This window comes from Paenibacillus sp. sgz302190, assembly GCF_059820445.1.
In genome coordinates this window covers 1-52,194 of the sequence record NZ_JBZYAO010000052.1, presented here as the reverse complement: position 1 = coordinate 52,194, position 52,194 = coordinate 1, and the positions used below count along the sequence as shown (strand labels likewise).

The following is a 52,194-nucleotide window of genomic DNA, read 5'->3' as shown; positions in this document are numbered from 1 at the left end:
GCGCGCCGCAGATAGGCAGCGCTGCGCAGCTCGCGCTGCCGGGGACGATGCTGGAGCACAAGCAGGCTCCAGCACTGCCGGGACCCAGCGCGCTCGCAGAAGCGCCGCTGGATATGGACTGGCTGCGCCCGGCAAGCGGCGCAGAGGATGCGCCAGCGGCCGCCGCTCCTGCCGAGCAGGCGGCGCCGCAGGTCGACATGGAGCAGCTGCAGCAATGGATCATGCAGCAGCCGCAGTTGGACATCAAAAAAATCGCCGACAAAGTGTACCGCGAAATCGAAAAAAGAATCAAGTTCGAGCGGCAGCGCCGCGGACTTTAACGGATAAAACGGAAAGGGATGGACGCCGGTGGCACTGAAGAAAGCCATGATCATCGTGGACAAGGGAAACGGCAAAAAAGAGAACGTGCAAGTACTGTTCAACCCCAGCGAGTATTCCCTCGATACGAGCAACAGCTATTCATGGAATAAGGTGCCAGGCTTGTCCATGCCGGTAGGTCAGTTTATTACCGGGGGCACGACTTCGCTGACGATGGACTTCTTTTTTGACACCTACGAAAAAGGAACCGATGTCCGCAATTATACGAAAAAAATTTCCGGCCTGCTGGACGTGGAAAAAGAGCTTCATGCACCGCCGATTTGCCGGTTCGTCTGGGGTTCCCTTGATTTTAAAGGCGTCGTGGAAAAGGTGACGCAAAGCTTCACGATGTTTCTGGATAGCGGCATCCCGGTGCGGGCCAAGCTCAAAGTGACTTTCCGTTCGTGGCACAGCAAGAAGGAGCAGCTTCAGAAGATTCCCCGCCATTCTTCGGACCGCACGAAGCAAAAAATGCTCAAGCAGGGCGAACAGCTCTGGATGATCGCAGCTCACGAGTACGAGGACCCCGGCTTGTGGCGGGAGATCGCCAAGGCGAACAATATCGACAATCCGCTCAGAGTTCAGACGGGACGCCGCATTTCGGTGCCGAGGTTGGATTAGACTATGGCCCAGTTGAGTCTTGAAACTACCGCGTATACGATTGATCAGCTTGAAAAGAAATACCGCGACTTTTTTGCTCCGGCTTACGAAATCAAAGTCGACGGCAGTAAAATATCGGACGATATTGCGGTCTCGATGATCCGGGTCGACACTTCGATCGAAGGAACGGCGGATTCTTTCTCTTTTCGCATTACGAACGCCTATAATGTGACGAAAAGCGAGATGCAATGGCTGGACGTATTCACGTTGAACAAAGCGATAGACATCAGCCTCGGTTATGTAGATAAGATGTGCCCCGTTTTTTCCGGTTACATTACTTCGGTTGTCGCTGATTTCGCGGAAGGGGAGAACCCCGGCCTGATCGTGCGGGGGATGGATTTTTCGTTTCTGATGATGAAAGGGACGAAGTCCAGGTCGTGGAACAACAAAAAGTACAGCGATGTCGTCTCGGAAATCGCCAAGGAATACGGAGCGAAGGCGAACATCGACGCCACGACGATGCAATTTCCGACAATTTCGCAGAGCCAGGTGGACGATTATCATTTTATCGAGCATTTGGCGCGATTGATGAACTTTGACTTTTTCGTCGTCGGCAAAAACCTGTACTTCCGCAAGCCGCTTACGGACACGACGCCTGTGCTGACGCTGGAAATGGGCAAAACGCTGCGCAGCCTCTCGATTGACATGAATTTGGCCGAGCAGTTGACCGGTGTGACGGTGCGGGCCTGGGACAATAAAGAGCTGAAAGTGATCGAAAGCAAAGCTGGTCCGATTGCGAAGCTCGGTTCCAATTCGAAGACAGGCAAAGACCTGCTTTCGACCGGCGGCGAGTTCGTGGAATATATGTACACGAATGCGATTTCGCAGGATGAGGCCAAAAGCTATGCGGACGCCCTGCTGAACCGCAAAGCGATGAAGCTGATCACGGGAACAGGCGAATGCGTCGGAATTCCGGAGATTCGGTCCGGGCGCTATATCAAGCTCAGCGGACTGGGCAAGAAGCTCGATCAGCCGTATTATATTACAGGGTCCACGCACCTTTTTAACGACGATGGGTACGTAACGAGGTTTCAGATAGGAGGGAACGCGGTCTGATGTTCGAGCTTCCCGAATTTGCTGTCGGAGGGTCAGTCGATTTTTCCGGTCAGAAGGTAGGCGGCGTTATGGTCGCCGTAGTGACGGACAATGCCGATCCCGACAACCTGGGCCGCGTGAAGCTGAAGCTTCCGCTGCAGGAGACCGAAACGGAGACGGATTGGGTTCGCATTGCGACGCTTATGAGTGGCAAGGATATGGGCAGCCTGTTTTTGCCGGAGGTCGGCGACGAGGTGCTGGTAGCTTTCCATCTGGGCGAGATGCGCCAGCCTTTTGTAATCGGCATGCTGTGGAATCCCAAAAACAAGCCGCCGGCTCCGGCGGAAAAAAACGATGTGCGCAAAATCAAGTCGCGGTCGGGCCACGAGCTCATTTTCGACGATAAAAGCGGCGAAGAAAACATTACGATCAAGACGAAAAAAGGCCAGACCATCGCATTGACGGACAAGGACGACAGCATCAAAATCGCCGATCAAAGCGGCAATAACGAGATATTGATCAAGGGCGGATCGGCAAATGAGATTACCGTCAAAAGCAGCGCGACGACGATTAAGCTGAACGCCAAAGGCGACATCTCCATCGAAAGCGCCAAAGAGATCAAAATCAAGTCCACGCAGATCAATATCGAAGCGTCGGCAACGATGGCGCTGAAAGCGGCCGCAACGCTGGACATCAAGTCGGACGGCATGATCAACATCAAGGGCAGCATGGTCAAAATCAATTGACGCCGGGAAGGTCTTATGACCACTCTCCCGTTGGCTCAGTGAACGACAGGCAGGAAGGCGGCTGAGCTAAAGGGATAGCGGTCATAAGCAAGCGGCAGAAACAAGCGGGCTTAAGCCAAGCGCCGGAAGTAGGCGCAAAAAGCCGGGAAGGAGCGTGGATTGGTGTCGGAGGCATTTTTGGGGCGGGGCTGGAAGTTCCCGATTCAGGTAGACCAGGCGACGGGGCGCATTCAAACGTCCGAATATGAAGAGGACATCGCCGAGGCGATCCGCATCATCCTCGGAACGACACAGGGGGAGCGGGTGATGCGCCCGGATTTTGGCTGCGGCGTGCAGGATTTTGTGTTCGGTCTGACAGACGACACGACGCTGCGTCTGCTGGAGAGCAATATCAAGGAAGCGATCCGCAATTGGGAGCCGAGGGTTGATGAAGTCGATGCGGAGGCGGTGCCCGACCGGGATGATCCGGGCAAGGTGATGATTCGCATTACGTATTTGGTGCGGACGACGAACAATTTGTTCAATCAGGTATATCCGTTTTATTTGCATGAAGGTTCCAAATAGGCGATGACGACGAGGCGGCTGAATGATGACAAGATGTGCAGAGAGGAGGTGGAGCTGTGCAGCCTCCCCAAATTGATCCCCGGGATATTCCCGGTCTAATTGCCCAAATGAAGGAAATGGCGCCCTACTACACGCCGGAGTGGCGGTTTACGCCGGACGATCCGGACCCGGGTTCAGCGCTGTTTCTCATGTTTGCGGACATGTTTCACGAGAACATCAAACGGTTGAACCGGGTGCCGACCAAAAATCTGGTTTCGTTCCTGAACATGTTCGACGTATCCTTGCTGCCGGCGCGCCCGGCCAGCGCCTATGTCACGTTTGCGCTGAACGAGGGCACGAAGGAGCCGGTGCTGATTCCCGCCGGGACGCAGATCGCCGCCGCAGGGGAAGCGGGCCCTTTGTTTTACGAAACCGCCCGCAGCGCGCTGTTGACGCCGGCGGCGCTGCATGCGGCGTACGCATCGAGCCGCAGCCGGGATGCGATCATCCGCATTGCGGATGCGTTCATCACGGCGTCCAGGCAGGGGCAAGCTGCGCCGACGGCGCTTTTTCGCATCAAGGACGGCGATAATTTGCAGGCGCACGCCTTGTTTCTGGAGCACAGCTCCCTTTTTACCGTGCCGAGCACGGCTCGCATCGAACTGGAAATTCGCAACTCGAAGCAGCGCTACGATGAAGCTAACGTTTGCAGCCAATTGGCCGATCCCGAGCTGACGGAGTGGCTCTATGCCGCCGAAGACGGCTGGCGCGCCTTTGACCGGGTGGAGGCGAAGGGAACGCGGATTATTTTGACCAAAGCCCAGCTCGGTGAGCTTGCGGAGCGGGAAGTGGACGGTATCGCCGGGCACTGGATTCAATGCCGCTTGAAGCCTATACGGCAGGACGGCGCGACCCTTGCGGACCGCAGGCTGTCCATGGACCAAATATCCGCCAAGACGGATTATGCGGACGTATTGCAGATGGGCGGCATTAAGCCGGAGCAGATGTTTTATAATGACATCCAGGCGGATGAGAGCGGTTTTTATCCGTTCGGCGATCAATTTGCGCTGTATGGATCTTTTTACATAGCGAGCCGGGAAGTATTTACGAAGAAGGACAGCGATATCACGCTGAGCTTCGATTTGCAGGCGGTTCAGAACCGGTTTCAGCCGGAGGCCGCCGAGCAGGTGGACTGGAAACTGGTTATGAAAAAGTCCAAGTTCGACAAGCCCGCCGTCGTTCATGCGACCGTGATGCAGGTCGTCTGGGAGTACTGGAACGGGGCGACTTGGGTGCGCCTTGAAGTCGGCAAAGAAGCGGAAAAGCTTTTCTATTACCCGCAGGAGCAGCCCGTGCGCAAGCAGGTTCGGTTTCGCTGTCCGCAGGATTTGGAGCCGACTTATGTGAACGGCAATGAGAGTTGGTGGATTCGCGCCCGTATTTTGCAAATGGAAAATGCTTATGCCCCGCAGGCGGTTTATCTTTCGCCGTGGGTTGAACATGTAGGGCTGACTTACGGTTACGAGGACCGCGTTTATCCGCCCCATTGCTGCCTGACGTTGAACAATACGGTTTATGCGGACCGAACGAGGCACAGCCGCTGTCAGGAGGGCGGGTTCGAACCGTTTCAACCGCTTGAGGGCGAGTATCCGTCCTTATATTTGGGGTTTGACGCGCCGCCTGTGAAGGGGCCGATTTCGCTCTATGTTTCCGTGAAGCGGCAGCGTCTGACCGGGCAGGATATTCCTATGCTGGAGTGGGAGTACTTGCGGGGGGCCCTGCTTCCCGGAAGTCCGGCGGAATGGGCGCCGCTCAAGGTGATCGACGGCACGAACGGGCTCACGCAAAGCGGGGCGCTGCAGTTTGCCGGGCCGTCCGATTTTGCCGAAGCCGTGCAGTTCGGTTCGCAGGGGTACTGGATTCGCGTCGTCAACCGCGACGGCAAGTACGACGATCCGGATGAACGGACGCCGGTTCCCGTCGTGCACGGCATCTACCTGAACACCGTGCAGGCGCTTCAGCAGGAGACGATCACCGGCGAGGTTCCCGACGCGCGTGGCATAGACGAAACCGAATACCAACTGAACCGCAGCGGAATCGTATCCGAGGACGTTTGGGTGGATGAGACGGATTATGTGACGGAAGAGGAAATTGCCGAATACGAGCGTCAGGGCGAGCCTGTCCTGGATGTCAAAAGGGACAGTGAAGGCCACGTCCAGCGGCTCTGGATCAAATGGGCATCCGTCAGCCGGTTGGCTGATTCGGGAGGCCGTGACAGGCACTATACGCTGGACCGGACTTTCGGCCGTCTGCGCTTCGGGGATGGCATTCACGGCAAGAAGCCCCCGAAAGGCGGGCTGGATCAAATCAAGGTCACATATCAGGTGACCTCGGGTCAAGCGGGCAACGTGGACGCCCGTCAAATCAACCGGCTGCAGGACTCCATCGCCTTTGTCGGCGAAGTGTACAATCCTGAGCCTGCGGCCGGCGGCTGCGAGGCGGAACAGCTCGATTCGGCTTTGCGGCGCGGTCCGGAGATGATCAGGCACAGAGGCCGGGCGGTGACGGCCGAGGACTACGAATGGCTGGCCAGAGAGGCGTACCCGAACATAGCCAAAGTGAAATGCGTGCCGAATCATAACGCATATATGCAAACAGAACCCGGAGCGATGACGTTGGTCATTTTGCCGAAGGAAGGGCGTCAGGGAAGCGCCGCTTTTCCCGAGCTGAAGAAGCAGGTCGAGAAGTACATGATGCAGCGCGCATCCGGTCTCGTCGCTTTCCCCGGCAACATTCAGGTGATCGAGCCGGTTTACATGGAAATTTCCGTCTCGGCCGCCGTTGCCGTAGAGGGGATGGACGCCGTCGTCTCGACAGAGCTGCAGGCGCTGGAAAAGCTGAACCGTTTCCTGGACCCGCTGACAGGTAATTTTGACGGAAAGGGCTGGAAGATCGGGCAGCAGATCCATCCTTCGGTGTTCTACGCGCTGCTCAAGTCGATCCGGGCGGTCAATCATGTGGAGAAGCTGTACATGACCGTTTTCAAGCTGGAAGACGGTGAACGCCAGGAACTGGACGTGAACCGGCTGCCGGCCATGCCCCACGGTATCGTCGTCAGCGGCAAGCATAAAGTAACCGTTCGGGTGCTGTGATCCGACAATCTTGAGCTTTTTATAGAAGGAGGTGAGCACAAGTGCTCCCATTGCCCAATTTGGATGACCGCATGTTCGATCAGATGGTGCAGGAGGCGCGCAAAGCGATTCCGAAGCTGTTCCCGCAGTGGACCGACGAGAACGCGCACGATCCCGGCATTACGCTGCTGGAATTGATGTCGTGGATGACCGAAATGCAGCAGTATTATTTGAACCGCGTTACCGAGCGCAGCGAGCGGAAGTTTTTGAAGCTGCTGGGCGTGCGTCCCCGCGAAGCCGTGTCGGCGGAATGCGATGTGACCTTCTCCGGCATGGAGCGGCAGCTTGTGCTCCCGAAGGGGACGCCGCTTGCCGCGATGGACCAGCGGTTTGAAACGCTGGAGACGCTGCGGCTCATTCCCGCGAAGCTGGAAAAAGTGATCGTCCGCACCGAAACGGCGGCGGGAGACTACACGTCGAACAATCATGCGGGGATTGCTTACTACGCTTTTGGACCGGGCGCGCGCAAAGGCGCGCATTTGTATATCGGCTTTGACTGCGCTTTGCCGGAGCGGACGGAGATCGCCCTCGCGCTCAAGCTGTTCGAGGATTACCCTGTGCCTGTTTCCCGCGGGGAGGACGGCACCGCTGCGCCGATTTCGTCCGCGCAGGTATCCTGGACGTTCGCTGGAGCCGGACAGCAGGGGCAGAGCGAGAGCTGGCTGCCTGTCGAGCCGGTGCGCGACACGTCCGTACACCTGTCGCAAAGCGGAGAGCTCGTGTTCACGCTCCCTTCCGCGATGCAGCCGATTGCGCTCTATCCGGCGGACGACAAGCGCCGCTATTGGATTTGCTGCACGCTGGAGGCGGAAGGCTACGAGCTTCCGCCGAAGATCGAGAAGATCAGCCTCAACTCGGTCCGGGCGGCGGAGCAGGAAACTTTCAGCGAAGCCGCCGCCTTCGACAGCAGCGGAGAGCCCCGACAGAGCTTCACGGTAAGCTCGTTCCTGTCTTCCACCGGCCTGCACACCGTACAGGTGCAGGACGAGGAAGGCCGCTGGCGCGACTGGCGCACCGTCAGCGATTTGGCCGCGTGCGGGCCACAGGATCTTTGCTGCGAGATGCAGCAGGACTCGGCCCGCGGCACGACCCGCCTCCGCTTCGGAGACGGGGAGCACGGCAGCATCCCGCCGCAAGGGGCGCAGCGGGTGCGGCTTATTTCTTACACGGCCGGGTTCGACTACGGCCGCTGGGTGGGGAGCAGCAACGGTCTGCCCGGCCAGACGTTTGAAGTGGCCAGGGGCCGGACGTACAAGACCTGCAGCATGCTGCTGCAGGTCGGCCACCGGCCCCGGGGAACAGACAGCGTCGTCTGGGACGACTGGCAGTCCGTGGACGATTTCGACAACTCGAAATCCACGGACAGGCATTACGTCTACGACGCTGCCGCAGGCACGATCCGCTTCGGCAACAACGAAGCGGGCTGGATCCCGCCGGTGTCGGCGGAACCGAACATTCGGTTCCTGGCGCTGCAAGCGGGCGGGGGCGTGAGAGGCAACGTGAAGGACGGCATGGTGGCCGGCTTCACGGAAGCAAGTGCGGATTGGCCGGGCGTGACCGTGACCAATCCGTTCCCGGCGCAGGGCGGCGCCGAGGCCGAGACGCTGGAGCAGGCGAAGCTGCGCGTCCAGCAGGAGCTCGGCAGGCCGACCCGCGCCGTGACCGGCGAGGACTACGAGCGGATCGCGAAGGCGACGCCCGGGCTGCGCGTGGCCCGCGTGAAGGCGATTCCGCTGTATGAGCCGGGCCTGCGGGACTACCCGAAGGTCAAGTCGCCCGCGCAGATGACCGTCGCCGTCGTGCCTTACGGCGAAAGCGACAAGCCGGTGGCGGGCAGCGGCTTTCTGGAGACGGTGCGGCGGCATCTGGACGTGCACCGGCTGCTGACGACGGAGCTGCATGTCATTCCGGCGGAGTATATCAAAGTGACGGTCCATGCCGTCGTCGTCGTGGAGCCGCCGTACAAAGACGATCCCCGCCGCATCTTGCAGGAGCTGAGGCAGCTGCTCCAGCCGATGAATCGCGGGGACGGCTCGGAAGGCTGGCGGTTCGGCCGAACGGTGTACAAGGGCGATATATACGGAGTGATCAGCCGCATGAAAGGCGTCGTGTACGTGCAGGATATTTGGCTCGATGCGGAAGGCTCGGGCTTCGATAAGGATGCGGGCGGCGATATCCATATCCCGCCGTATGCGTTAGTTTATTCAGGCGATCACGAGGTGGAGCTGATCAGCCGGACCGACTTGTAATTTTAATGAAAGGGGTGACGAACGATGCACAATTCGCAGCAGTTTTTTTCGCTGAACAAGCCGCTGGATTGGGAGCGGGGGTATGCGGCCAACATCGATATGCAGGAACACGGCTTCGCTATCCGGCAGACGGAAAAATACAGCGTCTACCGCCTCGTTCGCACCGGGGAGCTGGACGGTATCGGGGCGATCGGCGACATGGCCGCGAGCCCGAGCGGAAAGCTGTTCCTTTTGGATGAAGCGGCCGGCGTCTGGGTTTACGATTACGAGAACCGCCACCGCGAGGCGCTGTTCCGGCACGGGCACCTGCTGTTCGGCGGACAGGCCATGCTGGCTTCCACGGCGGATTCGCTCGCCGTGGCTGATGCCGGCAGCGAGCGCAGGCTCGGCGTGTATTCGGTTTCGAACGGACAGACGCTGTGGGCTGCGAGCGAATGGAACGGTTTGGAGCTTTTTCCGCTTTGCGTGTCTGCGGCCGTAGGTGCGGCGCGCAGCTTGCTCACGGTTGTGCCTTTGGATATTGAGGTTGGTATGAATGGAAATCCGCAAGTCCCTGCGGGCGGAAGGATCGGCATTTTGCTGTGGAGCGCCGCGGGTGAAGTCGTCGAGGCGTATGAGCATGAGTCGCTCAGGCTCGAAGAAGCCGCTCCGGTCCATGAACTGCGCGGGCGCTTCCATGCCGCTGCCTCGGACGGAACGCTGGCTGTGCTGGACGCCCTGCACAAAACGGTCACGGTGTTCCACGGAGCAGGCAGGGCAACCGCGCATTTTACGATTGAGCATGAAGGAAGCTTTGCCGGCATTTCCATTGATACGAATCATAATCTCTTTATAGGGAACAGCGGAGCAGCCCGGCATGAGGGCGATAGCGAAAGGTTCATACTCAAATACCGGGGCAACGGGGAATTCCAGGAAAAAGTTTCCGGCTTTCGCGGCTGCGCCTGGAAGCTGCTGCATGACCGGCGCAACCGGATGTATGTGTTTGACCGGGATTGCGGGCAGATTACGCTGCTCGAACTTCAGGCGCGCACGATGCCGCTGGAGGCGACCGGGTTGCCCGAAGCGGTGTACTTCTCGGCCGAGCTGGACACGACGGAAACCGAGACACAGTGGCACAAAATCCGCCTGGACGCCGACATCCCCGAGGAAACGCAAATACGGATATCGTATTTTGCATCCGATGAGCAAGACGGCTTCGTGGACGGAGAGTACGTCGAGTATACGGACTACTTGACGAACCCGGACATCCCGATTCGCGACAAGCTTCGCGGGACTCGGCCTTTATGGTCGGAGCCGATTGTGAATCCCCGTGACGCGCTGCTCATGAAGGCGAAGGGCCGCTACATTTGGCTCAAAATCGAACTGTTCGGCAGCGAGCACAGGTCGCCTTTCATCCGCAAGCTGCGGGTCTATTTTCCGAGAACGTCGCTGATCGATTATTTGCCGCCGATTTATCAGCAGGATCAGGAGCACAGCCCTTTTTTGGAGCGGTTTCTGGCGCTGTTCGGCACTTTTTTTGACGATATGGAGGATCAGATCGATCGGATCAGCGCTCATTTTGACCCGGATGCCGTGTCCGGCGCTTATCTGGAATGGCTGGGCCGCTGGCTGGCCGTATCGGATCACGATGCGTGGGGCGAAACGAAGCTCAGGCAGTTGATCAAGCAGGCGCCGGAGCTGTATAAGCTGCGAGGTACGCGCGAGGGACTCATACGGATGATGCGTATCTATACGGAGAGGGAACCGTTCCTTTTGGAATATTTTCAGTTCAGGCAGATGCAGGAAACGTCCGAGCTTCGCCGGCTGTTCGTCCGGCTGTACGGCGACAATCCCTATTGTTTCTGCGTGATGCTTCCGCCGGAATGCGTACGCACCGACAAACAGCGGATGATCATTGAGCGCATTATCGAAGACTGCACGCCCGCCTATGCCGAGGGGAAGCTGATTGTGCTGCAGCCGTGGATGTACGCGGATATGCATACATATTTGGGAATCAACACTTATTTATCGGAGCCTACGCTGCTGACTCTCGACGAGCGTTCCTCGATGCCGTACAACACGGTGCTGATCGACGTCGAGCGGGATAAACGGATGGATCTGCATACACGATTGGAACTGGATTCCGAGTTGGAATAAACGAAACATGCCTTGAAAGGTGAGTGGATTTCTATGAAAAAGACGCGCTATTACCCGTTTGAACGAAATCGCTATTTCTATGGCAAGCTGTTGACGGTGCGGGATTTTGAATCGGAGCAAAAGTATTTCAACGACAAACGGCGCATGATGAACCGCCTGCTGCACGGCTCCGGCGTCATCACCGGCCTGCAGGTCATCGCCGTGGACGACAAATCGGTGTCCGTCGAAATGGGCGCGGCAATCGACGCCCTGGGCCGGGAGATTGTCGTCCCTTCTCCGGTCACGCTGAAACTGTCGATGATGGACGGATTTACCAACAACGAATACGCCAAAAACGTGTACCTCTGCATCGCCTATGACGAAAAAGGCAAAGAACCGGTCCATTCCGTCGCCAATTCCTCGGTCCGTTCGGACGAAATCAGCGAATACAACCGCGTGCTCGAAAGCTACCGGCTGTTTATCCGCGAGGATGCTCCCGACGTGGCGGCGCTGCCGCTGGCCGACTTGACGGACCAGACAATCGTGCTGTATCAGGACAGCCAGGTTCGCGTGCTTCAGACGACCCCGCGTTACGTGAACCCGGGGCAGCTGTTCGAAATGACGCTGCGCCTCGAAAAAACGCTCCAGGCCGGCAAAATCTTTTTCCAATACGACGTGGCTGCCGAGCGCCTGGAGGCGGTTCATGGCGGCACGGTTCAGTTCGAAGAGCCGCAGGAACAGCAGGAGACGGAATACGAAATCAAAGTGCTGCTGCGCGCCGGCGGCACGGCGGCCGTCAAAGGTACCGTCGGCATCAAGCCGGGGAGCGCTGTGCTCAGGCTGGGCGACAAGCAGCTTGATCTCCATTCGCAGGATGCGGGAGAGATTCAGGTGATCCAGGAGCCGGTGGGCCAGCGGTTGATGGACGATTTTGTGAAGCGTTCCCTGGAAGATTCGCTGGAAGCGCCGTCGGAGCCGTGCATTTATTTGGCCCAAATCGGTCTGCTGCAAATGGGGCCGACTTATGTGATCGAGCGCGTCGAGCAGGTTCCTTTCGGCGAGTATGTGTACAATTCTTCCGTGATGTACCGCCTGAGCCAATCGGCCGGGGAGCGGGAAGACGCGGCCCAACTGGTCACGCGGTCCAGGGTGAGAACCGTGGCCCCGGGCCAGCCGCCGGAGCTGAAGGTCCTTTACGATAAAGCCGGCAGCGAGCTTTCTATTGATCTGGCGATTCCTGCGGGTGGAGGCGGAATCGCGGGTATTCGGACCGGAGCGGTGGATATTCCGATCGCTCCGTTCACGAAAATGTCGGTTTCCCCGTTCGGGAAAGCGGCCAAAAGCTTTTTCTCCGGCGAGATCGCGCACGGCCTCGGAGAGGGCAACGTGCTGATCGTGACATGCCTGGAGGAGAGCAGCAGCGACGCGTTCTCCGACATGCTGTCCAGCGGCGAGCGCGTGTACTACGGCGCCGCCGACGTGTTCAAGGGCAGCGAGTTCGAGCCGGATGCGCCCGACGTGCAGATCGGCACGATCGCCTACCCGCAGAAGGGCACCTTCCGCATCGGCGTCAAGGTGCAGCAGGGCATGGAGGCGTCGAACGTACGCGTCCGCTGGTGGGCGTACACGCAAGCCGATGCGGCTGCCAGCGGCGCGGGCGGCGGTAGCGCCGGTGCCGCTGGCAGCCGCGCGGGCAGCAGCGCCGACGGCGAAGATGCCATCGGCGCTGCGCTCAACGCGATGAGGGAAGCCGCCCCGGCGGGCAGCGAGCGTGAGCCGCAGTAGATCGTAGATAGAGCATTCGTGCAGCTTGGGGCTGCGGGATGCTCTTTTTTCATCTCGCCTGGGCAAAGCCTGCGAAAACCCCATGACGCCATGGACGTCACCCCACAGAATGAAAATAATTCAGGTCTAATGTATAAAGTGCAGGCTTTCGCACCGGAAACGGCTCGTTTGGTGGAAAAGCCTGCGATTGTGCAGGAATTCTTGGCCAAACGGTGTCCGAACCCTGCGCAGGCGGGAAAACCTGCAGATTCACAGGCTGCCCGGAAATCCATTCGCCAGAGCTGGTTGCACAATCCGCCTCGTTGCGCGAAAAAACCTGCAAAAGTACAGTTTTTGCTTGATGAATACGCTGGCTGCGAAATATTCCTGCAAATGTGCAGGCTTTTCGCCGCGAACATGGGCTATGGTTCATTTTCAACGAAAATTCCTGCACAATTGCAGGCTTTTCGCCAAAATGAACCATTTTTATAGAAAAAACCTGCACTTTTGCAGGTTTTCCCTGCCAAGCTACTCCCCGCCAAGCTACTCCCCGCCAAGCTACTCCCCGCCAAGCTACTCCCTGCCAAGCTACTCCCTACCAAGCTGCTTCCCGCCCAGTTGCAGTTGCGCAGTTCCACGATCTGCGCCGGGAGCAGACTTTGGCTATGCCGTTGTTACGTCTTCTTTATTCGGCAAGTAGAAGGAAGTGAAACTGACCAGGGTATAAATGGCTTATGCGCCTCAGCATCCCACGGACTTGCTTTAGCTATCCCCGATACGTTTCCAGCAGGGGTAGACTTCGCTTTTGTCGATCAAATAGCGAGTGGCGATGCGAAATAATCAAGTAATCATTTTCTCACATTTTATCCAAATATAACAAAATGATTATTGCTGCACCCATGTATTCTTGTTATTTTGAAAGCGTATCCATTTTCGAGGTGCACATCGATATCGGGTACGATGAACATGATGAGATAAACCTCTATCGAGGTCTTTCGAAGATGAGCGACCGCGTTTAGAGGTAGGTTTATTCGCCAATAAGAATGCTGTTCTTCACGCTTTAGCGCTGTGAAGAACTTAAACATTCTTATGTGGTAAAAAAGCTAAGGGAGAGTGGAGAGCCCAATCTGTCATTCAATTAAAATTGTTATTGAGAGGATGATTATTAATGAAAAAAAGTTTCAGCGCCGTTTTGTCCCTGGGCTTGGTTGTTTCCGTATTCGCGGCGATTCCCGTACAAGCTGCGCCAGTCCCTGTGAGTACCACAATTTTAGTTAAGGCAGGCACGACATACGATGGCAAAGGTCAAACCTTTGTAGCGGATCCTGATAAATTGGGTGACGGCGGTCAAGGCGAGAATCAGAAGCCGGTATTTAAACTGGAAGCCGGAGCAACGCTCAAAAACGTTGTGCTCGGGGCTCCCGCCGCCGACGGGGTGCATTGTTATGGCGATTGCAACATTAATAATGTGGTTTGGCAGGATGTGGGGGAGGACGCCTTGACGCTGAAATCTTCGGGAACTGTTAACATTACAGGCGGTGGAGCTTACAAAGCTTACGATAAAGTGTTCCAGATTAACGCAGCGGGCACAATCAATATTAAAAACTTTAAGGCCAACGATATCGGCAAGCTGGTTCGTCAGAATGGCGGCACTTCGTTCAAAGTTAATATGACACTGGACAGCTCCGACATTTCCAATGTGAAGGATTCTATTTTGCGGACCGACAGCTCCGTTAGTCAGGCCAAAATTACGAATACAAGATATTCAAATGTACCGACCTTGTTCAAAGGTTTTGCTGCGGGAAAAACGTCCCAATCCGGAAATGTCAAGTATTAATCAAGTGCTGCGAATCCGGAATGGCCATTAGAACGTAAATATTGTATGTTTACTGGTGCCACATACGTAAAACCCCCGCCAACCACAAATGGCCAACGGGGGTTTTTGATTTTAAACGAATCTACCCAACTCATTAATTATAATAATTATAAAATGATATTGACTTTATTGTAAGTCTAATTTTAAAATAGAATCAGTATCTTAAATATCATTCTTGTTTGCTTGGGGAGGAGTAATCGGATGACAAAACTGACAACGAATCAAGGAGTGCCGATCGGCGACAATCAAAATTCCCGGACAGCCGGACAGCACGGGCCCACTTTACTGGAGGACTATCAGCTTCTTGAAAAGCTGGCTCATTTTGACCGGGAGCGGGTTCCTGAGCGCGTCGTGCATGCTCGCGGCGCCGGCGCTCATGGCGTTTTTAAAGTGACGAACAGCATGAAGCGCTACACGAAAGCGGTCTTTCTGCAAAATGAAGGGCAGGAGACGCCGGTATTCGTCCGCTTCTCAACTGTCGTTCACGGTATGCATTCGCCTGAAACATTGCGCGATCCTCGCGGCTTTGCCGTGAAGTTTTATACCGAGGAGGGCAACTACGATTTTGTTGGCAACAATCTGCCGGTCTTTTTTATCCGCGACGCGATGAAGTTCCCGGATATGGTGCATTCCTTAAAACCGGACCCGCGAACGAATATCCAGCATCCGGACCGGTATTGGGATTTTATGTCTTTGACTCCGGAATCGACGAATATGCTCCTCCACGTTTTTTCCGACGAAGGGATTCCGGCGAGTTACCGTCAAATGAGGGGATCCGGCGTGCATGCTTTCAAATGGGTTAATGCGTACGGGAATACGGTTTACGTGAAGCTGCGCTGGGTTCCGAAACAGGGGATTAAAAACTTGTCCATGGAGGAAGCGTCGGCCATTCAGGCCAAAGACTTCAACCACGCAAGCCGGGATCTGTACGAGTCCATTGAGCGCGGCGATTTTCCGGAATGGGATTTGTACGTGCAATTACTCGATCCCGCAGATTTCGATAAGTTCGATTTCCATCCGCTCGACCCGACGAAAGATTGGTTTGAGGAGGACATTCCGTATCAGCTTGTAGGCACCATGACTTTGAATCGCAATCCTGACAACGTATTTGCCGAAACGGAGTCCGCAGGCTTTAATCCGGGCGTGCTCGTTCCGGGTATTGAGCCTTCCGAAGATAAATTGCTGCAGGGCCGGTTGTTCTCTTACTCCGACACGCAGCGCTACCGCATCGGAACCAACTACTTGCAGCTTCCGATCAACTGCCCGTTTGCTCAAGTAAACAATAACCAGCGCGATGGCGCAATGCCGTTCAAGCAGCAGCATCATGCCGTCAACTATGAGCCGAACCGGTATCAAGATACGCCCAAAGAAGAACCTGCTTACAAGGATGTTCCTTATTCCTTGACGGGAACAGCCGGGCGGGAAAAAATCGGAAAGGCGAACGATTTCGGCCAAGCGGGGCAAGTGTGGCGCCGTTACTCCAAGGAGGAACAGGAAGCCGTCATCCGCAATCTGACCGCAGACTTGAAGCAGGTAACGGAGAAAACGGTGCTTCTGGCGATCTGCAACTTCTACAGGGCGGACGCAGAGCTTGGCCAGCGGCTTGCGGACAGCCTGAACGTAGACATCTCACGCTATGTGGCACACGGCAATTAATTTTGGAAAGGGCTGCCGGTTTGTGGGATATCGGCTCCCTCCGGTCTGCACACGAACATTTGAACATGCGGTGTTTTTTAGGTGGTGAGACATGTGGCATCGTATTTGGAGAAGGCGCTCGCAAAATTGAAGAGTACCGGTGTCCGCATCACTCCGCAACGGCAAGCCATATTAGCTTATTTGCTGGAGACAATGACGCATCCGACTGCGGATGAAATTTATCGGGAACTGGAACCTCGCTTCCCGAACATGAGCGTGACGACCGTGTATAATAACCTGAAAGTCTTTATTGAAACCGGTTTGGCGAGAGAGATGACTTATGGCGACGGTGCAAGCCGATTCGATGCCGACTTGACCGTTCACTACCATGCCTTGTGCAGTGTGTGCGGCAAAATTACCGATCTCGAATTTCCGGACTTTGAAGAAGCGGTGCATGCGGCGACCGATCCAACAGGCTTCAAAGTGCAGGGTCATCGCTTGGAAGTCTACGGTGTTTGTCCCGATTGCGGAGAAGCTTGAGCTGTGGTATATTGGAAAATATGTAAAGGAAGGAGGTGAAGGTAGGATGAATCGAGAGTCTGTGAATAACCGTATTTGCCAGTTGCCCGTTGCGATGGCTGGCATCGTTCATGCATTTGTCAACGACGGGAGAAGTCTGTCCACAAATGCCCATACGGTTTCACAACTCGCGAAAAGACGCCTACCTTAACCTCAGACGGATGCATCCGAAGGTCGTAGGGAATTTTCCTGCGGCCTTTTTTGTTGTTGTCATGGAGTGCCGGGGATAGGGTCTTTCAAATATAAGGAGGATCCTTTTTATGCTGCTTGCTCATTGTCAAAATGTAAAAAAATACCACGGTGCACAGCTTGTGCTTGAAAATGTAACGTTCGAAATCCAGCGCGGCGAGCGGATTGGCCTTGTCGGCCGCAACGGAAGCGGCAAATCGACGCTGCTTCGCTTGATCGCCAAACTATCTAAGCCCGACGAGGGGCAGCTTACGGTCCGCAAAGAGATGCAGATCGGGTATCTGGCGCAAATTCCCGCCGAATGGGAAGAGAGCACGGTCTATGAAGCGCTGGCGGCAGGCTGCCGCGAAGTGCTGGCGTGCCGCGCCCGGATGACCGTGCTGGAAGAGCAGATGTCGCAGCCGGAGGCCGCCGATCAGCCGCAGCGGATGGAGCTCCTGCTGAAACAGTACGCGGAGCTGCAGGAGCGTTTTGAGCGCGAGGGCGGGTATGAACTGGACGCGCGAATCGACCAGGTTGCGGCGGGCATGGGCGTCGCGCGGGATTTTTACGGCAGAAGCTTCGCTTCCTTATCCGGCGGCGAGAAGACGAGGATCGCACTGGCGTCGCAGTTGATCGGCCGGCCGGAACTGCTGCTGCTTGACGAGCCGACGAACCATCTCGATCTGTCCGGAACGGAATGGCTCGAAGAATATTTGAGCAAATATGACGGGACTTGCCTGATCGTCTCGCACGACCGCTATTTTCTCGATCGCACGGTCACGAAAATCGTGGAGCTGGAGGATGGCGAAGCGCACGTTTACCATACGAATTACTCGGGTTTTGTCCGAGAGAAGGAAGAAAAGCTGCTGCGGCAGTTCGCCGATTATCAGGAGCAGCAGAAGAAAATCAGGAAGATGAAGGAAACGATCAGGCAGTTGATCGAGTGGGGGCGCATTGGCGGTAACGAGAAGTTTTTTCGGAGGGCCGCTTCGATGCAAAAGGCGCTGGATCGCATGGAAAGAATCAAGCGTCCCGTGCTGGACCCGAAGGGGGCCGAGTTCGATCTCAGACCGGAGGACAGATCCGGCCGGAAAGTGCTCGTTTTTGAATCCGTCAGTAAACGTTACGGAGCCGCTCCAGTGCTCGATTGCGCGTCGGGAATGCTGGAGTATGGCGAGAAGGTGATGGTTGTCGGGCGCAACGGATCGGGCAAAAGCACGCTGCTGAAGCTTATTCTCGGCCTGGAGCCGCCCGACGGCGGCACGCTAGCCCTCGGCTCCCGGGTCGACATCGGTTATTTGGCGCAGCAGGAATATCCGGGAGACCACCGCCGGACGGTGCTCGACTATTTCCGCGAGGCGGCGGGGCTGGAGGAAGGAGAAGCACGCGGCAAGCTCGCTTCGTATTTATTTTACGGAGCGGACGTGTTCAAGTCCGTCAGCACGCTTTCCGGCGGCGAATGGACGCGGCTCAGGCTGGCGCTGCTCGTGCAGCGGAAGCTGAACCTGCTCATTCTCGATGAGCCGACGAATCATATGGACATCGCGTCGAGGGAGGCGTTGGAGGATGCGCTGGAGGAGTTCCCCGGCACAGTGCTCGCCGTCACGCACGACCGTTACTTCATCAACCGGCTGTCGCAAAAAATATGGCAGCTCGACAAGGGCCGAATCGCCGTATTTCCGGGAAATTTTGACGAGTACAAGGACAAAATAAAGCAGCTCGGCGAAGGCGAAAGCGGGAGCGGAAGCGGAAGTGAAACCACCGTGCAGCATGAAAAATTGAGCCGCCCGGCGGTTTCCGCCCCTGTCGTGCGGGCCGCTGGGGGCGCGAGGCGTGAGCGCGCGTCCTCCGCCGTCGCGCCGGAGCCAAGCCGGGAGCGGCTGGAGCAGGCCATTGCGCGGGAAGAGGAGCGGCTCGCAGGCATGGACGCCCGCTTGCAGGCGTGCTCCGGCGATGCGGATGCCGAGGAGCTCGCCGCGCTGTGGGCGGAGCGGGAGGCTGCGCAGGAGAGACTCGACCGCCTCTACGAGCAGTGGATGCAGGCGGAGGAGCAGCAGTAAAAGGACCGGCGCCTAAGCGTATCGCTCGGCACCGGCCCAAAAACCCCCACGCCAGAGCCGATGGCCACAATCTACCTGGCGGTACGAAAAAAACCTGCAAAAATACATGAATTTGCGCCCTCGATACGGTAGCCGCGAAAAATTCCTGCAATTGTGCAGGCTTTTCGCCGGCATACGGGCTCAACAATCATTTTTGTTAAAAATTCCTGCAGGATTGCAGGCTTTTCGCCAAAATGATCCATTTTCGCGGGAAATTCCTGCACTTATGCAGGTTTTTCCATCGGCCGGGCCAGCGTCCGCCAAGCAGCGGCGTAACCCGCGCCAGGGAGGGTTGAGCGTGAGAGCCTGGCTCGCGCAGCGACGCCTTGCGGCGGATGGGCCAGCCCTCGGCACGCCTGGGCAGCCCCTCTCGGCAAGCTTTGGCCGAGAACCGCGTGCCGCGCGCAGCTCCCAGCGAGCGGTGTTGCGCTGCATGACGGCGGTCGGTTGACTACCGGACTTTCCAAGGCAAACTAAGCCGGCGCCTAAGCGTATCGCTTGGCGCCGACTCTTTTGCATGTTCGAGTCGAGTTCTTATTTCACTTCGAAATATTTGGCGATTTCGTCGAGCAGCATGTTGGCGGCTTTGTAACCGCCGGCCAAGTTCCAGACGACTTCGTTCACGCGAACCACTTTATTGTTTTTCGCCACTTGCAGGTTTTTGAAGAGCGGATCGTCGAGCCACTCTTTGGCTACCTTGCTTACGTCCGAAGAACCGCCGCTTTCCGTCAGGAAGTAGAACATGACGTCGCCGTCCATGTCGGGAATACGTTCTTTGGTCAGCTTTTCAACAAATTGGTCTTTATCCTGGGAAGCGGGACGCGCAAAGCCAAGCTGGCTCAGCAAAACGCCGCTGAATGTTTGCTTTTGGTAGATGCGCACTTCGGCTGCGCCGAAACGAACGATCGATATTTTCGCTGCCGTTTTGTCGCCGAGCTTGGTTTTTAAATCCGCCACGCGCTTGTCGAAATCCGCCATCACTTTATCGCCTTCGGCTTTTTTGCCTACCGCATCGGCATATAGGGCGAAATTTTTCTTCCAATCGCCGGACAGATCGGCGGCAAAGACGGTCGGAGCAATTTTGCTCAATTGGTCATAAATTTTCTCTTGGCGCACTTTGTTGCCGATAATAAGATCGGGCTTCAGCCCGGCAATCAGCTCGATATTCGGCTGCGTTTCCTCGCCAACCGCCTGAACGCCTTGCATATCCGCTTTAATGTGGTCGTACCAAGGGTCGCCTACCCACGATTTCACCGCACCGACAGGTTTGATGCCTACAGTCAGCAAAGCTTCCGTGCCCTCGTTCGTCAAAATGACGACGCGCTGCGGAATTCCTTTGACCTGCGTCTCGCCCATCGCGTGCTTAATGGTTCGGACCTCGTCGGATTTGGGCGCGGCTGCGGCCGTTGAGGCGGCGGACGGGCTTGGCGAAGCCGCTGGAACTTTCGTTTCGGCAGCGGTTCCACAGCCTGCGATTACGATCAGGATCACTGCCGCAGCAAACAGAAGATGAAGCTTCAAACGTTGAATCCGGTACAAAATGAGTTCCCCCTTAAAAATATGTGCTTAAAAGATAGGCATTGTGCTCAGAAGATAAGCATTTCTCTGTGTGTATCCGCGTTTCATGTATGGCTCAAGAATTATTTGATAACGATTCTCATTATCATTTTTAATATAAATAGCTTTCCACATCTTGTCAAGGTGAAGTGAAAATGATTATCACAATCATTGACATGACCGGCATGCGACTCTACAATAAATATGTTTGTAATAGACGGAGAGATTCAATTCGGGGGTGGACTTCTTTGGTTAACTTGCTGAACGCCAGCACGGCAAAAATCGCAGGTTTGGCCGTCGGCGCAGTACTGCTGCTTGGATGTATGCTGGCAAGCGTATTATTTGGCCTTAAGCAGTTTGATATAAAAACTCTTTGGGAAGCTTACGCTCACTTCAACGGCTCGAACGAGCATATTATTTTGATAAATACGAGAGTGCCGCGTGCGTTGATCGGGGCGGCAGTCGGCGCCAGCCTGGCGATTGCGGGCGCCATGATGCAGGTGTTGACGAGGAATCCTCTGGCATCGCCATCGATTTTTGGCGTGAACGCCGGTGCGGTTCTTTTTATCGTGCTCGGCATCGCCGCGTTCGGCTCGAATCTTACGCTCGGCAGCATGGTCTGGATTGCTTTCGCCGGAGCGGGTGCGACGGCAGTGCTTGTTTTTTTTCTCGGCTCGCAGGGACGGGACGGGTTTACGCCGATCAAATTAACGTTGGCGGGTGCGGCTGTGGCGGCGTTTGCCACTTCGGTAACATCGGGCGTCATGCTGGTCAATCAGCAGTCGCTTGACCAGGCCTTGTTCTGGCTGATCGGTTCCGTCGCGAACAGGGAGCTTCGCCATTTATCTATGGTTATTCCTTATTTGGCGGTCGGGTGGGTACTGGCCATGGCTTTATCCAAATCTTTAAATGTAATGGCGCTGAGCGATGATGTGTCCAAAGGGCTTGGTCAACGCGCGGTTCTGGTCAAAGTTATATCGGCTCTCGCGATCGTTTTGCTCGCAGGCGGTTCGGTGGCCGTGGCGGGTCCCATCGCGTTCATCGGCGTGATCGTGCCGCATCTATGCCGCTATCTCGTTGGAAATGACCATCGCTGGCTGCTGCCTTACTGCGGGATCTCCGGGGCATTGCTGCTTGTCGTTGCCGACCTGGCTTCCAGGTTCATCCTAATGCCCAAGGAAGTTCCCGTCGGCGTAGCTACAGCGCTTTTGGGCGTACCTTTCCTCATCTACGTAGCAAGAAGGAGGAACTATGCTTAGACAGGCAGCGAATTCAAACGGCATATCGAATATAATAGACCGCAAGCGCAGAAAAGGTCTGCTCATGATCGGCGTGCTTCTCGCCGTCACCGTCATGCTGTCGGTCGTCAGCTTGTCCCTGGGCAGCGTGCGCATACCGATGGGCCAAATTATTAAAGTTTTGTTGGGCGATACCAGCGACGGCAATGCGCTTATTATTTTGCAGTTTCGGCTGCCCCGGCTCACGGCGGCTATCCTGATCGGCGCGGCACTGGCGATGGCCGGGGCCATCATGCAGGGCGTCATCCGCAATTCCCTCGCTTCGCCGGATTTGATAGGCGTAACGGGAGGAGCGTCTGTAGCCGTTGTCGCTTTTATGACTTTGACGGCAAGCAAATACAGCATTCATTGGGTGCCTGTCATTGCTATTGCGGGAGCATTCGCTTCCGCGGCATTAAACTACGTGCTGGCCTGGAAAAAAGGGCTGTCCACATTCAGGCTTGTCCTGATCGGCCTGGGAATTTCAACGGCGATGGGGGCGCTGACGACGTTTTTGCTCATTAGCGGTCCATCGTTTTTGGCCGCCCAGGTATTGAGCTGGATGACGGGAAGCGTCTACGGGACGAACTGGAAGCATGTTGCTGCGCTCGCCCCTTGGCTGGCCGTATTCATACCGCTATCCTGTGTGTACGCCCACAAGCTGAACGTGCAGGCGCTGGGTGACGGAATCGCGCTTGGCCTGGGCAGCCGCATGCAGATGGACCGTTTTCTGCTGCTGCTGTTCAGCGTCTCCCTGGCCGGCGTTGCGGTCGGCATCGCCGGAACGGTTTCGTTCGTCGGCCTGCTTGCCCCGCACATGGCCCGCAGGCTTGTAGGAAGCGACTACCGGCTGCTGCTGCCGGTATCCGGCTTCGTCGGCGGGCTGATCCTGCTCCTGGCGGATTTGGCCGGGAGAATGCTTTTCCAGCCGCTGGATATTCCGGCGGGCGTATTTACGGCAGGCATCGGCGCGCCGTTCTTCTTGTATCTTTTGTACCGACGCCGCTAAAAGCGCGCGCTGCAAGTCAGGGCTGTCCAACAAGCGGCATAAGCCGCCGAAGGGACGGCCCCTTTTTTTGGCGGAACGGGCCCGGAAGTTCCGCGTTCCGGTGCCGGAGCAAAGCCAAAGGGGCCGTCGACCGCCGTCGTACGGCGCAGCACCGCAGGCTGGGGCTGCGCGCGGTGCGAAGCGAAAACACTGGCCCGTTAGGTCATCATCGGCCACTGCGCAGAAAACTTGCGAAAACTCTCATGACGCCGCGGATGTCGCCCCACAGAATGAAAATAATCAGGTCTACTGTGTTCTATTTTTCTGCAAATCTCAGGCTGCCCAAAAACCCCTCCGCGTCGGAGGTGACAACCACAATCTGCCTGGCTGCACGAAGAAAACCTGCAAAAATACATGAATTTGCTCACTTGATCGCTGGCCACGAACAATTCCTGCAAAAGTGCAGGCTTTTCAGAGGGGACACGGGCTCAGGTTCACTTTCAGCAAAAATTCCTGCACTTTTGCAGGCTTTTCGCCAAAACAAGCCGATTTCATAGAAAAAGCCTGCACTTTTGTACGAATAGATCGCAGCGGGCCTGATTTTCATTCTATGTGGTGACGTTTATGACGTCATGGGAGTTTTTGCACGTTTTGCGGGCCACCCGCCGCCGAGGAGGAGGGGAAGGAGGAGGAAGCCAAACGAACCTTCGCGTTCTTTTAGGCAGGTGGCGTTATTGCGGCGATTTCATAATATAGTAGAATCGATGGGGCAGTTTTATTTTTATGCCCGTTTTTTTGATAGTGAAGGAGTGGCGAAGGGTGAGAAGTTCTTTCAAAAGCCAATTAACGCATGAGGATATTCAAAAAATTATCCGCAATTGCTTCGGGTGCGGGGCTGTCGAAGCGAGGGAGCTGTCGGACGGATGGGCCAACACGGCATATGCGGTTACTCGGGACGACGGGGAGACGGTTATTTTGAAAGTGGCTCCGGCGCAGTCGATGCGGGTTATGCGATGTGAGCAAAATATGATGAAGACCGAAGTATCGGTCCTGAAACTGCTGGCTAAATTGAATGCGCTGCCAATCCCCGCGGTGTACGGACATGACGATTCGTGCAGCCTGATCGCCTCCGAATATTTTATTATGCAGCGCATTCAGGGAGAGCCCTACAGCAAAATCAAAGCGGATTTGACGCAGCAGGAACAAGAGGCTGTCGAGCATGAAATCGGCGTCTGCAACCGGATCATAAATGAATACCGCGGTCCCGGGTTCGGCTATTATGCGCAGGAAGAGCGGCTGAGCGCTTCTTGGGCCGACGCTTTTTACCGGATGTTCAGCGATGTGCTTGCCGACGGGCGGGATGCGGGGGTGGAGCTGCCCAGACCTTACGGCGAAATCGAGCAAATCGCCAAAAGCAGTCTTGACGTCCTGCAGGAAGTGCAAACGCCGAGCCTGATCCATTGGGATTTGTGGAACGGAAACGTGTTCGTGCAAGACGGCCGCATCTCGGGCATCATCGATTTCGAAAGAGCGTTATGGGCCGACCCGCTGATGGAGCATTATTTCAGCCATTTTGAACAGTCGGCGGCGTTTGAAAAAGGCTGCGGGATGTCCGTCCAAACACCGTCCCAGCGGGAGCGCAGAGCATTGTACGATCTTTATCTGGATCTTGTGCTGTGGATTGAATGTGCCTATCGGCAGTATGAAGACGACAACCACCGGAAATGGGCTTATGAAAATTTGGAGGCGGGCCTGCAAAAGTTTCAAACGGGCCGGCCGGGCAGGTAACCGTATTTCAGCTTTGTATTTGTAGCCAAAAAGGTTACAATTAAGCCGTAAGCTGCAACACCAACATTTTTCCGCTTGAAGGAGGCATTTTACCTTGATTCGAATTTACCCGGCAGCGTCGCGCAGCGGCATCGATCTCGGATGGCTGACCAGCCACCGCAATTTTTCGTTCGGCGATTATTTTGATTCGGACAATACGGGCTTCGGCGTCATGCGGGTATGCAATGATGACGATATTGCCGCCGGCCGAGGCTTTGGGCCGCATCCGCACAGCGATATGGAAATCGTCACCATCGTGCTCAGCGGACAAATCAAGCATGAGGACAGTCTCGGCAATGTGGCCGTGACCGGCGCGAACGGCGTGCAAAGGATGACCGCAGGCACAGGCGTCATTCATGCGGAATACAACGCTTCCGATACGGAGCCGTTGAGTCTTTTGCAATTATGGTTCATGCCTTCAGAGCGCGGGCTGACGCCATCTTTTGAAACGAGCACGTACGAAGCGGAGCGGCTGCAAAACGCTTTGCTGGCGGTTGTGTCGCCCGAAGGGTCGGAGCATGCGTCCCGCATTCATCAGGACATGACGATTTATTTGAGCAGATTGGATCGGGAGAAAGAGCTTGCGTTCCGGCAGGAAGAAGGCCGCAGGGTATTTTTCTTTACGATTGAAGGCAGCGTGAGCGTGAATGGGAACCTGTTGGACAAAAGGGACACGGCGCGCATTGAATCAGAGTCCTCGTTGACAATTAAAGCGAGCGAAGACAGCTTTTTTATGCTGATCGATCTTCCGTAATGAGGGGGGAACATCTATGAAGGAAACTTTTTTGATCAAACATGCGGTCGGAGGCAGGACTTTTATCGATTCGGGAAAGCAGCCCGTCCGCTATGACATTCAAAAGGAAGGGGAAGGCTGGACGTTTGCCGTGACGGCGCCGGAGGATTCGGCCATGGAAGAGCTTTTGAAGTGGAAGGACGAACTGAACGTGTTCGTGTTTCAAGAGTTCGACGACCAGCCTACCCGCAAAATATGGTATTACGTCAAAGAAGGGTCCGTACATTATTCGGCAGAGTCGGGACAGCTGGTTTTCGCGGCGGACTCCAGAATTGAATACGTGCCGGATCGGTTTAGCGGTAATTTTTAGACATGGGGCAATGAGAACTGCCATGTTCGGGGTGGGAGCGGGTTTCACGCCTCGGTTTAAAGGCGGCGCCGCAACCGTTCGTTAAGCCGTTTGACTAGCCGAAGGTGTATACTGAAATAACTGCAGATTTCAGGCTGTTGGGTACCCCCGAGCCGGAGCCGGTTGCACAATCTGCCTGCTTGCACGAAGAAAACCTGCAAAAGTACAGTTTTTGCTCGATGGATACGCCGGCAACGAAATATTCCTGCAAATGTGCAGGCTTTTGGCAGCGAATATGGGTTCAGATTCATTTTCGCCAAAAATTCTTGCACAATCGCAGGCTTTTCGTCAAAATAGGGCATTTTTATGGAAAAAACCTGCACTTTCGCAGGTTTTTCCACTGCCAAGCCGCCTTGTCCACCCGTCATGCAGCGCAGCACCGCGCGCTAGGAGCTGCGCCCGGTGTGTTGCGCTGCAACTCGTGCAGGAGAGGCGTGGGTTGGGGAAGAACGGCGGCGCCCTCTCCGGTTTCCTCTGCCCCGTCGTTTTATCACCAAGCTGATTTTTGCATGGTTTACTACACGTTAATAGGGATGCACCTCTCCAATGTACGGTTTTCTCAGCGGCCAGACTTTTGCAAGTTTTCTGCGCATTGCTGTTGATGGTGCCAGCTTTAGCCATGGGTTTATCGAGCCAACTTCCGGTCGTGTTCCGGAAACGTAAATAGACCGTCCTGCCCAAGGATGAGGTGCGGCCATTATGCCGGGGAGCCGGCTGCAACCGATAACAGCATTTCTCCAGCCTTCGACGGTGAGAAAAAGCACCCGTAGGGCACGGGCAATCCAGTCGAGTTTTTCATGAGCTCGCGAATTTGATATGATTGTAAGCAACGAGGTGTAAATATTTATGAAAGCTTGCTTCATGCACGATCAGAGTCAACTCATCGAAGAAGCTTCACAGTTCATACAGGAATGTTACGGAGAGCTGGGAAAATCGGCGCAAGACGTCGAGCGGCGCATTCGGGAAATTAGCCGGGATGTGTCCGAAACTGGCTGCTACACGCATACGGAGGAGGAGTTGAAGCACGGGGCGAAAATGGCCTGGCGCAACAGCAACCGCTGCATTGGCCGGCTGTTCGTGGATACGCTGCAGGTGATTGACGCCCGCGAGGCCGACACGGAGGAAGCGGTTGCGGATGCGCTGCTTCGCCATATTGAAACGGCGACGAACGGCGGCAAAATCCGGCCTATGATCACCGTTTTCAGGCCGTCGGCAGACCCTGGGGGGCCGATTCGCATCCGCAACGACCAGTTGATCCGTTATGCGGGCTACGAAACGGAATCCGGCATCGTCGGGGATCCGATCTCCCTGCGCATCACGGCCCTGTGCCAAGCGCTGGGCTGGAAAGGGCCGGGCACGCACTTCGACGTGCTGCCGCTTGTCGTGCAAATCGGGGAGCGCGAGCCGCGTTTGTTTGAAATTCCGCGCGACCTGGTGCTGGAGGTGCCGCTTGTTCATCCGGATATTCCCGGCTTCGCCGATTTGCGGCTGAAGTGGTATGCCGTGCCGTTCGTGTCCAATATGCGGCTGGAAATCGGCGGTTTGCACTATACGGCGGCGCCTTTCAACGGATGGTACATGGGCACGGAGATCGGCGCGAGAAATTTGGCCGACACGCAGCGCTACAACATGCTGCCAAAGGTCGCTGAAGTGATGGGGCTCAGCACGCGCAAAGAAGCTTCGCTCTGGAAGGACCGGGCGCTCGTCGAGCTGAACGCGGCTGTGCTGCATTCGTACCAGCAGATCGGGGTCACGATCGTGGACCACCATACGGCCGCCCAGCAGTTTATGCGGTTCGAGGACAAGGAGCGGCAGGCGGGGCGCGACGTTACGGGGGATTGGACTTGGCTGATTCCGCCGATGTCTCCGGCGGCGACGCATATTTTCCACCGGGGCTACGACAATGTGGAGAAGAAACCGAACTTTTTTTATCAAAATGATCCGGCGGAGCCGCACTGCCCGCATGGTTGAACAAAGAAAACCCCGCCGGGGAAAACGGCGGGGGACGCGAATTATTTCAACGAGCTCACCTGCAGCAGGTGGGCTGTTTGTGCTTTCTGGAAATGGGTGAACGTGAACAGGAAATCGTCTTTGTAATAGCTGTTCGTGTACGCGCCGCCATCGGCGGGAGCTTGCAGTTCCATCACCCGGTAGCCTTCGTCGTTCGGCTCGGTGCGCTTCTTGATCGTCTCGATCGCAGGCTGCAGCACCGCAAGCGGTTTGCTGCCCCAGATCGCGAGGGAGGTGACGACGGCCTCCTTCGGGTTGTCCTTGGAAGGCTCTACCAGCAGCGACATCTGGTAGCCGGGATAGCTCATCAGCAGCTTCACGGGTGCTGATGCATCCGGGCCGGCCGCCGGCGCGGCTGACGCGGCCGGCATGGCGGCGGCTTCGCCGGCNAGGCTCTACCAGCAGCGACATCTGGTAGCCGGGATAGCTCATCAGCAGCTTCACGGGTGCTGATGCATCCGGGCCGGCCGCCGGCGCGGCTGACGCGGCCGGCATGGCGGCGGCTTCGCCGGCAGCGCCGCCGGAATCCGCGGAGGCGCTTGCGGCCGCCTCCTGGCCCGCGAGGGTGACGCTGATATCCTGCAGCGTCACCTCGGCCGGCTTGCCCAGCAGGTCTTCGACCTTCTTGCTGGGCAAGCCGATAAAGCTTTGCAGGCTGATGCGGCCGCCTGCAAAAAAGCTTTTGACCAGCGGCGCGCCGTCCGCGTCGAATAAAGTGCCGATGCCGTCGTAGACGCCGGCTTTGAACTGGCCCTGATAGACGAGCTTGCCGGCTTCGTCATAGGCTTCGCCGGCGCCGTTCAGCGCGCCGCTCTGGAACGTGCCTTTGAAACGCTGCACGCCCTGCTCGTCGAAAGCAGCGCCTTCTCCGCCATACTTGCCCACGAGAAACTGGCCTTTGTATTTCATTAGGCCGCTAGGGTAATACTCGGTGCCCTCGCCGGAATAGCGGCCGTTTTTGAAACCGCCCTCGTAGATGAGCAGCCCTTTGCCGTCGAACAGCTTGCCGGCCCCATTGTATTCGCCGGCGGCGAACTCGCCTTCGTACAGGGCGGTGCCCGATGGTGAGAACAGCTTGCCCGCTCCGTTGTACAGTCCGGCGTTAAAAGCGCCGTCATACTGAATGTCGCCGGCCGGCGAGAACAGTTTCCCGGCTCCGCCGAACTTGCCGTTTTGAAATTCGCCGATGTAGCGCACTTTTTGCTCCCCGTAGTAAAGCGTTCCCGCGCCGTTAAAAGCGTCTCCGGCAAAAGCCCCCTTATACAGCATGCCGCCCTGCTCGTCGTACAGCGTGCCGCTGCCCGATTTTTGGCCTTTATCAAAATCCCCTTCATAGATCAGCGTGCCGCCGGGGCTGTAGAGCTTGCCTTTGCCGGCATAAAGCCCGTCCACCAGCTCGCCGACATACCGGGACTGCCGGTTCGCATCGTCGCTGACCACCTTGGCCGGGCCGGAGTAGGCGGACAGCTTCGGGGTATTTTCCTGGAGAACCGGCAGGCGGTTCAGCCATTTGTTCACGATCGCCGGAGGCTGGATGAAGATGAAGTATATAAGGACTAGAACAAACAAGACGATGAAGAGGAGCAGCCTTTTGGAAACGTAGTAGGAACCTATCAATACATAGTTTTTCAGTGAGGTTTCGCGGGTTTGCAGCATTTGCCGCAAAAACTGCTGCGATTTGGCGATCGCCATGGCAGGCAGCTTGCCGACGACCGCCAGCCATTTGAGCACGTGTCCCAGGAAGGGGGCTACGACAGGTTTCAGCACTTTTTCCACAGTTTTGACCGGCTGGATCTCCAAGCTTGTTCACTCCTCCGAATTAGGTAAAATCAAGGGACTTGTATGGTCATTTGTCCCGGCTGCTGGATTTGAATGACGCCGCCCCAGTTGCACATGCATTTGGAAGTATTGCCCAGTGCGGGCATATTCGCCACAAGCACCGTCGGCGATCCGGGAGCCCATGGCGCAGCAGTGACGGGCACGCAGGGCATCGGCGTCATCACGCCGAAACTGGCGGCAGTAGCGGCCGCTACGGTCGGATTGGCCATGGAGTTGCACATGCCGAAGGGCAAAATGTTCACCATAGGCTTGTTGTCCATAATATTCGCAATGGGCATCGAGGTCATGACGCTATTGACCGGAAGCACCATCAGCGAGCTTGGGCTGGCGCCGAACGAACATTGGAGCATCGCTCCTCCGCATACGAGATTTCCCATGTCGATCTCTCCTCTTGACATATAGTTTCATAGTACTAGAAAAAAATGCCGTCAGCAACGGATTACCGGATTCGAGTTGGCGGAAAGCGAGCTGTTTTTATATTTTCGTCATCGTATGACAAGTTATTGTGGAAACATAATGAACTTGGTACCAATTTTTTATATATAATGGTTGTAATTATATGGGCCGAATAGGAAATCATCGAAGGAAGTGGGTTCGGTGGCAAGGACGTCTAATATTGATCCAATAGGCCCGCTTTCTCTCATCGGCGGAACCGTATGTATACCGATTGCAGCGGTTTGTAATAGTCAGGCAAATGGTGACACGGCGTTCCTGAACGGACCACCCAAAGCATAGCGTTCAGCATCTGCCGGTTGTCCTTGGCAGGTTGTCAACCTTGTGGTTCCGTTCGGGGGGGGAGGATATCAATGATTTGTTCCCATTGATTGTCGTGTATCTTGCTGATTTCTGCACTATCGATAGCACGTCCGACAAGCAATTGTTGATGGGAGATTTTCTACCGTTTGTAACTTAGTGCTTCTATGTAACAGGTCTCAATTCATGGAATTACAAAAAGTTCAATCACTTATCATACGATTTTTATTACTGAATGAGTAAATAGATATGCAAATAAACGTTATCATGTACAATAAAAGTATACATACTGAGAAAGACAAACTATTGTTCGGAAGTAGTTTGGAGCTGCCGATTAGGTACTGATCTAACTTTAAGTGCGGGAAAAATGTAAACTTATACCATGGGTCGTTAGTAAATAATAGTGTTGATACAGCCCCACTTACCCATATCAATATAGAGATAATTATGCCTACTGTAACTTTTCTAAAGATGCAAGCAAACATGAAAGAAATTAATGAGATAAATATAATTGATACAAGTTGTGACAAACTCATTAAGATTACTTGACCTAGCAAATTAACAATTATAAATTGTCCGTCCTTAGCTATAACATCGTAAATGTCATTATGTACTGATGGAAAAACAATTGAACCAATAACAATTGATGTTACTAGCAATAATAGGATGAAAAAAGTACTAATTAGAGCTATTGTCGCCAATTTCGAAACCAATATTTTCCATCTTCTGAAAGGGCTGATGAGCAGCATCATTATAGTTCCGCTTGTATATTCCTCAGCGATAATAATCGAGGCTTGTGCTATCATATAAATAGTTAGTACACCTGAATTCGACATAACTTTATAAACATATTTCCATGTCCCCCAGTAATCACACGGAATATCTTTTTGCTTACAAAACATTTCTAATTGATTCGTTGATTGTTTGTTATCCAGGCCTTGGAGGTCCGTACTTTGATTATCTCCAAAATTGATTTCTTGACTTTGATTGACCCATAAATGCACGTTACTTTCAGCATCATGTTTTATTGCTAATATTGCAAAAAGAATCGAAATGATTACAAACGTTAACGTCCTTGTTCTAAAAAAGTTTTTTTTCAGCTCGTTTCTCAACAGGTGAACTTGTTGTTTAAATATTCTCATAATCAGCCCCCTACCACATTAATAAATCGTTCTTCAAGAGTCTCACGAATGGGTATTAATCCTTGAATAATTACATCATTATTACTAAATTGTGTCATCAAAAGTGGTAGCAAATCCGTTCTAACTTCGACAACAAAATCTAAGTCATTCCTCTCCAAAACTTTGCACGAATGTTGATCAAAAATCTCATTTATTACATTTAATTTCGTACTTTGATTAAATTGAAATACATAGTGAGAAATTTTCATACTTAATGACTTAACATCTTCTACAGCCCGAATTTCACCCTTGTTTATAATCACAACTCGATCACATATTGTTTCTAATTCGCTAATTGAATGACTGGTTATCAAAATCCCCATATTCCGTTGAACTGAACAATCTTTAATAATTCTTTTTAATTCTTGCACACCCATAATGTCTAAGCCGTTTGTAGGCTCATCTAAAACCAATAACACAGGTTTATTTAACAACGCTACAGCAATAGCAAGTCGTTGATTCATTCCAAGAGAATAAAATTTTACTTTTTTATTTATATTTTCCTCTAGACCAACTAATTTGATAATTGAATTGATTTCGGTTTCGTTAGAGCCCTTATAATTTTGAAGCTGAATATTTTTATACCCTGTTGTGAACTTATAAAATCTGGGTTTTTCTAGTACAGCACCCACATCGTTAATAGCCTCTTCAAAATCATTACTTATTTCTTTGCCATTAATTATGAGTGATCCCTCAGAAATTCCGGTTATACCCAAAATCATCTTTAGAAGTGAAGTTTTCCCGGCGCCGTTAGGACCAATTAACCCAACTACTTCACCTCTTTTAACCTCGAAACTTACATTATTTATAATATAGTTCTTTTTTATTACTTTACTTAATTGCTTAATTTCTAAAGCATTTTTTCCTACCATAGGCCCCTCCAAATTATTGGTTTTATTCATAACTAAAAAACCAAATTAAATTACATGAAATTCTAAAATTTAAAACGATTAAAATCTATTTTTTTGAATTCATTGATCATTTTTTCATCTTCGTATTCATCTTCAAATTCACAATTAATATTTGTTAAATAATTCCTCCTTAGTGAGAAAGAGTCCCTCTCGCAACAATAATTTACTTCTTCTTTCAATAGATTAAACAGGGTTACAAAATCAATCCCTAATCGATTAAAATTGGAAATTATTGACTCGTACTCTAAATCATTCAAGCACAATTTAACTGTATTATCTATCGCATTAATATGCATTAGGTCCCTGTTATTCTCGTAATCTCTCAATATTAGGTAATTATAGTTTTTTTTCATGTACATAACCGCATCTTTATCAACAATTACAGGGAAAGGAAAATTTTTACGAACAATTAAATCAGATATATTTTTTATTTCATCTGTTTTACCAAGAATTCTGCAGGGCGAAAAAGGGTCATGGGACTTTAAAGGCAATGTATTAGAACCCCAACTTTTATTAATAACAATGAAAAAGGTACCCTTGAAGATATACCTTGCATATAAGGTAATATCATCTTTTAATAATTCAACACAATATGGAACCCCGCTAACTTTGCAATATTCAGTTTTCCCATCAATAGTGCTATCACTCGATAGAACTTTTTTTTCTATCTCTAAGAAGTAGCGTTTTAGATTTATATCAATATTTTTAATTCCTGCTGGATTTGTTCGACTATTATGATCATATACAAAATCTGAATACACTGAATCAATTTTATGTCTTACAGGCAGTATTCTCATATAATTACTTTCTGTGAATATCTCATCAAGCGATTCAATAAAATTTGTTGTAATTTCTTCGTTCGATAACGTTATACTTTTGAAACCCTCTACATTATAATTATGTTTTTCTTTCAATTTTTTAACTAATTCTTGATTTTCATCTTCTTTATGAAAGTGCAATGAAAATATATTGCTTATCATACAAATCTCTTCAAACAAGCATTTTGTAGCCATAACGTCCTGTCCCTTGTATTCATAGAATCGATACATATCATCACACACTCTCTCTTTGGAAAAGTAGTTACCCCATTATATAATACCAAATTCAATATTCTGGGGTAACTACTAATTTTTAAGCGAATATTAGTGCTATCCAACCATAATTAACAATTATGCTAACAACCCAAGTAATTACGGCGGCAACGGCAGAAGCTACAATAGCAAAACCTAGATATTCAGCAATCTGATCAGCTATGCTTGATAATTGACTGAAGAAATTCTGGAGAGCAGTAGTAGGGTTTTGCCCACAATATTGATAATATTTGCCGCTTTTGCTTTCATAAAATTTATAACAACCTCCATCTTTCCACACATGTACATTAAGCACGTGTACATATCCCGCCAAAGTCCACGCGTTTATATTCACGTGCGATACATATCCATATCCAAAGTTGCCCATGTGCCAGTTAGATACTTCAACCTTATATAACAATGTATCTTGTTGGAATCTTGTTTGATAACCAACATCTCCAGGGTCTTGTCCAGATGCTGCAAATGCTGATCCAGAAAATGAGAACAATATTACTGTAAGCATTAAAGTGAGAAGACCTGTTTTTAGAAGCTTTTTCATGATTTTTCCTCCATTTTTTCATTTTTTAGAATCATAAATTACAGCTTGTCACCATTTATTCGTTGTCCCAAATGAAAATTAGTATCCCTAACTTGTTCTTTATATCAAATTGGCGATTCAAGACGTAAATTGCCACTTGAATAAGATGCTATTGGACTTAATTTCAAATGGGTCCTTATTTTATCACCTCGAATCATTATTTTTTTGGATTACCAAACAAATCAGCAAAACCCTTTTTATTCCTTTAATTTACTTAAATTGGTAATCCAATTATTGGTATTATATATCTAAAATACTCATTTATTCAATATAAAAGTAGTTAATAAAGGTTCGCTAATAAATCCGCGCTACTTACTTTGCAGTTAAATGTTCACGGAACAAATGAGACCTCAATGGTATTGCGAAGACTGTTGTTCATGACCACGACGGAAACTGTAGGAGAATTTCGACATAAAAAAGGCCCTTAGGAGAAAATCCTAGGGCGTGTTTTCAAAGCTTAAGCCAGCCAGATCATGGAAGAAGCCAGCTTTAAAAAAGCAACAAAGCTACAGGATAAATTATCATACCGAGTTGTCATACGGCGGTTATGCTTTAGTTTGTTGAACTAGCATTTGACCAAATGGCGCTTCTTGAACAACCACCAGTCGGTTGGACGTTGTGATGTTCGCGGTTGGGAATGATGGCATGTGCCTGTTTCTCTTCCAGTAAGGCAAAGATCTTATCCGTGTCATAAGGGATTATCTCTAGCTCTATCAAAAGGTCTTCACTTTCTCAACAGTCTGTGATTTCAGAATGTGCATGTTACCCCGTTCAAATATTCCATCATCCCGAATAAAGCTCGAACCCTCCCGCCGGATTCGAGTTTTTTTATCATTTTTAGCTAAAAGAGGAGTGCCGCAAAAGGTAGATATATTGTACTATGGAATTAGAGTTTTTGAGCGGAGGGATTCAGTTTGTTACTTGCCAAAGTTGTCAGGGCGGGGCTTGTTCTGCTGCTGGTCGCCGGTTCGCCGGCGGTTAGCCTGGCTCCGCGGGCATTAGCCGCGTCCGTCAAGGCATTGACGATGCAGGAAGCCGTCGATCAGGGGCTGAAGATCAGCCCGCAGATACGCGATGCGAAGACGGATGTACAAAAGAAGCGGATCGAGCTGGAGCAGGCGCAGCATGCGGTCAAGGCGGAGGAGGCGAAGGCTTCGGGACTTTTTGCCAAGCCGCGCAACTTGAGCCAGGATTTGAACACGCGGATGAAAGTGCCGGAGGCGAAGAAGCAGCTGTACGTGGCCCAGGAGACGTTGAGGCAGGCTGGGATCGAGGTCACATTTGATGTCGAAAAGGCATATTTGCAGGCCTATCAGGACGCGGCGGGCGAGGAGGCAAGCCGGCAAAAAGCGGAAGGCGCCAAAAGCGCCGCCGATGCGGTCAAGACGAAGCGGAAGTACGGCCTGGCGAAGCCGGAGGAACAGGAAGCGGCGGATAAAGCGCTTGAGCAGTCGGCCTCGGACTACAAGCAGGCGCAGCTGACCGCCAAAGCGAGCCGTCTGGCGCTCGGCGGGAAGCTTGGCCTGGACATGGAAAACAAGGTGCAGCTCTCTTTTCAGCCGGATTACGGTGATCTGAGCGAGAAGCAGCTTCCCGTCTATATCGGCGCCGCGCAAAAAACGTCGCTCAGCCTGCTCCAGGACGCCGCCGACCGGCGTCTGGCGGATCAGAAGCTGGATGCGGCCCGCGATCTGTACAGCTCCAAGTTCGGCGCGGCGCGAATGAAAGTGATGGACGGCATGTACAAGGCGCAGGACATCGATATGGAGCTTTTTTTGGCGGGTTATGAGACGACACTGGAGCGGGTGAAGCAGGATTGGGAAGGGTATTTCATGCTGCTGGGCTTTATTCCGATTCCGAAATCGCTGCTGCAGGGCGAGTATGACGGTCTGCGCTACCTGGACGACCTGCGGGATGCGCTTCCGATCGCTACGATGGAGCAGAATAAGGCGGTGCTGAAGGAAAAAGAAAGCCGCAACAGCGTTATTGCGGCGGTCCGGCAATCGTATTTGGAGGCCAAGGGCGCCGAGGAAAGCTACGCGCAGGCGCTGCGGGACAAAGACAAAGCCGCAAGCGATCTCGACAAAGCCGGCCAAAAGCGCAAGCTGGGGCTGATGGCCGAAAGCGAGCTGCAGGCTTACAAGGACGCCGCCGTCAAGGCTGACGGCCAGGTGCTGTCGGCGCAAATCGGCTACAGGCTGGCGCTGGACAAGCTGAACGCAGGTACGGGAGGGGCCGTCGAAAGGACAGTCAAACCGGGAATTCTTCCCTATAAAGAAATCGACGACGGTCTGGCCGCAGTCAAGCCGGAGAAGCCGCAAGCGCCTTCCGGGACTTGGCGGATCAAGCCTGCCGTAGGGCCGCTGCTTAGCGACTTGAGCCTCACCGTCAATAAAAAGCTGGGCGCTGACGAATACGCGGTGTTTACGAAGGAAGGCAAGGCGGTCGGCAAGCGGGCGAAGATCGGCAAACCGGTCCGCTATTTGACGCTTATGTTCAGCAAACCGGACGATCTGAAAGTCGTTCTGTACAAAAAAGGGCAGGCCGTCGGCGAATCACCGCTTGCGGGCGACGGCAGCTCGGGCACGCTGGCGGTCGTTCCGCCGGCGGATAGCGGCGCACCCCCGGCGCAAGCGGACGACGGCGGCGGCTCGGGAACCGCCATCATCGGTTCCTATCAAATCCGTCTGGACGCGCTGACGCCCGCGGCCTACAACGCCGCTGCGGCGACGATGGCGAAGTCGGGGCAGGGGATGTTTTTTAAAGCGGATGAGCCCGGGGCGGTCTGGTTCGGCATGGACAATGCCGTAGACCCGGGGGCGATAGCCGGTCCGGCAGGCAGCGCCGCGCTGTCGAAGGAGCAGGCGGCCGCTTTGAAGGTGACCGTGGAAATCGCACAGCCGGGAGCCATCGCTTCCAAAGAAACGCCTGAGCAGCTGCAGAAGGAGATCGATGCGCTGCAGGCGGACAAGGCGAAGCTGGAGACGGCAAAAAACACGGCAGTAGCGAGCCAAAAGCTGGCGGAAATCGCCGACCTTGCGGTGCAGCTCAAGGACGCGGAGGCGCAGATCGCCATGCTGGAGGCGCTGCGCAAGGGAGACAGCGGGGCAGCTCTGCGGCAGATGGAGCTGGTGAACAATCCGGACGCGCTCATTCAGGCGCTGGCCGCGGAGGGCGAGACCCCGCCCGGAGGCGGCGGGGCGGGCAGTGGCGGCGATAAGGCCAGCGAGGATCGGCTGGCCGAAGAAGCCGCGCTCCAGCAGAAGAAGCTGGAGCAGGCGATCGCCGCGGGCGACGCCAAGGCGGCGGCAGCGCAGCTGCAGCAGCTTCTGGCGGCGCAGGCGCGGCTGACGGATGTGCAGCACGGCACATCCGAAGGGCTGGCTACGCTGGGAGAAGCGAAGCACAAGCTTGCGGCTGCGCTGGGCGAAGCGCAGGCGCAGCAGGACGCGGAGCGGGTCGCGACGCTGACCCGCTCGGGCAAGGCCGTCGACGAGGCGATCGCGTCGACGGAGAAGGAGGCGCTGTTCGCCCGGCTCGGCGCAGCGGAGGAACTGCTGGCTGCGCTTCAGGGCGCCCAGCCGGAGCCGCCGCCGGGCGGGGCGCAGCAGCAAGCGGAGCTTGCGGTCCGCCAGCAGGAGGAGCAGCTGCTGGCGCAGATCAAGCAGAAGGAAGCGGACAAGTACACGCCTGAGCAAATGCAGGCGCTCTCGGACGCTTCCGCGGTCATCGCGGCGGATGCCTCCGCTGCGGGCATGGACGCGCAGATTTTTTCCGCGCAAAACGTGATTTCTCCAGATTTATCCATCCAATTCGTGGTTCCTCCTGTTATAATAAGCGGGAAAGCCTTTTTGCCCGTCAGGGCCGTGTCCGAATCGTTCGGAGCGGCTGTGGACTGGGATGCGGACAGCAATACCGTGACCGTAAGCACGGAGTACACGACGGTAACTTGCACGATAGACAGCGCAGCGGCTTATATGGACGGCAAACCGGTGGAGATCGATGCCCCGCCCGTACTTTTGGCAGGACGAACTTACGTTCCGCTGCGTTTTATTTCAGAATCGCTGGGACTTGACGTGGATTGGAATGCGTCTGCACAAACCATCCGGATAACGAGGGGATAACGAACGATGAAGAAGTCTATCGCGGCCTTGCTGCTCGTCCTGCTGCTCCTGGCGGCGGCGGGAGTCTACTTGTACGATCAGCGGGCGATGCTGGAGGAAAGCCCTTTTCAGAAAAGCAAGCCGTTCGACGGCTTATCCAAAGCCGTTGCGGATGTACATAACAATCTGTATGTCATCGACAATGCGAAAAAAATGATCCACAAGCTGGACAGCGCGGGAGTGCTGCAGTATTCCATTTCCAGCGACGTCGGGAAAAACGGGGAAGTTTACAGGTTCAACGATATGGCTGCCGATGACCGGGGCTACCTGTACGCGATCCGTACGCTGCTCGATCCTTACGGACTCACGGTCAAATCCGAGCAAATCGTCAGGTATATGCCCGACGGGCAGTTTGACCGCAGCCTGTTCACGGAGGAATACAACGACTCTGACAACAAACGGTACCGGATCGGCAGTTTGCGAAATGTGCAGATCAAGGACGAGACGCTGTACTTTTTTAACGATGAAGAGAGCAGCTTGGCGCTGTATCAGGTTCCCGTCGGAAGCGATGAGCCGAAGCGGGTCTACACGGTCAAGCTGCCGGAGCATAAATACGTGTCCGAAGCGGACGGCTGGCAGCCCGGACAGATTTATTACACAACGCGCAGCGGAGAGATTTACCGGGCGTTCGAAGACGGGCGCTCCGAGCTGGTGTATCCTGTGCCGGGCGTCGACCGGACGCGCCGGAACTTCCCCGAGAGCTTTCACATCGATCAGCAGGGAAGGCTCGTTTTTATCGATTTTACGGGCAAAATGATCAGCAGGCTCGACCCGAACCATCCTTACGTTCTCGAGGCTTTGCTTACGGAGAAAAAAGCGGCGGACAGCGGCTCGGGCATCGTCTTCACGGCCACGATGAATAGCGTTTCCCCCGACGGGAGCATGGTCATTGTGGAGGCGTCGCAGATCAACCGGCTGCTGCCTGACGGCACGCTCACTCCCGCATTGACGGAAGCGGCGCTCGGCAAGTCCCTCATGACGCACAGAATCGCCGTATGGTCCGTCGCCGCAGCCGGGGCGCTGCTTTTGCTGTATGCCGTCAAGCTGTTGTACTACAACATTTTGCAGCGCAGACTGCCGCTGATGTTCAAACAAATATTAATCGTGATCCCTGTCATTGCGGCCTCGATGATTTTGCTTTCGATGGTGATTTACACGAATTTTTCCAAAAAGATGGAAGACGAAACGTTCAACGAGCTTGCGCTGCTGGCCAAAAACGGGCCGAATCTGATCGACGGCGACCAGTTGGAAAGCATCGATTCCCCGCTGGATTACCAAGGACCTGCGTACCGGTCGTTCCGGCAAAAAATAAAAACCGTCTTCGACAACAGCGGACAGGAAAACAATCAGAGCTTTTACATCGGGGTATATAAGTACGAAAACGGGCAAATATACCGGATTTTGGAAGATGACGACGGCATGCATATGTTCAACCCGTTCCCGCCGACTCCGCAAAACCAGCAGGTGGTGCGGGAAGGCAAGATCGCCACGGGCCAGTGGGAGGATTTCTCGGGCTACTGGATGTACGCGATCGCACCGATTTACAATTCATCGGGCCAGATTGTCGGCGTGTTCGAAACGGACAAAAATATGGACGGCTTCGTGAAGCACCGTCAAGCTGTCCTGCAGTCGATTATCCGCAACATCGTCTTTATTTCGATCGGGCTCCTGCTCGTGCTCATGTTCATGACGTTTGTGCTGCTGTCCTCGATCCGCAAGCTGCGCAACAGCGTCGGCGAGATTGCGAAGGGGAACTGGGACACGGTCGTGAAGATCAATACCCGGGACGAAGTATCGGATTTGGGCGACAGCGTCAATACGATGGCGGCGCACATCCGCGACTATATTACGAAGGTGGAAAATTTCAGCCAGTCCTACTACCGGTTCGTGCCGCAGCAATTTTTGCGGTTTTTGAACAAGGAGAGCATTCTCGACGTCGAGCTCGGCGATCAGGTGGAGCAGAACATGTCCATCATGATTTTTAATATCCGCAATTTTTACTTTCTGTCCAAGCGGCTGTCGCCTGAGGAAAATTTCAACTTCGTCAATTCGTTTCTGAAAAGGTTCGGCCCTTACGTCCGCAAGAATCAGGGACTGGTGAACAAATACTTGGGCGCCGGTTTCATGGCGCTGTTCCCGAACCGGGCCGACGAGGCGCTGCGCGCTTCGATCGAAATGCGCAAGGAGCTCGATATTTACAACTCGCATCGCGCCAAAGTCGGCTACAAGCCGGTGGAGCTGGGCATCGGCCTGCATAAAGGTCCGCTTCGGCTCGGCATTATCGGCGAGGAGCAGCGGCTCGAGGGCAACGTCATTTCCGACGGCGTCAATCTGGCGGCAGTGCTGGAAAAGCTGACCGAGCCGCTGGGCGCCTCGATTTTGATTACCGACCATGTCGTGCAGGCGCTCGACGAGCCTTCCGCCTTCAAGTACCGCAGCTTGGGAATGATTCAGGTCGGGGGCATGAAGGAGCCGCTCCGTCTGTATGACGTGTACCATGGCGATCCCGACACGTCAAGAGCTTTGAAAGACAAAACGAAAGCTTTGTTCGAGCAAGCCGTCACGTATTACCAGGTCGGGCGCTTTTACGACGCAAGGGAAGCCTTTTTGATGGTCATCAAGCAAAACCGCCACGATAAAGCGGCCCAGCTGTATTTTTACGTGTGCGACGAGTATTTCCGGGATGGGACGACCGAGGATTGGAACGGAACGTTATCCGTTTCTTAAAAAAAGAGAGGGAGCACTTCGATGAAGGTGATCGAGTTATCGACAGAACAAGATGCGCAGCGGATTACCGAATTTTATTTGTCGGCGATGTCGTTTGACGATCAACGGCATACCCCCGGCGAGATGGAGCATTTTCGCAAAGCGCCGCTGGAAAGCTTGCGGCAGCGGAATCACCGGCACTGGTTCGTGGAAAATGAAGCGGGCGAGCTCATCGCCGTAACGAGCTGCAAGGAGAACGAGCATCAATCCGGCGGCTTTTTATGGGATTACCTGGCGGTGCACAGGGAATATCGCAGGCACGGACTGGCGAAAATTTTGTTCCGGTCACTGGAAGATTTCGTCAGGTCGGTGCAGGGGCGCTATTTGCTCACGTATACGTGCGATTTGCCCGAATATGAGCCGATTCAGCGCATGTTCCGGGCAAACGGCTTTGAATTGATCGGCACGTATCCGAATTATTATTATGACGGTGAAGCGCGGCTCGCTTTTTATAAAAAGCTGTCCGGCGTACAGGCCGATACATAGATTGGACTTGATAACATGCAAGCAAGCTTGAGAGGGTGGCTCAGTCTGCGCGGCGAGGACATGCGTAAGCTATGGGTCATGCTGCCTATCTTTTATTTCAGCGGCATCGCCGAATCGCTCAACTACACCGGGTTCATGGCGCTGTTCAACCAGCGTTTCGGCGTTCAGTACCTGCCTTACGTATACATTGCGGAGGCCGCCGTTATGCCGCTGGAAGGCTGGCTGCTGGCTCGGCTGACGAACAGGCTGCCCAAAGCGAAAATGATGCGCACCCTTTACTTGATCATGATCGCACTGCTGCTGCTGAACGGCGTCGTGCTGCTCGGCTTCAAGCTCGGCGGGATCGATTTTCGCTATTATTATCCGTTCCTGTTTCTGTCCTCGAATTTTGTCGTGAGGCAGCTTACTTTGCTGCTGTGGAGCACGGCCTTCGACCTGTGCCCGACCCAGCAGGCCAAGCGGCTGATGCCGGTCTTCGTCGCTTCGACGACTACCGGCGGAATTACGGCGGGCCTGATCGCCCACGAGGTCGGCAAACTGTTCGGCACGGAGGCGGTGTATGCGCTGGCGCCGGTTTTGATGGGGCTGGGCTTCGTTTTTTTTCGGAGAGCGCTGGCCCGGTATTTGGTGCCCTTGACAATCAAGGAAGACATGCGGGCGCAGACCGCTGCAGTTCCCGATGAGGAGGTTCATTCCTCGGGCTATTATTGGAAGCAGATTGTCCGCAGCCCGTTTCTGCTCTGCGCGGTTCTGCTGATGACGCTGATGCCTGCGGTCTATTTCATGATCGAGTACCAATATTTTACGGCGGCGGAAGCCCGCTTTCCGGCGGAACGGGATTTGACGTCCTTTTACGGGATGATTACGGCGATTCAGTTTACGTTTTGCCTGCTGCTGCAGACCGTGTCGACACGGCTGATGAACTGGCTCGGGGCGAGCAATATGCTGCTTGCGATTACGGGCATCTTTCTCGGCGGCTTCGTCTTGACGGCGGCGCTGGCCGGCAGCGCTTCGGCGCTTGCTGTTGTGTCAGGGTCTTATGCGGTATTTTACATCATGCTCTACTACATTGCCGAGCCTTGTTACCAGTTATTCTTCAAAATGATGCCGATTTCCCAAAGGGACGGATACCGCTATTTTGCCCAGGGCGTCGCTGCTTCGGGGGGCATTCTGATCGGTTCGCTGCTGTCGCTGCTGCATTCTTTCGGACTGCTCGGCATGGCGCCGCTTGCCTGGATCGGCGTCGCCCTGGCGGCTGCGCTGCTGGTGACGGCCTGGTTCGGCAGAAACCTGTACATCCGCGAGCTGGTCAAAAGCGTGCAGGCGCTGCATACCGATCTCTCGGATATTGCGGCATCCTTTCTCGGAGGAATTCGCAGCTCCCGGGCGCTGTCCGCTATGCTCGGCTATTTAAAGCACCCGAACGATTACGTGAGGGAGCTCGCTTTGGAAGTGATGGGCAAGGCCAAAGACTCCGCCTTTTTGCCGCATTTGATCGGCATGATCGGCGAGGAAAGCTCGCGCATCCGCATCGCGGTGCTGCGGGCGATGAATTTGCAGGGCGCCACGGTGCAGGATTTGGTGCAGGTGGCCTCCTTTTTGGAGGATGAAGACCCGGAAGTGCGGGCGGAGTGCGTGAAGCTGATTTCCAAAGCTACGCATTTGAAAAGCCAATCTTACTTTTTCATCCGCGTCAAGCTGCTGGATAGCGACCCGAGGGTGGTGTACGAGGGCGTGAAGGCGCTCTATGCGCTGAAAAGCGAAGAGAGCTATCAGGCGTGCGACGAGGCGATTATCAAAATGCTGGACAACGGCGGCGAATGGGCCGTGTACGGCTGCCGCACGGTTGCCGCTTTGAAGCTGGACGGCTATGCGGCCTGGGTGATGTCCTTGCTGGAGGACCGCCGTCCTGCGGTGAAAGTCGCCGCTGCGCACTGCCTGGGCAAGCTGCAGCATGCGGAAGCGATCCCGCAGCTGCTGGCGATGTATCCGCTGGCCGATCAGGAGCTGCGCAGAGCGATTCAGGAAGCGCTGATCGCCATGGAGGAGCGCGGTCTGCCTTTGCTGCTGGACAACGCCGGCCACACGAACCCGTTCATATGGAATGCAGCGGTGACGGCGCTCGCCGCCATGCTTGACGAAAGCAGGCTGCGCGCGGAGCTGGTTCAGCGCTGCGTGGACCGCATGCTTGCGTCCAGCCAGGAGAAGGCGCTGCCTTCCGCCTTGCGGGAGCTGGGCCTGAATGGGCTGGCGGAGCTCGCCTCCCAGCGCTGCGGCGAGCTGCACGACGCGCTCTGCGACGGGGCCTGGGCCGTGATGGCCCGGCTGGCGGACGAACGCGTCGCCGGAGCACTGCGCGAAGCGGCCCGGGACGAGAGCGAGGAAGTGCGCGACAACGGCCTGGAGGTGCTGGCCGAAGGGCTCGGGGACCGGCGGCTTGCGGCAGCGCTGCTGGAGCTGCTGAAGCGCGACTCGGGCGGAAACGACCGGAGGACGGCGGACCCGCGGGCCGTTGTCCGGGAAGCGCTGCTGTGGTCCGACGACTGGCTGAAACAAATAGCTGAGCATGCGCTCAGCCGATTGGAGCGTGACGGGATGAAAGAGGAGCGCAAATTTTTATCGATGCTCGACAAAGTGATCTTTTTGAAGCAGGTATCGCTGTTTGCCGATTTGTCGGTCGACGAATTGGGCATTATCGCCGGTATCGCAGGCGAAGAGGTGCATCCCGACTTGACGTATTTGCTGCGGCGGGGCGAAAGGAATGCGGCGATGTATTTGATCATCGACGGTCATGTCGAACTGAGCAGCGAGACCGGCGAAGGAGAGGCCGGCACGATCGGCGTTCTTGGCCCTAAGCAGGCGTTCGGCGAGACGACGGCGTTGGACGGTTCGCCGTCCTCGATTACGGCGCAGGCGATTTTTGACGAGGTCAGGGTGCTGTCGCTGCAGGGGGAAAGCTTGTCCCGGCTCGTCAGATTGTACCCGGAGATCGGCATCGGCTTGCTGCACGCGTCCAGCGCGCGGGTGAGGCTTTTGGAAAACATGCTTTTGAAAATGGCATAGGACGGCCGGAAGCGGGGACCTGGAAACTCCGGGATAACCGCTTTGCGGACGGCGTTCGAAAGGGGCGAATCCATGGCGCGCGCATCGATTGTGCTGTGCAACGATTTGCAGGAGCTGCAGCGGCTCGGCGCTTTTATCGGCGGCTTGCCGGAAGCTTTCGGGATGGATCGGCGGACTTTGTATCAAGTTAATTTGGCGTGCGACGAGCTTGTGACGAATACGATTTTGTACGGTTATGCGGAGGAGGAGGAGGGTAAACGTTCGATTCATATCGACGTTGCGCTCGCTGCCGATGGCTGGGAGCTGCGGATCGCCGACGACGGGCGGCCTTTTAATCCTTTGCTCAAGCCCGGCCCCGATATCGGCCTCGGTATCGATGAGCGCGGCATCGGCGGCCTGGGCATCCATTTTGTACGGCAGGTTATGGACGATATCCGCTACGAGCGGACGGACGAGTGCAATGTGCTGGTGATGAAGAAACTACGGCGGACGCCGGATTAAGGTGGGAATTGTTATGAATATCACGGAACAAATCCGGGGCGAGGTCGTGCTGCTGGGCATCGCCGGCAGATTGGACGCGAACCGGTCGGCGAGTCTGGAGTCCTGCTTTATGCAACTGGTCGAAAAAGGGCGAACCCGGTTCGTCTTCGACCTGCATGAACTGGAATACGTAAGCAGCGCGGGTCTGAGAAGCTTGCTCGTCGCCGCCAAGATGATCAAGGTGATCCAGGGCCGGCTCGCTTTGGCACGCATGTCGGATAACGTCAAAGAAGTGTTCGATATGTCGGGGTTCAGCTCGATTTTTCAGATTTACGCGACGGAAGCGGAAGCGCTGCATGCTGTCGAATAGGTGCGGCGGCGGGAGGTGTCGCGCATGACGGACGCAATCCCGGGAGCGATGCTGCTGCTATTGATTTTGGCGGTCGGCGCATGGGCGGTGAGCGAGCGGAAGCGCCGCAGCGCGGAGAAGGAGCTTGGCCGGACGCTGCAGCTTTTTGAAGTGAGCCTGGAAATGAATGCGACGATCCGCAAGCAGGATTTGCTTGCAAAAATTATGGAGACGACCTCGCGCCTGCTGCATGCGGAAGCTTCGTCCGTCATTTTGGTGGACCCGGCTAGCGGCGATCTGTTCTTCGATCTGGCGCTCGGCGAAAAGGGCGAGGAAGTCCGCGAAATTCGCCTGAAAATGGGCGAAGGCATCGCAGGCTGGGTCGCGCAAACCGGCCAATCGGTCAAAATCGACGATGCCGCTTCGGACGAGCGCTGGTCTTCGAAGGTGGCCAGGCAGGTCGAATATCCGACGCGCAATATGCTTTGCGTGCCTTTGATCAGCAAGGGCGAAATCGTCGGCGTCCTGCAGGTGCTCAACAAGCGCAGCCGGGGCCCTTTTACGGAGCGGGACTTGCATTTGCTGGAATCGATCGCTGCTCCGATTGCGATTTCTTTGGAAAACGCGATGCTCTACGACGCGCTTGAAAAGTCGATGGTGGCGCTGAAGACGACTATGGCCGCCAAGGAGCGGATGGAAAGCGAGCTGCGCATCGCCAGCGACATACAGATGAGCTTTTTGCCGAGTGGGAGTTTGTCCGTAGGCGGCGACTCCGGCGGCGGTCCTGGCGGCTCTGGCAGCGTTGCCGGCTCTGCCGGGGCGGAGGTCAGGGCTGCCATTCGGCCTGCTCGCGAGGTCGGGGGCGATTTTTACGATTATTTTGCAATCGGGGATAACCGTTTGTTTTTTGCGCTTGGCGACGTTTCGGACAAAGGTATACCGGCCGCTTTGTTCATGGCCGTAACGATGACGCTGCTCAAAGGGAAAATGACGGCGGAGATGACGCCGGGGCAGCTGCTGACCGAGGTCAACCGGGAACTGTACAAGGATGACTCCACGATGTTCGCGACGATATGCTGCGGGGTGCTGCATACCGGCACCGGGCAGCTGCTGTACAGTGACGGCGGGCACTGCACGCCGTATATCGTGAGGCGGACGGGCGAGGTGGAGCCGCTGAAGGGCAGAAAAGGGCTGCCGCTGGCTGTGATGGACGGCATGGCGTACGCGGATAACGAAGCCGTGCTTGCGCCCGGCGATCGGCTGTTTTTGTATACGGACGGCATTACCGAGGCCGAGGATGCGGAGCAGCGCCAGTATGGGGCGGCGCGCCTGCAGGAGCGTCTGGCTGCCGCCGAGCCGGATTTGCTGGGGGGCGTCGTGGACGATGTGGACCGTTTCGCCGACGGCGCGGTGCAGTCTGACGATATCGCCGTGCTCGTCGTATCCAGGAATCGGCAGCAATCCGATTTGTAGCCTCAAAAGCCGGTAAGTATGCTATAGTGAAAGAAAGACGGACGCTGCGCTCAGAGACGGATCGGGGGTCTGTTCGATGAACTCGGTGGACACAAAAGCAACTCCGCCCGCCAGACTTCCGGGGGAGCGCAAACATGCAGTTGCGGCAGGGGCGATTCAGCCCCGGCTCAAAATAACGGCTTTCCGGCGGAAAGCTTTTGGGAGGGATTTATATGCCATCGCACTACGCAAAAATGAACAAGCGGCCGGAGGCGGCCCCGCAAGCAAAAGCGGGAGCGGCGCACGCCCCGGGCAAAAGCGGGATGGACGGGCAGCCCGGCACAGGCATTATCAATATGCAGCGGACGCTGGGCAATCGGGCGGTAGGCAGTCTGCTCAGCTCGCAGATGGCCGTGCAGACGAAGCTGACCGTAGGCCCTGCCGGTGACGCATACGAGCAGGAGGCCGACCGGATAGGCAAAGAGGTCGCCGACCGGATTTCGACCGCGGAAACGGGCGGCGGCGGTGCCTCCGCTTCGATTCAGCGCGACGAGCTTGAGGGCGATGAGCTGGAAGGCGACGAGCTGCAGATGAAACCGTCTGCGGAGTCGATCCAGCGCGACGAGCTTGAGGGCGATGAGCTAGAAGGCGACGAACTGCAGATGAAACCGTCTGCAGAGTCGATTCAGCGCGACGAGCTTGAGGGCGATGAGCTGGAAGGCGACGAATTGCAGATGAAACCGTCTGCGGAGTCGATCCAGCGCGCCGAGCTTGAGGGCGATGAGCTGGAAGGCGACGAATTGCAGATGAAACCGTCTGCGGAGTCGATCCAGCGCAACGAGCTTGAGGGTGACGAGCTGGAAGGCGATGAGCTGCAGATGAAGCCGTCTGCCGACGGTTTTGAGGCGGCGCCTGCCATAGAGTCGGAGATTAAGGCAAAGCAGGGCGGCGGCAGCAAGATGGGCGACAACGTTCAAGCGAAGATGGAGTCGGCGATGGGGGCCGACTTCAGCGGTGTGAACATTCATGCGGATGCCAAAGCGAACCAATTGACCGAATCGCTCGGGGCGGAAGCTTTTGCTACGGGCAACGATATTTTTTTCCGGGCGGGGCAATACAACCCGGACAGCCGTCAAGGTCAGGAACTACTGGGTCATGAATTGACGCATGTGATTCAGCAGCGGGGCGGCAGAGCCTGATCGATACCATCACATCATAGAACGGAGTCATAGCAGATGGCACAGTTCAGTCATTCACGGCAAGCCGGCCTGGCTGCCGGAGCCCGGCAGGCGGAGCGGCATAGTACGGCGCCGCATGGAAGGAGCGGCGTTTCATCCGAAACGCAGCTTCTGGCGCCGCAGTTTTTTCTCCAAATGCAGCGTACTTTGGGAAATCGCGCGACACAGGCTTACGCCAACCGGATTATGAATCGGTCGGTCGGCTTATCGGCACTGCAGCGCAATCCGTCGGCCCCGGAAGAGGACAAGTTCAGCGGCCGTGTGGAGGCGCTGACTTTGGCGACGGATACCGTGAGCGAGAGCTTCGGGAAGCCGGCCGACGATCTGAAGGATGCCTACGATAAGAACGGCGATGAGAGCGTAGGACATAAAGCAGGTTCCATCGGAGCCGTCGGAAACACCGCCGATATGGCCGGGGGCATCCTGCAAATTATGAGCTCGATCAAGGAAACGCTTTCCATTTCCGGCGATCAGGACCGCACTGCGCATAATAAAAGATGGAATTACGCCGCCCAGGGCGTCAATATCGTTGAAGGGGCCGGCAAAACGGTCAGCGGTTCGACAGGTCTCGTCGATAAAGCCGCCAAATCGAGCGGCAGCCTGGAAGGCACCGGCAGCTCATCCATCGTCAGCGACTATGCGGGAACGGTTGGAGATGCGATTTCCGCGGTCAAGAGCGCGGTGCTGGCGGTGAAAGGCATCTATGACATGTACAGCAAGTACTCGGAAGAGGGCGGACTGACCAAGGGTGATAAGGCCAAAGGCGTGATCGAAATTATTAGCAACGCGATTCAATCCGCCCAATCGGGGCTTAAAGTGGCCAAAGGCATCATGGAGATTATGGAGACCGGTTCGGGCGCTGCTTTGTCAACCGCTATACCGGGCGTCAGCATTGCGGTGAGCGGCGTGAAAATTGCGCTGAAAACCGTCGACGTCATCAAGGCCGGCTTGAACCGTTCCGCGATGACGACGCTGAAGCGCAGCTTCAAGGACAAGCATGCCGGGGCAGCTTTTATCACAGCAAAAAGATGGTTCGGCGGGAACGCCGGCGTCGATAAAAAGAAGCTGGCCGAACATAAGCGTCAGCTTGAGTTGAAAAAGAGCCAGGGCGATCCGGATGCGCAGCAGCAGCTTGACGAAATCGCTGGGTATGAGCTGGCCAAGGAAATGAAGCAGATCAACGTGAAGCGCTCCAACCGCGCCGGCCTGCAAATCGGCCTTGAACTGACCAAAATAGCGGGCGATGTCGCCACGCTGACAGGAGTCGGCGCTCAGGTGGGGACGCCGCTGAAAATCGTCGCCGCCGGCGTTTCCGCAGCGATGCCCGCTGTCCGCTCGCTCAAGCAAATGGGCAGGGACCGCGCAGCGCAGGCGGGCGCCTGGGGGATTACCAAAGCGGTCTTCAACGCTGAGAAATCGACCGAGAAGAAGCTCGAAAAACGCACCAAAGATGCGGATTTGCTGATCGACATGATCCACAACTTGCCTGCGCTGGATGAAGATGACGCTGATATCGTTGCGCGGTATAAACAGGTACACAGCTTTGTCGAAGCAGCGGGAGTAAATTTGTTCGTGCTGGAGAAGGTTAAGAACGACCCTGACAAACTGAGAGAGAGCCTTGTCACGGCAATGGCTGCAAGGGAATAGGAGGCGGGCACATGCTGCCGGACATCGTACATGCGCGACATTTGGCGCAGCTTGGGTTTTTGAAAGATATTTTGGAGGAAGCGGGCTTGGCGGTGAATTTGCTGGAAAAGTCGGAGGCGATTCCGATCCACGTCCTGATGGTCGGCTTTCAGCAGGACAAGAAGGGCAGGGACCGTTTTCTGCATTTCAGCTTTTTGCCGCTGAACGAAGAAGACATTCAGGCGATTCAACTGCTGCAAATTTACAGTACATTGCCTTTTCGCCTGAAAGAAGGCCGGCGCGATGCGGTTGCGGCGCTTCTCCTTGATGTGAACACGCGGCTGCCAATTGGCCATTTCGGCATCAACGAACAGGACGAGCTTCATTATCGCTATGTGTACAGTTTATCTGCTTCCAAAACGTTCGAGGCCGATGAAATTTTGGAGATTGTCAGCTTGTTCATCTATATGTGCGACATGTTTGCCGACAGTATAGAACAGGTGGCGAGCGGCGAGGCGGACGCGGAACAAGCGGCGCAAGCGCTGCGCTAGCTGCTGTAAGCATCAAACCAGCATCGAAGAGGTTATCCGGAAGTTATGTGCGTTTAACAGAATTTGCAAGTTTTTGGGGGTAGCCGGAAGGCTGCCTCTTTTTGTATACGAAAACCCCCAGTTCGACTGGGGGTTCAGGAAAGCTTATAGCTATGAGTAGTCAATCCTTTGACCTCCATGATAAGATGAGTGCCGGTCTGCCAACCGCACAAAAAAAATTAAAGGAGAGCAAAGGATGGACGACAGCAGTCTAGCACATACGAAATGGAACTGCAAATACCATATTGTGTTTGCACCGAAGTATCGCAGACAAGTGATTTACGGAAAGTTGAAACGGGAAATAGGAAGGATCATTCGTCAGCTGTGTGAGAGAAAAGGGGTAGAAATTCTGGAAGCGGAAGCATGTCTGGACCACATTCATATGCTGGTGAGCATCCCCCCCGAAGTTTAGTGTTTCAGAATTTATGGGCTACCTGAAAGGAAAAAGCTCGCTGATGATCTTCGACCAATTTGCGAATATGAAATACCGATACGGTAGTCGCCAAATTTGGTGCCGTGGGTATTACGTGGATACGGTAGGACGAAAAAAAAATTGATTGAGGAGTACATTCGCAATCAACTCAGTGAAGATAAGAACTACGAGCAACTCACGATGAAAGAACTGATCGACCCGTTTACGGGGGAGTCGGCGAAAAAGGGCAGGTAACGTAGCCCCTTTAGGGGCCAGCCCGTGAAAGTCTCGCGGTTGGCAGACTTTCAGTGCGCCTTTGAGGCGCGTGCTTGTAACATGCCCTTATAGGGCTAATGGAAGCCACCGGCTAAGCCGGTGGTTATGACTTGTTTTTGGCGTGTTCAGAAGTGCGCATCTTCTTGCGAGTGAGAGTCCGGTCGCGGGAGAGGCCGTGGCAAACTTGTAAAAGAGCAGGCTAGTTGAGTGGCTCGCATGCAAGAGCCCAAGGCGCTGCTGCCTGGGAGCGTGAAGAAAGCCAGCAAAAGCAGCAGGTTTGCCGAACAGTTCGCACGCAAGGGCCCAAAGCACATTTGACTAGTAGTCTTTCAAATCAAATAGTATAAGTTGGATGAATAGGGTATAGTTATGCCAAAAAGAGGAATCCCAATATGCATCCGATCAAAAATCCCGTCCGTTTAACTGTGGAAGAACAAGCGAGCTTACGTACTTTCATCTCCAAGGGCAAAGCATCCGCTCGATCCATCAGACGAGCTCAGATCCTGTTGGCAGCCGATGAAAATAGGCCAGGCGGTTCCTTAAAAGAATTGGAGATAGCCGAACGCATGCAAGTGCACGTCAATACCGTGTATAACGTTCGAAAAGCGTATGCCAAACATGGCTGGGAAGGCGCTATCGGAAGGAAAAAACGAGCGACATCGCCGATCCCTACGAAGGTTACCGGCGAAGTTGAGGCGAAAATCATCGCCCTTAGTTGTAGCGAACCTCCGAGTGGCAGAAGCCGATGGACGCTTACGCTTCTAGCCGACCGAGCGGTGGAACTGAATGTTATCGACAGCATTTCTCACGAGACCGTCAGGCAGGATTTAAAAAAAACGAACTCAAACCTCACCTTCGTAAATGTTGGTGCATCCCTCCTGAACAAAATGCGGCGTTTGTCGCGGCAATGGAGGACGTACTTGATGTCTATCAGTTGCCTTACAATGCTGACTGTCCAGTCATTTGTATGGACGAAAAACCTTATCAATTACTGAATGAAGCTAGAGAACCGATTCCGATGAAACCGACCAAGCTCTTACGGGAAGACAGCGAGTACGTCCGCAACGGGACGTGCAGCATTTTTATCTTCACGGAACCGTTAGCGGGCTGGCGTCATGTC

General features: G+C 54.6%; 39 protein-coding genes and 3 pseudogenes. 32 read left to right on the top strand and 10 right to left on the bottom strand.

Going from position 1 to position 52,194, the window contains the following annotated elements; genetic code table 11:
• From AC6RNO_RS33700 to AC6RNO_RS33655, 10 genes are all read left to right on the top strand, one after another.
• On the top strand, positions 1–320 hold a 320-nt coding region (locus tag AC6RNO_RS33700), incomplete at its 5' end, for a hypothetical protein (protein WP_497108111.1).
• A gap of 28 nt (positions 321–348) precedes the next feature.
• Entirely contained in the window at positions 349–978 is a 630-nt protein-coding gene (locus AC6RNO_RS33695; RefSeq protein WP_474686143.1) for a CIS tube protein, read from the top strand.
• 3 nt (positions 979–981) lie between these two features.
• Positions 982–2,073: a phage late control D family protein gene (locus tag AC6RNO_RS33690; protein ID WP_474686145.1), complete on the top strand. Its 1,092-nt coding sequence runs from the start codon at positions 982–984 to the stop codon at positions 2,071–2,073.
• A complete protein-coding gene (locus AC6RNO_RS33685; RefSeq protein WP_488437434.1) occupies positions 2,073–2,798 on the top strand; it encodes a phage baseplate assembly protein V in 726 nt (241 codons plus the stop codon). The genes AC6RNO_RS33690 and AC6RNO_RS33685 overlap by 1 nt, the downstream gene beginning before the upstream one ends.
• Before the next feature lie 162 nt (positions 2,799–2,960).
• The gene (locus AC6RNO_RS33680; RefSeq protein ID WP_488437435.1) at positions 2,961–3,362 is read left to right on the top strand and encodes a GPW/gp25 family protein; all 402 of its coding nucleotides are present in this window, start codon (positions 2,961–2,963) and stop codon (positions 3,360–3,362) included.
• A gap of 56 nt (positions 3,363–3,418) precedes the next feature.
• Positions 3,419–6,493: a putative baseplate assembly protein gene (locus AC6RNO_RS33675; RefSeq protein WP_497108110.1), complete on the top strand. Its 3,075-nt coding sequence runs from the start codon at positions 3,419–3,421 to the stop codon at positions 6,491–6,493.
• Between the two features lie 41 nt (positions 6,494–6,534).
• Positions 6,535–8,781: a putative baseplate assembly protein gene (locus AC6RNO_RS33670; protein WP_497108109.1), complete on the top strand. Its 2,247-nt coding sequence runs from the start codon at positions 6,535–6,537 to the stop codon at positions 8,779–8,781.
• Between the two features lie 24 nt (positions 8,782–8,805).
• The gene (locus AC6RNO_RS33665) at positions 8,806–10,917 is read left to right on the top strand and encodes a phage tail protein (protein ID WP_497108108.1); all 2,112 of its coding nucleotides are present in this window, start codon (positions 8,806–8,808) and stop codon (positions 10,915–10,917) included.
• Between the two features lie 33 nt (positions 10,918–10,950).
• Entirely contained in the window at positions 10,951–12,681 is a 1,731-nt protein-coding gene (locus tag AC6RNO_RS33660) for a hypothetical protein (protein WP_497108107.1), read from the top strand.
• Positions 12,682–12,699: 18 nt separating this feature from the next.
• On the top strand, positions 12,700–13,152 hold the full coding sequence (locus tag AC6RNO_RS33655; RefSeq protein ID WP_497108113.1) for a hypothetical protein: 453 nt from the start codon (positions 12,700–12,702) through the stop codon (positions 13,150–13,152).
• Here the strand turns inward: AC6RNO_RS33655 and AC6RNO_RS33650 are convergent.
• Positions 13,083–13,298, bottom strand: a complete 216-nt coding sequence (locus AC6RNO_RS33650) for a pentapeptide repeat-containing protein (protein ID WP_497108106.1) — start codon at positions 13,296–13,298, stop codon at positions 13,083–13,085. The genes AC6RNO_RS33655 and AC6RNO_RS33650 overlap by 70 nt on opposite strands.
• A 530-nt stretch (positions 13,299–13,828) precedes the next feature.
• On the opposite strand from AC6RNO_RS33650, the gene AC6RNO_RS33645 reads away from it, so the two are divergent.
• The 4 genes from AC6RNO_RS33645 to abc-f all read left to right on the top strand — a co-directional run bounded on the left by AC6RNO_RS33645 (position 13,829) and on the right by abc-f (position 18,981).
• Positions 13,829–14,497 carry a pectate lyase gene (locus AC6RNO_RS33645; protein WP_474686160.1) on the top strand — a complete coding sequence of 223 codons (669 nt, stop codon included), beginning with the start codon at positions 13,829–13,831 and terminating at the stop codon, positions 14,495–14,497.
• Between the two features lie 240 nt (positions 14,498–14,737).
• A complete protein-coding gene (locus AC6RNO_RS33640; RefSeq protein ID WP_497108105.1) occupies positions 14,738–16,192 on the top strand; it encodes a catalase in 1,455 nt (484 codons plus the stop codon).
• A gap of 93 nt (positions 16,193–16,285) precedes the next feature.
• Positions 16,286–16,711: a transcriptional repressor gene (locus tag AC6RNO_RS33635; RefSeq protein WP_497108104.1), complete on the top strand. Its 426-nt coding sequence runs from the start codon at positions 16,286–16,288 to the stop codon at positions 16,709–16,711.
• A gap of 299 nt (positions 16,712–17,010) precedes the next feature.
• Positions 17,011–18,981 (top strand): ribosomal protection-like ABC-F family protein, encoded by a 1,971-nt coding sequence (gene abc-f, locus AC6RNO_RS33630; protein ID WP_497108103.1) that lies wholly within the window; start codon positions 17,011–17,013, stop codon positions 18,979–18,981.
• A 71-nt stretch (positions 18,982–19,052) separates the two neighbouring features.
• Here the strand turns inward: abc-f and AC6RNO_RS33625 are convergent, their stop codons facing one another.
• Both AC6RNO_RS33625 and AC6RNO_RS33620 read right to left on the bottom strand, forming a co-directional pair.
• Positions 19,053–19,223: a hypothetical protein gene (locus AC6RNO_RS33625; protein ID WP_497108102.1), complete on the bottom strand. Its 171-nt coding sequence runs from the start codon at positions 19,221–19,223 to the stop codon at positions 19,053–19,055.
• A gap of 331 nt (positions 19,224–19,554) precedes the next feature.
• On the bottom strand, positions 19,555–20,559 hold the full coding sequence (locus tag AC6RNO_RS33620) for an ABC transporter substrate-binding protein (RefSeq protein WP_497108101.1): 1,005 nt from the start codon (positions 20,557–20,559) through the stop codon (positions 19,555–19,557).
• A gap of 266 nt (positions 20,560–20,825) precedes the next feature.
• On the opposite strand from AC6RNO_RS33620, the gene AC6RNO_RS33615 reads away from it, so the two are divergent.
• The 6 genes from AC6RNO_RS33615 (at position 20,826) to AC6RNO_RS33590 (ending at position 27,782) form a co-directional block, all read left to right on the top strand.
• Positions 20,826–21,836 (top strand): iron chelate uptake ABC transporter family permease subunit, encoded by a 1,011-nt coding sequence (locus AC6RNO_RS33615; RefSeq protein WP_497108100.1) that lies wholly within the window; start codon positions 20,826–20,828, stop codon positions 21,834–21,836.
• Complete coding sequence (locus AC6RNO_RS33610; RefSeq protein ID WP_488437444.1) at positions 21,829–22,863, top strand: FecCD family ABC transporter permease; 1,035 nt, start codon at positions 21,829–21,831, stop codon at positions 22,861–22,863. Before AC6RNO_RS33615 ends, AC6RNO_RS33610 begins: the two co-directional genes overlap by 8 nt.
• Positions 22,864–23,661: 798 nt before the next feature.
• The gene (locus AC6RNO_RS33605; protein ID WP_488437446.1) at positions 23,662–24,630 is read left to right on the top strand and encodes a phosphotransferase; all 969 of its coding nucleotides are present in this window, start codon (positions 23,662–23,664) and stop codon (positions 24,628–24,630) included.
• Positions 24,631–24,724: 94 nt separating this feature from the next.
• Positions 24,725–25,423, top strand: coding sequence for a pirin family protein (locus AC6RNO_RS33600; RefSeq protein WP_488437447.1), 699 nt, complete (start codon positions 24,725–24,727; stop codon positions 25,421–25,423).
• Positions 25,424–25,439: 16 nt separating this feature from the next.
• Complete coding sequence (locus AC6RNO_RS33595) at positions 25,440–25,772, top strand: hypothetical protein (RefSeq protein WP_488437448.1); 333 nt, start codon at positions 25,440–25,442, stop codon at positions 25,770–25,772.
• Between the two features lie 900 nt (positions 25,773–26,672).
• Positions 26,673–27,782 (top strand): nitric oxide synthase oxygenase, encoded by a 1,110-nt coding sequence (locus AC6RNO_RS33590; RefSeq protein ID WP_497108112.1) that lies wholly within the window; start codon positions 26,673–26,675, stop codon positions 27,780–27,782.
• Positions 27,783–28,736: 954 nt separating this feature from the next.
• Here the strand turns inward: AC6RNO_RS33590 and AC6RNO_RS33585 are convergent.
• The 7 genes and pseudogenes from AC6RNO_RS33585 to AC6RNO_RS33555 all read right to left on the bottom strand — a co-directional run.
• Positions 28,737–29,090 (bottom strand): annotated as a pseudogene (locus tag AC6RNO_RS33585) (MORN repeat-containing protein); the annotation flags it as partial.
• 560 nt (positions 29,091–29,650) lie between these two features.
• The gene (locus tag AC6RNO_RS33580; protein ID WP_497108099.1) at positions 29,651–30,037 is read right to left on the bottom strand and encodes a PAAR-like protein; all 387 of its coding nucleotides are present in this window, start codon (positions 30,035–30,037) and stop codon (positions 29,651–29,653) included.
• 263 nt (positions 30,038–30,300) lie between these two features.
• Positions 30,301–30,414 (bottom strand): annotated as a pseudogene (locus AC6RNO_RS33575) (transposase); the annotation flags it as partial.
• 202 nt (positions 30,415–30,616) lie between these two features.
• The gene (locus AC6RNO_RS33570) at positions 30,617–31,555 is read right to left on the bottom strand and encodes a DUF2705 family protein (RefSeq protein WP_497108098.1); all 939 of its coding nucleotides are present in this window, start codon (positions 31,553–31,555) and stop codon (positions 30,617–30,619) included.
• A gap of 2 nt (positions 31,556–31,557) precedes the next feature.
• On the bottom strand, positions 31,558–32,466 hold the full coding sequence (locus AC6RNO_RS33565) for an ATP-binding cassette domain-containing protein (protein ID WP_497108097.1): 909 nt from the start codon (positions 32,464–32,466) through the stop codon (positions 31,558–31,560).
• A 62-nt stretch (positions 32,467–32,528) separates the two neighbouring features.
• The gene (locus AC6RNO_RS33560) at positions 32,529–33,518 is read right to left on the bottom strand and encodes a hypothetical protein (protein WP_497108096.1); all 990 of its coding nucleotides are present in this window, start codon (positions 33,516–33,518) and stop codon (positions 32,529–32,531) included.
• A gap of 118 nt (positions 33,519–33,636) precedes the next feature.
• Positions 33,637–34,134 (bottom strand): hypothetical protein, encoded by a 498-nt coding sequence (locus tag AC6RNO_RS33555; RefSeq protein ID WP_497108095.1) that lies wholly within the window; start codon positions 34,132–34,134, stop codon positions 33,637–33,639.
• Between the two features lie 953 nt (positions 34,135–35,087).
• Between AC6RNO_RS33555 and AC6RNO_RS33550 the strand changes: the two genes are divergently transcribed.
• From AC6RNO_RS33550 to AC6RNO_RS33495, 12 genes and pseudogenes are all read left to right on the top strand, one after another.
• A complete protein-coding gene (locus AC6RNO_RS33550; protein ID WP_497108094.1) occupies positions 35,088–38,297 on the top strand; it encodes a stalk domain-containing protein in 3,210 nt (1,069 codons plus the stop codon).
• A gap of 6 nt (positions 38,298–38,303) precedes the next feature.
• Positions 38,304–41,063: an adenylate/guanylate cyclase domain-containing protein gene (locus AC6RNO_RS33545; protein WP_474686192.1), complete on the top strand. Its 2,760-nt coding sequence runs from the start codon at positions 38,304–38,306 to the stop codon at positions 41,061–41,063.
• A 21-nt stretch (positions 41,064–41,084) separates the two neighbouring features.
• On the top strand, positions 41,085–41,588 hold the full coding sequence (locus tag AC6RNO_RS33540; RefSeq protein WP_474686194.1) for a GNAT family N-acetyltransferase: 504 nt from the start codon (positions 41,085–41,087) through the stop codon (positions 41,586–41,588).
• A 15-nt stretch (positions 41,589–41,603) separates the two neighbouring features.
• Complete coding sequence (locus AC6RNO_RS33535) at positions 41,604–44,651, top strand: HEAT repeat domain-containing protein (RefSeq protein WP_497108093.1); 3,048 nt, start codon at positions 41,604–41,606, stop codon at positions 44,649–44,651.
• 72 nt (positions 44,652–44,723) lie between these two features.
• Positions 44,724–45,152, top strand: a complete 429-nt coding sequence (locus AC6RNO_RS33530; RefSeq protein WP_497108092.1) for an ATP-binding protein — start codon at positions 44,724–44,726, stop codon at positions 45,150–45,152.
• Between the two features lie 13 nt (positions 45,153–45,165).
• Positions 45,166–45,501, top strand: coding sequence for an STAS domain-containing protein (locus AC6RNO_RS33525; protein WP_474686199.1), 336 nt, complete (start codon positions 45,166–45,168; stop codon positions 45,499–45,501).
• A gap of 24 nt (positions 45,502–45,525) precedes the next feature.
• On the top strand, positions 45,526–46,953 hold the full coding sequence (locus AC6RNO_RS33520) for a SpoIIE family protein phosphatase (protein WP_497108091.1): 1,428 nt from the start codon (positions 45,526–45,528) through the stop codon (positions 46,951–46,953).
• Positions 46,954–47,165: 212 nt separating this feature from the next.
• Complete coding sequence (locus tag AC6RNO_RS33515; RefSeq protein WP_497108090.1) at positions 47,166–48,131, top strand: eCIS core domain-containing protein; 966 nt, start codon at positions 47,166–47,168, stop codon at positions 48,129–48,131.
• A 36-nt stretch (positions 48,132–48,167) separates the two neighbouring features.
• Positions 48,168–49,817, top strand: a complete 1,650-nt coding sequence (locus AC6RNO_RS33510) for a hypothetical protein (protein WP_497108089.1) — start codon at positions 48,168–48,170, stop codon at positions 49,815–49,817.
• An 11-nt stretch (positions 49,818–49,828) separates the two neighbouring features.
• Positions 49,829–50,347 (top strand): YbjN domain-containing protein, encoded by a 519-nt coding sequence (locus AC6RNO_RS33505; protein WP_497108088.1) that lies wholly within the window; start codon positions 49,829–49,831, stop codon positions 50,345–50,347.
• 235 nt (positions 50,348–50,582) lie between these two features.
• Positions 50,583–51,053, top strand: a pseudogene (tnpA, locus tag AC6RNO_RS33500) (IS200/IS605 family transposase).
• Positions 51,054–51,466: 413 nt separating this feature from the next.
• Positions 51,467–52,069 carry a helix-turn-helix domain-containing protein gene (locus AC6RNO_RS33495; protein ID WP_497108087.1) on the top strand — a complete coding sequence of 201 codons (603 nt, stop codon included), beginning with the start codon at positions 51,467–51,469 and terminating at the stop codon, positions 52,067–52,069.
• The last annotated feature ends 125 nt before the right edge of the window (positions 52,070–52,194 follow it).

Bases quoted from the DNA above. Each gene is read 5' to 3' on its own strand.
- AC6RNO_RS33690 (WP_474686145.1), top strand. From the start codon at position 982: ATGGCCCAGTTGAGTCTTGAAACTACCGCGTATACGATTGATCAGCTT.
- AC6RNO_RS33685 (WP_488437434.1), top strand. From the start codon at position 2,073: ATGTTCGAGCTTCCCGAATTTGCTGTCGGAGGGTCAGTCGATTTTTCC.
- AC6RNO_RS33665 (WP_497108108.1), top strand. From the start codon at position 8,806: ATGCACAATTCGCAGCAGTTTTTTTCGCTGAACAAGCCGCTGGATTGG.
- AC6RNO_RS33660 (WP_497108107.1), top strand. From the start codon at position 10,951: ATGAAAAAGACGCGCTATTACCCGTTTGAACGAAATCGCTATTTCTAT.
- AC6RNO_RS33645 (WP_474686160.1), top strand. From the start codon at position 13,829: ATGAAAAAAAGTTTCAGCGCCGTTTTGTCCCTGGGCTTGGTTGTTTCC.
- AC6RNO_RS33640 (WP_497108105.1), top strand. From the start codon at position 14,738: ATGACAAAACTGACAACGAATCAAGGAGTGCCGATCGGCGACAATCAA.
- abc-f (WP_497108103.1), top strand. From the start codon at position 17,011: ATGCTGCTTGCTCATTGTCAAAATGTAAAAAAATACCACGGTGCACAG.
- AC6RNO_RS33625 (WP_497108102.1), bottom strand. From the start codon at position 19,223: ATGGATCATTTTGGCGAAAAGCCTGCAATCCTGCAGGAATTTTTAACA.
- AC6RNO_RS33610 (WP_488437444.1), top strand. From the start codon at position 21,829: ATGCTTAGACAGGCAGCGAATTCAAACGGCATATCGAATATAATAGAC.
- AC6RNO_RS33595 (WP_488437448.1), top strand. From the start codon at position 25,440: ATGAAGGAAACTTTTTTGATCAAACATGCGGTCGGAGGCAGGACTTTT.
- AC6RNO_RS33590 (WP_497108112.1), top strand. From the start codon at position 26,673: ATGCACGATCAGAGTCAACTCATCGAAGAAGCTTCACAGTTCATACAG.
- AC6RNO_RS33580 (WP_497108099.1), bottom strand. From the start codon at position 30,037: ATGGGAAATCTCGTATGCGGAGGAGCGATGCTCCAATGTTCGTTCGGC.
- AC6RNO_RS33570 (WP_497108098.1), bottom strand. From the start codon at position 31,555: ATGAGAATATTTAAACAACAAGTTCACCTGTTGAGAAACGAGCTGAAA.
- AC6RNO_RS33565 (WP_497108097.1), bottom strand. From the start codon at position 32,466: ATGGTAGGAAAAAATGCTTTAGAAATTAAGCAATTAAGTAAAGTAATA.
- AC6RNO_RS33560 (WP_497108096.1), bottom strand. From the start codon at position 33,518: ATGGCTACAAAATGCTTGTTTGAAGAGATTTGTATGATAAGCAATATA.
- AC6RNO_RS33555 (WP_497108095.1), bottom strand. From the start codon at position 34,134: ATGAAAAAGCTTCTAAAAACAGGTCTTCTCACTTTAATGCTTACAGTA.
- AC6RNO_RS33545 (WP_474686192.1), top strand. From the start codon at position 38,304: ATGAAGAAGTCTATCGCGGCCTTGCTGCTCGTCCTGCTGCTCCTGGCG.
- AC6RNO_RS33540 (WP_474686194.1), top strand. From the start codon at position 41,085: ATGAAGGTGATCGAGTTATCGACAGAACAAGATGCGCAGCGGATTACC.
- AC6RNO_RS33535 (WP_497108093.1), top strand. From the start codon at position 41,604: ATGCAAGCAAGCTTGAGAGGGTGGCTCAGTCTGCGCGGCGAGGACATG.
- AC6RNO_RS33530 (WP_497108092.1), top strand. From the start codon at position 44,724: ATGGCGCGCGCATCGATTGTGCTGTGCAACGATTTGCAGGAGCTGCAG.
- AC6RNO_RS33525 (WP_474686199.1), top strand. From the start codon at position 45,166: ATGAATATCACGGAACAAATCCGGGGCGAGGTCGTGCTGCTGGGCATC.
- AC6RNO_RS33520 (WP_497108091.1), top strand. From the start codon at position 45,526: ATGACGGACGCAATCCCGGGAGCGATGCTGCTGCTATTGATTTTGGCG.
- AC6RNO_RS33515 (WP_497108090.1), top strand. From the start codon at position 47,166: ATGCCATCGCACTACGCAAAAATGAACAAGCGGCCGGAGGCGGCCCCG.
- AC6RNO_RS33510 (WP_497108089.1), top strand. From the start codon at position 48,168: ATGGCACAGTTCAGTCATTCACGGCAAGCCGGCCTGGCTGCCGGAGCC.
- AC6RNO_RS33505 (WP_497108088.1), top strand. From the start codon at position 49,829: ATGCTGCCGGACATCGTACATGCGCGACATTTGGCGCAGCTTGGGTTT.
- AC6RNO_RS33495 (WP_497108087.1), top strand. From the start codon at position 51,467: ATGCATCCGATCAAAAATCCCGTCCGTTTAACTGTGGAAGAACAAGCG.